Origin of the sequence: Barnesiella sp. ET7 (assembly GCF_024733785.1) — a bacterium.
Lineage (GTDB): Bacteria > Bacteroidota > Bacteroidia > Bacteroidales > Barnesiellaceae > Barnesiella > Barnesiella merdigallinarum.
This window is the reverse complement of the sequence record NZ_JANRHM010000011.1, coordinates 57672-108105: the sequence shown is the minus strand read 5'-3', so window position 1 is coordinate 108105 and position 50434 is coordinate 57672. Positions and strand designations below refer to the sequence as shown.

At 50.6% G+C, this 50434-nt stretch carries 48 protein-coding genes and 1 tRNA gene; 33 read left to right on the top strand and 16 right to left on the bottom strand.

The annotated features are described in order from the left end of the window. Together NW211_RS08805 and NW211_RS08800 are read left to right on the top strand one after the other, a co-directional pair. Positions 1–205: glycoside hydrolase family protein (locus NW211_RS08805; RefSeq protein ID WP_375379584.1), on the top strand; the 205-nt coding region annotated here is incomplete at its 5' end. A gap of 123 nt (positions 206–328) precedes the next feature. Further along, complete coding sequence (locus NW211_RS08800; protein WP_022232581.1) at positions 329–673, top strand: hypothetical protein; 345 nt, start codon at positions 329–331, stop codon at positions 671–673. Positions 674–791: 118 nt separating this feature from the next. On the opposite strand, the gene NW211_RS08795 is transcribed toward NW211_RS08800, so the two are convergent. The 10 genes from NW211_RS08795 to NW211_RS08750 form a co-directional block, all read right to left on the bottom strand. Then, positions 792–1097 carry a hypothetical protein gene (locus NW211_RS08795; RefSeq protein WP_018709729.1) on the bottom strand — a complete coding sequence of 102 codons (306 nt, stop codon included), beginning with the start codon at positions 1095–1097 and terminating at the stop codon, positions 792–794. A gap of 54 nt (positions 1098–1151) precedes the next feature. Then, positions 1152–1355, bottom strand: coding sequence for a hypothetical protein (locus tag NW211_RS14145; RefSeq protein ID WP_204482179.1), 204 nt, complete (start codon positions 1353–1355; stop codon positions 1152–1154). A gap of 62 nt (positions 1356–1417) precedes the next feature. Further along, positions 1418–1657 (bottom strand): DUF6956 domain-containing protein, encoded by a 240-nt coding sequence (locus tag NW211_RS08790; protein WP_005650234.1) that lies wholly within the window; start codon positions 1655–1657, stop codon positions 1418–1420. After that, positions 1654–1875 carry a DUF3873 domain-containing protein gene (locus tag NW211_RS08785; protein WP_072543831.1) on the bottom strand — a complete coding sequence of 74 codons (222 nt, stop codon included), beginning with the start codon at positions 1873–1875 and terminating at the stop codon, positions 1654–1656. The genes NW211_RS08790 and NW211_RS08785 overlap by 4 nt, the downstream gene beginning before the upstream one ends. Before the next feature lie 12 nt (positions 1876–1887). Further along, positions 1888–2145: a hypothetical protein gene (locus NW211_RS08780; RefSeq protein ID WP_005650240.1), complete on the bottom strand. Its 258-nt coding sequence runs from the start codon at positions 2143–2145 to the stop codon at positions 1888–1890. A 26-nt stretch (positions 2146–2171) separates the two neighbouring features. After that, positions 2172–3452, bottom strand: coding sequence for a PcfJ domain-containing protein (locus NW211_RS08775; protein WP_258327587.1), 1281 nt, complete (start codon positions 3450–3452; stop codon positions 2172–2174). A 1-nt stretch (position 3453) separates the two neighbouring features. Next, positions 3454–3864, bottom strand: coding sequence for a PcfK-like family protein (locus tag NW211_RS08770; protein ID WP_022217992.1), 411 nt, complete (start codon positions 3862–3864; stop codon positions 3454–3456). 7 nt (positions 3865–3871) lie between these two features. Continuing rightward, positions 3872–4129 carry a DUF6926 domain-containing protein gene (locus NW211_RS08765; RefSeq protein WP_005650248.1) on the bottom strand — a complete coding sequence of 86 codons (258 nt, stop codon included), beginning with the start codon at positions 4127–4129 and terminating at the stop codon, positions 3872–3874. A gap of 18 nt (positions 4130–4147) precedes the next feature. Next, on the bottom strand, positions 4148–4366 hold the full coding sequence (locus NW211_RS08760) for a hypothetical protein (RefSeq protein WP_013619456.1): 219 nt from the start codon (positions 4364–4366) through the stop codon (positions 4148–4150). A 236-nt stretch (positions 4367–4602) separates the two neighbouring features. Beyond that, the gene (locus NW211_RS08750; RefSeq protein WP_013619458.1) at positions 4603–4950 is read right to left on the bottom strand and encodes a hypothetical protein; all 348 of its coding nucleotides are present in this window, start codon (positions 4948–4950) and stop codon (positions 4603–4605) included. 1114 nt (positions 4951–6064) lie between these two features. Here NW211_RS08750 and NW211_RS08745 point away from each other — a divergent pair. From NW211_RS08745 to NW211_RS08660, 18 genes are all read left to right on the top strand, one after another. Then, entirely contained in the window at positions 6065–6352 is a 288-nt protein-coding gene (locus NW211_RS08745; RefSeq protein ID WP_087407487.1) for an HU family DNA-binding protein, read from the top strand. Further along, entirely contained in the window at positions 6349–7749 is a 1401-nt protein-coding gene (locus NW211_RS08740) for an HU family DNA-binding protein (RefSeq protein WP_258327585.1), read from the top strand. The genes NW211_RS08745 and NW211_RS08740 overlap by 4 nt, the downstream gene beginning before the upstream one ends. A 166-nt stretch (positions 7750–7915) precedes the next feature. After that, on the top strand, positions 7916–8911 hold the full coding sequence (locus tag NW211_RS08735) for a MoxR family ATPase (RefSeq protein WP_087407485.1): 996 nt from the start codon (positions 7916–7918) through the stop codon (positions 8909–8911). Positions 8912–8938: 27 nt separating this feature from the next. Beyond that, positions 8939–9808, top strand: coding sequence for a DUF58 domain-containing protein (locus tag NW211_RS08730; protein ID WP_087407484.1), 870 nt, complete (start codon positions 8939–8941; stop codon positions 9806–9808). 17 nt (positions 9809–9825) lie between these two features. Further along, positions 9826–10812, top strand: a complete 987-nt coding sequence (locus NW211_RS08725; RefSeq protein WP_258327584.1) for a DUF4381 family protein — start codon at positions 9826–9828, stop codon at positions 10810–10812. Between the two features lie 52 nt (positions 10813–10864). Continuing rightward, positions 10865–11848 carry a VWA domain-containing protein gene (locus NW211_RS08720; RefSeq protein ID WP_087407482.1) on the top strand — a complete coding sequence of 328 codons (984 nt, stop codon included), beginning with the start codon at positions 10865–10867 and terminating at the stop codon, positions 11846–11848. Positions 11849–11861: 13 nt separating this feature from the next. Continuing rightward, on the top strand, positions 11862–12899 hold the full coding sequence (locus NW211_RS08715) for a VWA domain-containing protein (protein WP_087407481.1): 1038 nt from the start codon (positions 11862–11864) through the stop codon (positions 12897–12899). Positions 12900–12907: 8 nt separating this feature from the next. Next, positions 12908–13732: a tetratricopeptide repeat protein gene (locus NW211_RS08710; protein WP_087407480.1), complete on the top strand. Its 825-nt coding sequence runs from the start codon at positions 12908–12910 to the stop codon at positions 13730–13732. A 31-nt stretch (positions 13733–13763) separates the two neighbouring features. Further along, positions 13764–15551: a BatD family protein gene (locus NW211_RS08705; protein ID WP_087407479.1), complete on the top strand. Its 1788-nt coding sequence runs from the start codon at positions 13764–13766 to the stop codon at positions 15549–15551. A 12-nt stretch (positions 15552–15563) separates the two neighbouring features. Next, complete coding sequence (locus NW211_RS08700; RefSeq protein WP_258327583.1) at positions 15564–16313, top strand: tetratricopeptide repeat protein; 750 nt, start codon at positions 15564–15566, stop codon at positions 16311–16313. 13 nt (positions 16314–16326) lie between these two features. Further along, positions 16327–17013, top strand: coding sequence for a phosphatase PAP2 family protein (locus NW211_RS08695; protein WP_087407477.1), 687 nt, complete (start codon positions 16327–16329; stop codon positions 17011–17013). A 117-nt stretch (positions 17014–17130) separates the two neighbouring features. Beyond that, positions 17131–17391 carry a DNA-binding protein gene (locus NW211_RS08690; RefSeq protein WP_087407476.1) on the top strand — a complete coding sequence of 87 codons (261 nt, stop codon included), beginning with the start codon at positions 17131–17133 and terminating at the stop codon, positions 17389–17391. A gap of 26 nt (positions 17392–17417) precedes the next feature. Further along, positions 17418–18527 carry a universal stress protein gene (locus NW211_RS08685; RefSeq protein ID WP_087407475.1) on the top strand — a complete coding sequence of 370 codons (1110 nt, stop codon included), beginning with the start codon at positions 17418–17420 and terminating at the stop codon, positions 18525–18527. Positions 18528–18728: 201 nt separating this feature from the next. Then, positions 18729–18998, top strand: coding sequence for a co-chaperone GroES (locus tag NW211_RS08680; RefSeq protein WP_087407474.1), 270 nt, complete (start codon positions 18729–18731; stop codon positions 18996–18998). Between the two features lie 37 nt (positions 18999–19035). After that, positions 19036–20673 carry a chaperonin GroEL gene (gene groL / locus NW211_RS08675; protein ID WP_087407473.1) on the top strand — a complete coding sequence of 546 codons (1638 nt, stop codon included), beginning with the start codon at positions 19036–19038 and terminating at the stop codon, positions 20671–20673. Between the two features lie 232 nt (positions 20674–20905). Then, the gene (locus tag NW211_RS08670) at positions 20906–21667 is read left to right on the top strand and encodes a helix-turn-helix domain-containing protein (RefSeq protein ID WP_258327582.1); all 762 of its coding nucleotides are present in this window, start codon (positions 20906–20908) and stop codon (positions 21665–21667) included. A 101-nt stretch (positions 21668–21768) separates the two neighbouring features. Continuing rightward, positions 21769–24081, top strand: a complete 2313-nt coding sequence (locus NW211_RS08665; protein ID WP_258327581.1) for a TonB-dependent receptor — start codon at positions 21769–21771, stop codon at positions 24079–24081. 206 nt (positions 24082–24287) lie between these two features. Beyond that, positions 24288–24647 (top strand): YbaN family protein, encoded by a 360-nt coding sequence (locus tag NW211_RS08660; RefSeq protein WP_087407757.1) that lies wholly within the window; start codon positions 24288–24290, stop codon positions 24645–24647. 6 nt (positions 24648–24653) lie between these two features. Here NW211_RS08660 and NW211_RS08655 read toward each other — a convergent pair whose 3' ends face one another. The 3 genes from NW211_RS08655 to carA all read right to left on the bottom strand — a co-directional run bounded on the left by NW211_RS08655 (position 24654) and on the right by carA (position 29687). Then, a complete protein-coding gene (locus NW211_RS08655) occupies positions 24654–25166 on the bottom strand; it encodes a hypothetical protein (protein ID WP_258327580.1) in 513 nt (170 codons plus the stop codon). Positions 25167–25348: 182 nt separating this feature from the next. Continuing rightward, positions 25349–28597, bottom strand: coding sequence for a carbamoyl-phosphate synthase (glutamine-hydrolyzing) large subunit (gene carB, locus NW211_RS08650; RefSeq protein ID WP_258327579.1), 3249 nt, complete (start codon positions 28595–28597; stop codon positions 25349–25351). Between the two features lie 19 nt (positions 28598–28616). Next, on the bottom strand, positions 28617–29687 hold the full coding sequence (gene carA / locus NW211_RS08645; RefSeq protein WP_087407470.1) for a glutamine-hydrolyzing carbamoyl-phosphate synthase small subunit: 1071 nt from the start codon (positions 29685–29687) through the stop codon (positions 28617–28619). 319 nt (positions 29688–30006) lie between these two features. Between carA and dapF the strand changes: the two genes are divergently transcribed. From dapF to NW211_RS08610, 8 genes are all read left to right on the top strand, one after another. Further along, positions 30007–30864, top strand: a complete 858-nt coding sequence (gene dapF / locus NW211_RS08640) for a diaminopimelate epimerase (protein WP_258327578.1) — start codon at positions 30007–30009, stop codon at positions 30862–30864. Next, entirely contained in the window at positions 30855–32090 is a 1236-nt protein-coding gene (locus tag NW211_RS08635) for an LL-diaminopimelate aminotransferase (RefSeq protein ID WP_087407468.1), read from the top strand. Before dapF ends, NW211_RS08635 begins: the two co-directional genes overlap by 10 nt. 38 nt (positions 32091–32128) lie before the next feature. After that, positions 32129–34318, top strand: a complete 2190-nt coding sequence (locus NW211_RS08630) for a glutamine synthetase III (RefSeq protein WP_258327577.1) — start codon at positions 32129–32131, stop codon at positions 34316–34318. A gap of 135 nt (positions 34319–34453) precedes the next feature. Then, a complete protein-coding gene (locus tag NW211_RS08625; RefSeq protein WP_258327576.1) occupies positions 34454–36346 on the top strand; it encodes an amidophosphoribosyltransferase in 1893 nt (630 codons plus the stop codon). A gap of 185 nt (positions 36347–36531) precedes the next feature. Next, positions 36532–38937, top strand: coding sequence for a ferrous iron transport protein B (feoB, locus tag NW211_RS08620; protein WP_258327575.1), 2406 nt, complete (start codon positions 36532–36534; stop codon positions 38935–38937). Positions 38938–38943: 6 nt separating this feature from the next. After that, on the top strand, positions 38944–39576 hold the full coding sequence (locus tag NW211_RS08615; protein WP_258327574.1) for a DUF3267 domain-containing protein: 633 nt from the start codon (positions 38944–38946) through the stop codon (positions 39574–39576). Then, positions 39576–39752, top strand: coding sequence for a FeoB-associated Cys-rich membrane protein (locus tag NW211_RS14180; RefSeq protein ID WP_366944474.1), 177 nt, complete (start codon positions 39576–39578; stop codon positions 39750–39752). The genes NW211_RS08615 and NW211_RS14180 overlap by 1 nt, the downstream gene beginning before the upstream one ends. Positions 39753–39819: 67 nt before the next feature. Continuing rightward, positions 39820–39890: transfer RNA gene (locus NW211_RS08610), tRNA-Cys, on the top strand. Between the two features lie 84 nt (positions 39891–39974). Here the strand turns inward: NW211_RS08610 and NW211_RS08605 are convergent. Further along, positions 39975–40424: a type I restriction enzyme HsdR N-terminal domain-containing protein gene (locus NW211_RS08605; RefSeq protein ID WP_258327573.1), complete on the bottom strand. Its 450-nt coding sequence runs from the start codon at positions 40422–40424 to the stop codon at positions 39975–39977. A gap of 63 nt (positions 40425–40487) precedes the next feature. Between NW211_RS08605 and NW211_RS08600 the strand changes: the two genes are divergently transcribed. Together NW211_RS08600 and holA are read left to right on the top strand one after the other, a co-directional pair. Then, positions 40488–41267, top strand: coding sequence for an AMP nucleosidase (locus NW211_RS08600; RefSeq protein ID WP_258327572.1), 780 nt, complete (start codon positions 40488–40490; stop codon positions 41265–41267). A gap of 5 nt (positions 41268–41272) precedes the next feature. Continuing rightward, a complete protein-coding gene (gene holA / locus NW211_RS08595; protein WP_258327571.1) occupies positions 41273–42313 on the top strand; it encodes a DNA polymerase III subunit delta in 1041 nt (346 codons plus the stop codon). Here holA and NW211_RS08590 read toward each other — a convergent pair. Together NW211_RS08590 and NW211_RS08585 are read right to left on the bottom strand one after the other, a co-directional pair. Beyond that, positions 42304–42981 carry a porin family protein gene (locus NW211_RS08590; RefSeq protein WP_258327570.1) on the bottom strand — a complete coding sequence of 226 codons (678 nt, stop codon included), beginning with the start codon at positions 42979–42981 and terminating at the stop codon, positions 42304–42306. The genes holA and NW211_RS08590 overlap by 10 nt on opposite strands. Before the next feature lie 3 nt (positions 42982–42984). Then, complete coding sequence (locus NW211_RS08585) at positions 42985–45000, bottom strand: LysM peptidoglycan-binding domain-containing protein (protein WP_258327569.1); 2016 nt, start codon at positions 44998–45000, stop codon at positions 42985–42987. 255 nt (positions 45001–45255) lie between these two features. On the opposite strand from NW211_RS08585, the gene NW211_RS08580 reads away from it, so the two are divergent. Genes NW211_RS08580 through uvrA form a run of 3 tightly spaced genes read left to right on the top strand, consistent with a single transcriptional unit; the run spans position 45256 to position 50373 of the window. After that, the gene (locus tag NW211_RS08580) at positions 45256–46587 is read left to right on the top strand and encodes a gliding motility-associated C-terminal domain-containing protein (RefSeq protein ID WP_258327568.1); all 1332 of its coding nucleotides are present in this window, start codon (positions 45256–45258) and stop codon (positions 46585–46587) included. A gap of 16 nt (positions 46588–46603) precedes the next feature. Continuing rightward, positions 46604–47557, top strand: a complete 954-nt coding sequence (locus NW211_RS08575) for a lytic transglycosylase domain-containing protein (protein WP_258327567.1) — start codon at positions 46604–46606, stop codon at positions 47555–47557. Beyond that, positions 47554–50373: an excinuclease ABC subunit UvrA gene (gene uvrA, locus NW211_RS08570; RefSeq protein WP_258327566.1), complete on the top strand. Its 2820-nt coding sequence runs from the start codon at positions 47554–47556 to the stop codon at positions 50371–50373. Before NW211_RS08575 ends, uvrA begins: the two co-directional genes overlap by 4 nt. Positions 50374–50434 lie beyond the last annotated feature (61 nt).

Here is a 50434-nt window from a genome sequence, read left to right as displayed (position 1 = left end):
CCTGGGTACATTAGCTTATAATGTGGGACCGTTCCGGCTCTTGGGCAGCGGAAAGATACCCAAAAGCAAGCTGATCCGAAAGCTGGAAGCCGGTGACAGGGACATCTATAAGGAGTATATATCCTACTGCCACTACAAGGGGCGGAAAATCCGCTCGATAGAGCGGCGACGGAAGATGGAATTTCTGCTGCTGTTCAAGAAGTAGCGGTAAGGGAGAGCTTCACCCAAATGGTGGGGTTCTCCCTTTGTCATTTTCAGGAAAGGTTTTGCTTTGCTCCGGGAAAAGACCTATTTTTGTATCACTTTTTTTGAAACAGAAAAAACAATCATGGAAAATTATATGGCAAAAGCAGCGGATGCCTTTCTGACAGGGCGTCCGTATGGCATACGTCTTGACTTCAAACACAAGGGTTTCGCTCTTTTCAACTACAACATGAACGAGCTTGGCAACCATCTTCCCGGCAGACTGGAAACGCTTCCGCTGGAGGATTTTGACGTGGAGGATATTCCGCTGTGCGGGGAACGGATTGTCCGAAAGGAAAACATAACGGACATCTTCTTCTATGACGAGAAGAGCAACCCGTATTCGGACAACCGTGTTGATATGAAGAAACTGAAAGCATACAACAAATATATTTATCCGCTTTCACTTATTCTGAATAGAAATCTGTAAGATGGAAACAAAAAAGACTTCCGTCAGTGGAAGTCTTTGGAACAGCGGTTTCTTTGCTACTTTCTTTGTCCGCCTTCTGCTCACCGAAAGAAAGTAGGGCGGCTCTCGCCGCCTCTGCCTAAAGTCGGGTGTAAAGTCCCGTTACATCCGTGAAAATCTGCTGGAGCATATCAAAGTACACTCCCTCGTATTTGGCTATCTCCTTGACCCTGATGTCCGCATACTTCGTCAGTGTCTGACGATAGAAATACATGGTGTATGTATCCGTGTCTTCATCCAATATGATTTTCAGTCTGTTGGCTGACGTCTTGTTCCTTGCAAGGCTCATTTGTAGTCCGTTGCCCAAATTGATATAGTTACGGCTTCCCGTCATGACGGTAAATCCATGACCGCCCAACTGCTGTAAGATTGTATTCGCTATCATCTGTATATGAATTTAAGTTATTGTCAATGGGTGGCTTTTGCCACCCGATTTTTTTTATACGTTCATGCTCTGCCTTATATGTTCCAATGTCCGCTCGGCAATGGGTCGTGTTTCCTCCGTCCAAAGGTCATAGTCATGTACGGATATTCCCACACTCCGCAAGTCACGGATATAGCCGGACACATAATCTCCCGTAGGGAGGTAAACGAACTGCATCCATGCGTCCCTGCTGTCTGTCAATATAAAATAGTATTTCATGCTCTTTCTGTTTTATGGGTTATCTGTTTCGGGTGCGGGCGGTATTGTGTACCGCCACACCTTTAGTATTCTTTCATTTCGGCAATGGGGGTATATTTTCTGAGCCATTCCACCACATGCACCATGTTGTATTCGGAAGTGATGACTGCCGTATGTTCGTTTATCGGGGTCATTCTTGTACTTTCGTAGCTCTCTATCCACTCCTTTAGTGTTGCCACATCACAAGTATCGGTACACATCATATCCAAAATTCTGATAGGGTCGCTGAATGTTACAATCAAAGTATCATAGTATGCTGTCATAATCTGTCCTCCTTTCCTTTTATCCATTCGTCACGCAGGTGTCTGCACTCCTCCAGTGTCGGTCTCACGCAAGAGAAAAGTTCTCCGTCCGTGTGTCGGTAGTCATATTGGAAAAGGGTTGTTCTTTTCCGTCTGATAGTCGTTTGGTACTTTTCGTACTTCTCAGTACCTGCCGTCTGGCAGGTACTCACTCCGTTGATGGTCATTCTTGTTGTCATGGTGGTCATTTATTAAAATTCAACAATCAGCAGTCGGTTCTCCATTACCTTTTCGGGGTCGGTTATCATCCTTTGGGCTACCCAAAGATGATGCGCTCCGAAGCCGTAGGCGAACAGCCTTCCGAAGTTCTCGTTTTCTGAAAGTTTCGCCATTGAATTGCGGATTTCCGTTTCGCTGAAACTCAAGGACAAGGTGTTTATCAGACTGACAAAGATGTCGGTTACTTTCTCGTCCCATAATATCAGTATGTTTTCTATCTTTATTTCCATATCATGTATATTTTGAAGTCTATAAATCAAGCACTCATCCGCTTGCGGATAAGTTCGGCATTGCTCTCTACAAGGCTGATGATGCGGTCGTGGTATTCGGTATTGGAATTGCATACACCTCTGCTCTGTACCACCTTGAATGTTGTCAGTGAAACCTCCACCGTTTCAATGCGTTTGCCGTCAATGGTTGCGGATAGGATAAGGGAGTCTGTCCTCTTGTGATAGCTTCCCACACAATGGTGCATCAGTTTACCTTCAAGTTGCATTTCCGCCACACTCTCAATGACCTTTACAAGAATAAGGTTGTCGGTAAACACAAGTCCGAAGAACTTGCCTTTGGACTTCAGATAATTCTTTTCGTCCTTGACCAACTGCTCCCTGCGTTGCTCCGCTCTTTCCCTTTCAATCTGTTCTTCACGTTTTCTGACAAGTCGGTCATGTACCTTTTTCAAGTCTGTCGGACAAACATATTTTGGGCAGTGGGTGTCTTTCCCGAAATGTCGGAGCAGTCTTACAAGGTCACACCACATGGAGGCATCTGCAATATGATAGCCGTTTCGGATACAGATTTTTATGGAGTTCCAATATTCATGCAAATTGACATTTGAAATGACGGCATATCTGAACATTTCTGTCTGTCCCGCTTTAAGCAATGTTTCCTTTTTGCTGTCCGTCAGAATGGCGGTAAAAAATTCGTATGGGGTCAGTTCGTGGAATGCTCCCTTGAAGCCGTTCCGCCTTAATTCGGGAATGATGCGCATTGCCGGATAAGTCTTGTATGCGTCTATGTTGTATGCTTTCAGCATCTTGTTGCTGCGTAAATCCATATCGCTCCATTCAGTCCAAAGGTCGTAGTACATCGTGTGCATGGCTCTCAGTCGGGCAATAACTTCGGTCTTTCCGTTTGGGGCAATCCACCATTGCACCACCTCCCGAATGGAATACTCTGCCTTCTGTCCCACCTTGTATGTTGCTCCTACCATAAAGTAGCGCAACACTTGATAGCCTTTTCGGGTCGTAATGATTTCATAATATGCGCTGTCCCTGAAAACTCTCTTTCGGGTATCAAGTATTTCAAGTTCCTTTCCGCAATGGGGACAGCTACAGCCACATATAGTTTCCGCAAGAGTGTGTCCGCCTTTCCAGCGGTGTCCACATTCCGAACAAGTGATAGTTCCGCCTTTTGTGCGGTAGGCATGATGCTTGAAGCAATGTTCAAAAGCGTATGCTTTCTGCTTGTCTGTCAGTTCGGGCAGTCCGCTTGACAAACGGACTACCTCTTTCTGTATGCGTGTTCTCGGTTTCATATCAAAAATCAAATAATGAGGGTTGGACTTGTGTTTCTTTTTTCGCTGTCGGCTTGTTGCGGTTCTGTAGCTTTTGGAGTTCCATCTGCTGATATTGGGCAACCGCCTTTCTCCTTGCTTCCTGCTTTTCCTCTTCTGTCAGTTCCACCACATGGTTTACAACTACTTGACATTGTATAGGCTTGCCTACTTCAATCTCGTTTTCATCGTAATAGTGAATGGCTTGTCCGTAAATCTCTCCGTCTGAAAAGCCGTTGCAACCGCTTTTCTGCACATAGTTCAGAATGTATGTGACACAATCGTCTATGTTCTTGGCTGGGTTGCGGTAGCTTTTGGCGAATAGTTCATCTTCCGCTGCTCTCTGCTCCAAAAACATCTGTATGGTTCGTTTGAAATGGTCTGTTCCTTTCATCATAATCTCAAATTTTAGTCGGGTTGTCGTTCAAATAAAGTATCTCGCAATCTTCCACTTCTGTGGGAAGTCCGAAAAGGGGGTAATGGGTGAAATAAGGCTGTGCGTTCCCTTCTTCATCTGTGAGGGGTGAAACATCTTGTACTTGCCATTGCTTCATCCATCTGTCTATTGTCTGAACTTCATCGTCTGTGAGTGCGGTTGCATCGCCATTGATGATATAGGCTAAACTCCATGTGGGTATCTTTTCCGTTGTCCTGTTCATATCCGTTCCTTTATGTGGTCAGACAATCTCTTGTAAAATCTCTGTGTGGTATTGTGGGGGGCATTCCACCAAAAGAAAACCGATAAAGTCCTTTCTCGCTTCCTTGTTGAGTTCGTGGTATAGCCTTCTTAGGGTTGAATGGTTGCCGTTGATGTAGGTTTCCACCATATACTCAAAGATGTTGTCCACCTCGTAAAATCTGCATTGCTGCGCTGCTGTCTTGCTGTATCGTTTCATAATGTTATGCTTTTGGGAGTTAATTCAAAGTGTCAGTAGCCATAGGAAAAAGCCGAAAATGGCAATGAGGAATATGATGAATACCATTACATTGATAACCATTCGGAATACTCCACAGACTATTTCTCTGATGATGTACCAAAGGATATTGACTATCCAAAGAAAACAGCGCAACAGAAATGCGAATACTGCAAGTCCAATGGATTGCGCTGTCTGTCTTATGTTCATTGCTGCTGTCATTTTGGGTGTCGTTTGTCAAGTTCTACAATTCTGTCAATTCTTCCGTACAATATCTTACGGAGTGCCGTCTTGTCCATAGCCTTGTATTCTCTCCATTGTCCGTACTGGCTTACAAGGAATGTCCTCAGTATGTCGGAGAAGTCAAACCGCCATCCTTGCAATGGTATCGCACTTTTGAAATAGGTATTGCCGTTTACCTTTTCGGTTATCCAATTCTTTTCCTCTCTGTTCAGCACCTCGCCATTGTTCACTTTCATACGAAGTCTGTAAACCTTACACTCATGTAGGCTTTCCAATGTCGGAACTTCCCACTTCACGAATTTTGTTGCTACTGCTGCTTCCATATCCATTTGTTTTTATTTTTAATGCGGATTCGAGAGCTGAGGGAGTTGAGTTTCCAACCTTATATGCCTCCCGTTTATCCGACATTTTTTTTAATGCGTCTTTCTGTCGCTTCGGTCGTTTTCGTTTCGGGTGCTTCAAAAAAGGTAGGGAGTGGGTAGAGCAAGGGTTTTCAAAGAAAAAATACTACCCGCAGGGCTGGAGATTTTTTCTAAAAACCATTGAGCATCCCAATCCCGGATTTACCTTTGCACCCAGAACGGGAACGATCCACCTGATGCGACTGTCTGAAAGACCATCAAAATGGAGGTAAACGGATGTGGAGGCATATTGGATATGAAATGTTCCGGGAAAAGAAAGAAAGGAAATCTCAAAAAGAAGGGATACGGCGAAAACGTGAAACCGGCAAACATTCCAAGAAAGTATGTTGCAACCGTGTGGCTAAACCTGTTTAGTTATGCGGTTGCAATTTTCTTTCCGGTTTGCCGTCATGGGTAATGGCACTTTTCATTTATGGAAGGTGTGGTTACCCATGACTTCCGTTTTCGATTAGAGGAACCGACAAAAAAAGAAAATCAACAGGTGACAGCCGTAAAAGCACCGCTTGTGGCATAAGCAAAAAAAAGAAAGGGGCCTTGCATCATCAGTCTGAACATGGTTCAGGCGTGACGCAAAGCCCTTTTCTATGCTTATGCAATAGTAGGAACATGGTCGTCAATTTATTGATGATGATGTTCCTACGAATAAATTCGCTTTTACGGAAAAACTTGTCTGTGGAGCTTAAAAAGCTGGATTTTTATTTCAATATATGCCATTAAAGTGCTACTTTTGCATACGAAGAGTTCTTTGAAGGTTACGCAATGCGCAGAAGAATAAAACAGCAGATAACTAACTAATTCGTAACCTATTGCTACTATGAGTTGGTAACTGCAACTCATTTTCAATTACTTAGACCTTTTTCGTAATTTCTTTTTACAAATATACGAAAGATAAATTTAAAATCAAGGCTTCTTTTTTTGTCGCTATTCTGTTGTCTTGTGCAATTATTCCACAGAATTTTTTTAATTTTGCAGATAGCGAATTATGGCCCTGGCAGGGGCTTGAAAAACAATGGTCATGGATCACAAAACTTTTTTGACGCAGTTGCAGACCCGTTTGGGCAAAGATAAAGGGGAGGTCGAGGAGTATATGTCGGCCTTTCTCCAAATCATGAAAGAGCGTTGTGCACAGATGGACTCGGTAGCTATTCAGGGGTTCGGCACGTTCGAACCGAAGAAGAAGCTGGAACGGGTTGTCGTGAATCCTGCTACGGGCAAACGCATGCTCGTGCCCCCCAAAATGATTCTGTCGTTTAAGCCGGGCAGCGCTATTAAAATGAAACTTAAAATGCTCTCGTCGAAATGAATGAAAAAATATCTTTCCCCGATTTGGTCACTCTGCTCGCCACAAAACTGAATGTGACGAAAAAGGAGGCCGAGGCTTTTCTCAAGGAGTTCTTCACGATTTCGACAGAGGTTATCTCGTCGGGCGAGGAGCTGAGAATCAACGAGCTGGGTGTATTCAAGCCCATTTGGGTAGAACCTCGTGCCAGCGTGAACGTGCAGACGGGCGAGCCGGTGGAGATACCGGGCCATTACAAGGTGTCGTTTGTTCCCGACAAGGTGCTGCGCGAGGCGGTGAATGCTCCCTTTTCGAGCTTTTCGGTCGAGATTCTCAATGACCACGTGTCGACCGAGGCCATGATGGCCGTAGGCGATGAAGGAATGGCCGAAAGTCGTGAGGGCGATGGATCCGAAGAGGAGCCGGTGGCGGCCGACGAACCGGCAGCCCCGGAGGCGATGCCCCTTCAAGAAGAGGTTGAAGACGCCATTATGCCCGAAACAGATAAGCCTGAAGCGCCGGAGATCGAAGACCTGCCGGGCGAAAAGGAGGAGCAACCGGTTGTTCCCGAATCGGGCGTGATACCTGAACCGGCCTCTGACCCGGATGACGAAACAGAGCCGGAGCCCGATGTGGTTTCATTGGAGCAAGATGAGCCAGCCGAAACCTCGGAAGAGCAACCGCTCGAGACCGAGATCCAACCCGCCGTAGAGCCTGTGGCTGAAACCCAGGCGGAGCCTGTTGCGGACGAACCGAAAGCCGAAGTCCCGGCTCTTATCCCCGTAGAAACCGATGCCGACCATACCGACTATTTGCAGAAGTCGGCCTCGCGCCGGGCCTTCTGGTGGGGAGCCCTTTCGGCGCTGGGTGTAATCGTGGTTATCGGGGTAGCCGTGGGGTTCTTCTTGCGGGGAGATGAAAAAATCAAGATAGGCGAATATACACTTTCACTAACCAATGAAGAGGTATTCGCGCCTCAGCTGCAAGCGAACCAAGTGGCCGATACGGTTGTTGTATCGGAGCCGGTCGATACGACGGCTATGGTCGATGTGGCCGAACGGGATTCCGTAGCTGAAAAGCCGGTTGCCCAGTCAGAGAAAACCGAGCGTGTGGAGAAAACAGAAAAAACGAGCCAGTCGGCAACAACACCCACAACGGCTGTAGAGGCCGAGCCGGTGGTCGAGACCATCCGATCGGGGGTATTTCTCACGACGTTGGCTCGTAAATACTTCGGGCACAAGACTTTCTGGGTATATATCTACGAAGAGAATAAAAAGGTGATTAAGAATCCCAATCAGGTACCCATCGGAACACGGGTGGTTATTCCCGAAGCTTCGAAGTATCATATCGATGCCAAAGACAGACGTTCGGTCGAAGCTGCCAAGGCTCTGGCCGTGAAGATTCTGAGCCAGTATGAGTGACCGATAGCTGAGTCGTTGACCGAAGGGGTTGGCGACTTAGTCTTTTTTAAGTGAATGGTTAGCCATTTTTAACGCGATAGGGGAGATATAGAGCCTCTCTATCGCTAATTTTGCGAGAGATAAAGTGAAAAAACGTATAAATTGAAAATATAAAAAGAGAAAACGTATGAGTGAAACAGTTGATATTCGGGAGTTGAACGACCTGATTGCCAGCAAGAGTTCGTTCGTGAATATGATTACACAGGGCATGGACCAGGTGATTGTAGGCCAGAAGCATCTGATCGATTCGTTGATGATTGGTTTGCTTTCCAACGGTCACATCTTGCTCGAAGGTGTTCCGGGTTTGGCCAAGACGTTGGCCATCAAGACGCTGGCTTCGCTGATCGACTCGAAATACAGCCGTATCCAGTTTACCCCCGACCTGTTGCCTGCCGACGTGGTAGGTACCATGGTATACAGCCAGGCCAAGGAGCAGTTCCAAATCAAGAAGGGCCCCATCTTCGCCAACTTCGTGCTGGCCGATGAAATCAACCGTGCCCCGGCCAAGGTACAGAGTGCCTTGCTCGAGGCCATGCAGGAGCGCCAGGTGACCATCGGCGAGCAGACGTTCCGTCTCGACGATCCTTTCCTGGTAATGGCTACACAGAACCCCATCGAGCAGGAGGGTACCTATCCGCTGCCCGAGGCGCAAGTCGACCGTTTCATGCTCAAGGTGATTATAAGCTATCCCAAGAAAGAGGAGGAGAAGCAGATTATCCGCCAGAACATCAGCGGACGTAAGGTCGAAATTAAACCGGTGCTGAAACCCTCTGAAATTATCGAGGCTCGCGATATTGTACAAAAGGTATACATCGACGAGAAGATCGAGCGCTATATCGTCGACATCGTGTTTGCTACTCGTTTCCCGCAAGATCACGGTCTGGCCGACTTGAAAGAGATGATTTCGTTCGGTGCTTCGCCTCGTGCCTCTATCAGTCTGGCCATGGCAGCTCGCGCCTATGCCTTCTTGAAACAACGCGGCTATGTGATTCCCGAGGATGTGCGTGCCGTATGCCACGACGTGCTGCGTCATCGTATCGGGCTCAGCTACGAAGCCGAGGCCAACAACATGACGGCCGAGGAGATTATCAGCGAGATACTCAACAAGGTAGAAGTACCCTAAATAACCGGTTAGGGAGAGCTGCTGTTTATGGAAACCAGTGAACTGTTAAAGAAAGTCCGTCATATCGAGATAAAGACGAGGGGCCTCTCCCGCAACATCTTTGCGGGTCAGTACCACTCGGCCTTCAAGGGGAGGGGTATGGCCTTCTCCGAAGTGAGGGAGTATCAGTATGGCGACGATGTGAGAGATATAGACTGGAATGTGACAGCCCGCTACAACAAGCCCTTTGTGAAGGTTTTCGAAGAGGAACGTGAACTGACGGTGATGTTGTTGGTCGATGTCTCTGCCAGCCGTAACTTCGGTGCCGTGGGAGAGGCCAAGCGTGAAATGATGGCCGAGGTCGCTGCCACGATAGCCTTTTCGGCCATACAGAACAACGACAAGATCGGCATGATTTTCTTCTCGGACAAAATCGAGAAGTTTATCCCGCCGAAGAAGGGGCGCAAGCATATCCTCTATATCATACGCGAACTGATCGATTTCACCCCCGACAATACGGGAACCAACATAGGTCTGGCCTTGGAGTACATGACCAACGCCATCAAGAAACGGTGTACGACGTTTTTAATCTCCGACTTCATCGATAACGGCGATTACAAAAACGCCCTCTCCATTGCCAACCGCCGGCACGACCTGGTAGCCATACAGGTCTACGACCGTCGGGAGTCGCAGCTGCCCAACGTGGGGCTCATCAAGTTGCAAGACTCCGAGCGGGGTGTCGAGCAGTGGGTCGACTCGTCGTCGGCCGCCGTGCGGGCCCGGTATGCCGAGTGGTGGAATGCCCGGCAAGACAAGATGCTGACCACCTTGCGCAAGAGCCGTGTCGACCTGGCGACCATCGCCACCGACGACGACTTTGTGGTGGCCCTGATGAATCTCTTCCAGCGAAGAGGGTAATAAAAATTTGAGATTCTATGAAAATACGATCTATCTTATTGCGAGTGTTTGGCGGATGTCTGCTCGTGTCGATGAGTGCCGCAACGGTGTCGGCCCAGAATCAGATAGTGGTGCGGGCCCAGATGGACTCGGCCGCCATCATGATGGGCGACCAGACGACGGTGCGCCTCGAGGTGTCGCAAGACAAAGGCAAGTTTGTGCGGCTGCCTATCATACAAGACACGCTGGTAGCCGGCGTAGAGGTGCTGAGGATTTCGAAACCCGATACGGTCGATTTGAAAAACAACCGTATACAGGTCAACAACGAGGTACTTATCACCTCGTTTGACTCGGGCCTCTACTATCTGCCTCCTTTCAAATATGTTATCGACAACGATACTTTCGAGACCCAGTCGTTGAGCCTCAAGGTGGTTCCGGTGCCGGTCGATACGACGCATGCCGAGTTTGACATCAAGGGGGTCGATGCTCCTCCCTTCGTCCTCTGGGACTATGTGCCGGCATGGGTCATCTATCTGCTCATCGCTCTCGTTGTCATAGCCGCCGGTATCTATGCCTACTGGCGCTGGGGTCGCAAGGCCAATGGTGGCGAGGCTGCTGCCGAAGAGAAGGCCATACCGCCCTACGAACGAGCCATACAGGCTTTGCACGAGTTGAAAGACTCGAAGCTCTGGCAGCAAGGTCAGGAGAAGGCCTACTATACCAACCTGACCGAAATCCTGCGGGTATACATCGACCAGCGATTCCACATCAACGCCATGGAGATGACCTCGACCCAGATTATCGACACGCTGCGGCGTAACGAGGAGACCAAAGCGGTGAACCAGCAGTTGCGCGATATTCTCGAGATGGCCGACTTCGTGAAGTTTGCCAAGATGCGGCCGCTCCCCGACGACAACGAGCAGGTGATGCGGTATGCCGAGAACTTTGTCGAAGAGACCAAGCCCGAAGAGAAGGCACCCGAACAACCGGCTGCCGACGGTACGGCTCCCGAGAAACCGGAATAAACCCATTGTTGAACAAAGGCTCATGTGGCTTTTTAAATAGATTTTTTGAAAAATGGTATTTGCGAATCCTTTATATCTGCTGCTGTTGTTGCTGATTATACCGGCCGTCGTGTGGTATATCCTCAAACAGAAGCACATGCAGGCCCCTTTGCAGGTCTCGACTACGCAGCCGTTCGACAAGATGCCGCGCACCTACAAGATATACTTGCGCCACTTCAACTTTGCCTTGCGGATACTGGCCGTTGCCTTCCTGATTATTGCTCTGGCCCGGCCGCAGTCGACCGACAACTGGCAAAACTCATCGACCGAAGGGGTCGACATCGTACTGGCGCTCGATATTTCGGGCAGTATGTTGGCCCGCGACTTTACCCCCGACCGGGTCGAAGCTGCCAAAGACGTAGCTGCCCAGTTCGTTTCGGGGCGTGAGCACGACAACATCGGTCTGGTCATCTTTGCCGGCGAGAGCTTCACCATGTGCCCGATGACAACCGACCACGCCGTGCTGCTCAACCTGATGAAAGATGTACATTGCGGTATGGTCGACGACGGTACGGCAATCGGCGACGGTCTGGCTACGGCCATCAACCGCATCAAGGACGGTCCCGCCAAGTCGAAGACCATCATCCTGCTGACCGACGGTACCAACAATGCGGGCGATATAGCCCCGGCCACGGCGGCACAAATAGCCAAGTCGTTCGGCATACACGTCTACACGATTGGAGTAGGTACCAAAGGGTTGGCCCCCACGCCGGTACAGACCCCCTACGGCATTACCTACCAGAACATGCCGGTCGAGATGGATGAGGCAGCCCTGCAGCAAATTGCGGCTACGGCCGACGGCAAATACTTCAGAGCTACCAACAAGAACGTATTGAAAGGTATCTTCGAAGAGATTGACAAGTTGGAGAAGACCAAGCTCACCGTCAAGGAATTCAGTGTAAAAGAAGAGGAATATACCCGATGGGCCCTCTTGGCACTCTTGTGCCTGGGGCTGGAGATACTCCTGCGTCAGACGTTGTTGAAAAATATTCCTTAAAAAGAAGTTGATTATGTTTCGATTTGCACAACCCGAATATTTATATCTGCTGATTCTCGTCCCTGTGCTGTGGGGGCTCTTTATCTACGGGCGATACCGCTCGCGCCGCAATCTGGCCAAGTATGGCAATCCGTCGGTGCTGGCACCGCTGATGACCGATGTGTCGAAGTACAAGCCCTGGATCAAGTTTATCTTTCAGCAACTGGCATTTATTGTTATCATATTCATGTTGGCACGGCCTCAGTTCGGTTCGAAACTCGAGACGGTCAAGAAGCAGGGGGTAGAAATCATGATTGCCCTCGACGTCTCCAACTCGATGATGGCCAAGGATATAGCACCCAACCGTCTCGAGAAGGCAAAGATGATGCTCTCGAAACTGGTCGACGAACTCGACAACGACAAGATAGGTCTTATCGTCTTTGCCGGCGATGCCTATACGCAGTTGCCCATCACCTCCGACTTCGTGTCGGCCAAGATGTTCCTGAACACCATCAACCCCTCGATGGTACCTACACAAGGTACGGCTATCGGGCGGGCCATCTCTACCGCCATGAACTCCTTCTCGCCCAACGAGAGTGTAGATAAGGCCATTATCGTCATTACCGATGCCGAGAACCACGAGGACGATGCCGCCCAGATGGCTCAGGCTGCAGCCGAGAAAAACATCAAGGTCGATGTCATCGGTATCGGTTCGCTCGAGGGTGTACCCATCCCCATCGGTGATAGCGAGACCAACTTTATCAAGGACAGCAATGGCAATGTGGTCATCTCGAAACTCAACGAGGCCCTCGGGCAGGAGATTGCCAAAGCCGGTGCCGGTATCTACGTGAGAGCCGATAACACCAATGCGGCTCTGCGGGCCCTGACGGCCGAGGTAAAGAAGATGAAGAAGGCCGATATAGAGAGCAAGGTCTATTCGCAATACGACGAGCAGTTCCAGGGTCTGGCCTGGATTGCCCTGGTGCTGTTGCTGATCGACCTCTTTATTATCGACCGCAAGAACAGTTGGCTGAAGAAGATAACTTTCTTCTCCGAAAATTCAGAAAAGTAATTTGCACTATGAAAGCAATCAACTATATACTATGTTTGATATTGGCCAGTGGGGCATGGACTGCCTCGGCTCAGGGACAGGCAGTTCCTGCGGCTCCTGCTGCCAACGAGGCCCCGGCCAAGGTCGTACCACCCAAAGAGAAAAAAATCGACGAGAAGAGCGAGCGCAACTCGATACGGAAAGGAAACGACCTGTTTAACGACAAGAAATATACCGAGGCCGAAATCGAATACCGCAAGGCGCTGGAGGCCAACCCTTCGTCCGAGATAGCTACCTACAACCTGGGTGCCGCCCTGTACAAGCAGCAGAAGTGGAACGATTCGCGCAACGAGTATAAGAAGATAGTGCAGGCCTCGTCCGACACGCTGCGCACGGCTCACGCCTGGCACAACCTGGGAAATATCTCGTTCCAGGAGAAAAACTACGCCCAGAGTATCGAAGAGTATAAAAATGCGCTGCGTCGTAATCCCAAAGATGACGAGACCCGCTACAACCTGCGGTTGGCTCAACTGTTGCTGAAGAAACAACAGCAAGATCAGAATCAAGACCAGAACAAAGATCAGCAGGACCAGAACAAGGACCAGCAGAAGGATCAGAAGCAACAGAATCAGGACCAGAACAAGAACAACCAGAATAAACAGAATCAAGACCAGAAAGATAACCAACAACAGAATAATCCCCAGCAACAGCAACCCCAGCAGTCTCAGATGTCGCGGGAGAATGCCCAACAGATTCTCGATGCCATCCAGCAAGACGAGCGCGACACCCAGGAGAAAGTGCAACGGGCTTTGATGCAGCAGCAAAAACGCAAGAAGACCGACAAGGAGTGGTAATCGGGGTGTCTAACTTATATACAACAGAGCGATGAAAAGATATTTGATTTTGTTCTTTACGCTGGTCTGTGTTACTGGACTGTGGGCCAACAATGTGCGTTTTGCGGTCGATGGGCCCCGGCAGGTGATACAGGGACAGCAGTTTCAACTGGAATACACGTTGTACAACGCTTCGGGTAAGGATTTGAAATTGCCCGAATTCAAAGGTTGCAAGGTGTTGTATCAGGGTACGAGCTCGGGTACGAGCGTGTCGGTGGTCAACGGCAAAGTCGATCGCCAGACTACCGAGACCCACGTCATCACCCTGCGGGCCGAGAAAGAGGGTAGCTACACCTTTGCACCGGCCACCATCTCGGCCGACGGGCGCACCCTGTCGACCAATACCTGGAAACTGACCGTATTACCGCCCGACAAGGCCAGCGCTTCGTCGGGTCGCTCGGGTGGGCAGAGCAGCGACAACACGACGCTGTTTGCCCGTTTGATACTCTCCAAGAGCCGGATATATGAGCAGGAGGCCGTGTTGGCCACCATCAAGTTGTACACGCAGGCTTCGGGCGTACAAGCCGAGAATTACAGTTTCCCCTCGTTCGAAGGCTTTGTGGTACAAGATATTGACCTGCCGCAAAACACCTCGTTCAGTCTGGAGAACTACAACGGCGTAAACTACAAGGTAGCCGTGCTGAAACAGTGCCTGCTCTTCCCGCAACGTACGGGCAAGATTACCATCACGCCCGGCAAGTTCGACTTTCAGGTAGAAACCTATCAACTGGTCAACGGTCCCTTTGGTCCCATGCGGGTGCCTCAGGGGGTAAGCCGGTCGGTAAGCACCAATACCACTTCGGTCGAGGTGATGCCTTTGCCCAGCGGTAAACCGGCCTCGTTCATGGGTGGGGTAGGCGACTTCTCGCTGAGCAGTTCCATCAGCTCGACCCACGTCAAGGCCAACGAGGCCATTACCTTGAAACTGACCATCAAGGGATCGGGCAACTTGAAATACCTGAAGAACCCCGAGTTGCAGTTGCCCAACGATTTCGACACCTACGACCCCAAGGTCGATGTGAATGTGAAGGCTTCGGCCGGTGGGGTGAGCGGAACCCGCACGGTAGAGTACACCACCATTCCCCGCTTTGCCGGTACGTTCAAAATCCCGGCCGTAGAGTTCTCGTACTTCGACATCAAGAGCAAGAGCTACAAAACCCTGCGTACCGAAGCGTATGAGATTACGGTCGACAAGGGTGCTCCCGGCAGCGGAGGAAAGACCGTCACCAACTTCTCCAACAAAGAGGATTTGAAGCTGCTCAACCAGGATATTCACTATATCAAGCTGGACAAGATGAATCTGGTACAGACCCCGACCCTCTATATCGACAACTGGGTTTACTGGTTGTGGTACATCGTCCCGGCTCTGGCATTCATTGTCTTTGTCATCATCAACCGCAAGCAGGCCAAGGCTAACGCCAATGTGGCTCTGATGAAGAATCGGAAAGCCAACAAGGTAGCCTCGAAACGGTTGAAGGTAGCCGGCAAATACCTGAAGAACCACGACCGAGAGCACTTCTACGACGAGGTACTCAAGGCCGTATGGGGATACCTGAGCGATAAACTCGGGTTGCCCAATTCGGAGCTGACCAAAGACAACGTGGCTGCCGAGCTGGAGAAATACGGTGCCAGTGCCGAACTGATAGCCGAGTTCAACGACATACTGGGCCGTTGCGAGTTTGCCCAATATGCACCCTCGCAGACCGACGAGGCTATGGACGAGCTCTATACTCAGACGGTCGAGGCCATCGGTAAAATGGAAAATACGGTGAAAAAGTAAAACACAACGAAGATGAAAAAGATAATCATATACATGCTCTTTGTCGTCGCCGGCGTGACGACGATGTTTGGCCAGGAGACCCTGCAACAGGCCAACGAAGCCTATGCTCAGGAGGACTACATCAAGGCTATCGAACTCTATGAGCAGACGGCCCGGGAGCAGGGCGTGTCGTCCGACCTCTACTACAACCTGGGCAATGCTTACTACAAGCACAACGAGTTTGCCAAGGCTATTCTGAACTACGAGCGGGCGCTGTTGCTGAACCCCGGTAACGAGGATGCCCGTTTCAACCTCGACATGGCCAACATGCACATTGTCGACAAGATAGACCCCGTGGGGCGTTTCTTCCTCGCGGTGTGGATCGACTCGATGCGCAGCTTCCTGTCGTCCAACACGTGGGCTGTCATCGGTATCGTCGCCTTCTTCCTCTTCCTGGGCGGTTGCTATCTCTACCTCTTCACGCGGTCGGTGCGGTTGAAGAAGATAGGTTTCTTCGGCGGCATCGTCATACTGCTTGTCGCCATCATGGCCAACTGGTTTGCCTGGGGCTTGAGCGACAAGATGGAACGCCGCAGCGAAGCTATCGTGTTTGCTGCTACGGTACCGGCCAAGAGTTCGCCGTCGGAGGGCGGTACCGACCTTTTTGTGCTGCACGAAGGAACCAAGGTGGTGATTTTGGACAAGGTGAGCGACTGGTACGAGGTGAAGATAAGCGATGGCAACCGCGGGTGGCTGCCGTCGTCGTCCATAGAAATCATTTAAACGAAAGACAGAAGTGCTGGAACAGTTAATCGAGTGGGATAAAACGGTCTTCCTGTTTTTGAACCATACCCACACACCCTTTTGGGATCATTTCATGTGGATATACACGGGGCGTCTCACATGGGCACCCCTCATAGTCGCCCTGCTCTTTGTGCTGTTCCGGAAGAACTGGAAAGAGGCTACCCTCGTCGTGGTTGCCCTGGCGCTCACCATCACCCTCTGCGACCAGTTTGCCTCGACCCTGTGCAAGCCCTATTTCGCCCGGTTCAGGCCGGCACAAGACCCCGACTTCTCACCTCTTGTACAGATTGTAAACGGGTACAGAGGAGGGCGCTACGGCTTCATCTCGAGCCATGCCGCCAACAGTTTCGGAGCCGTGGTGTTGCTGGCGCTGATATTCCGCAACCGGCTTTTTACCATAACCGGCCTTGCGTGGGCAGCCGTCAACTGCTACTCGCGCATCTATCTGGGGGTACACTATCCAGGCGACATTCTGGCCGGTACGATAGCCGGTGTCGTCATTGCCTTACTCATATATATAATGTGGAAGAGAGTCCGCTACATGCTGTGGCAGCGGCACCGCTTGCCACAACGGCAGTCGCCTTACTGTAAAGACCCCGGTATTGCGATTGCGACTACGGTCATCTATTTGAGCGTGGTAGCTATCTCGGTCTATGCACTCGTCGCAATCTATTTTTGAAAGCCCGCAAAATTTTGGCTGCAAAATTTGGAAATAAAGAAAATAGAACTTAAATTTATTGCGTATTCAAAAGAGTACAATTAACCGAATAATTAACCATAAAAAACCATTACCCTTATGACTAAGACAATCACATTTAACGAACTTCGTCGCATCAAAGACAGTTTGCCCGATGGTTCCATGCATAGAATAGCCGACGAGTTGAATGTTACCACCCAAACCGTGCGTAACTATTTTGGAGGAACCAATTATTCATTTGGGAAAAATTGTGGTCTTCATATCGAACCGGGACCCGACGGCGGTATCGTTGTGCTCGACAATACACAAATCTACGATATGGCTATTCGTATTTTGGAAGAAGAAAACAATAAGAAATAAATCATAGTTAAATAAACAGATCGACCATGAAGAAAGACCGCTTAATCACACTGGCCATTCACACCTATCCGAAGGCTCTCATCTTAAAGGGCATTTTGGAGAGCCAGGGTATAGCCGTCGCCATTCAGAATGTCAATCTGTTGAAACCAGTCATTTCTCCGGGGGTGCGAGTGCGAATCCACGAAAAAGATTTGCCTCACGCCCTCGAGATTTTAGAGACCGATCCGGTTTTCGGTAAATCGGAAGTCTCGGAAAAACCGCAGAAAAACCGAATCCTTATCCCGATTGATTTCTCCGACTATTCGTTGTTGGCCTGTCGGCTGGGATTCGATTTTGCGGAGGCCCATCAGGCCGAAGTCGTATTGCTTCATACCTTCTTGTCTCCTTTCTCCATGGGGTCTCTCTCGTTGGCCGAGACGATCAGTCATGAATTGAAAGAAAGTGAAGAACATAAACTATTATTTGCAAAGGCCAATCGTGAGATGACATCCTTTTGTGAAAAGTTGCACCAGTTGATGGTCGAGGGCGCCATCCCTCAGGTCCCCTTTATATATAGGGTATGTGAAGGGGTGCCTGAAGATACGATCATCCTGATGGCAAAAGAGTTGAACCCGTCGCTCATTGTTATGGGGTCAAGGGGAAAGACCCGAAAGGAGATAGACCTGATAGGAAGCGTTACGGCCGAAGTGGTAGACAACGGCAATTTCCCGGTGTTTGCCATACCCGAGGGATTCACGCATACCCATGTGAGCGATATTAAGAATGTGGCCTTCTTTACCAACTTCGACCAGCAGGATTTAATCTCGCTCGACACCTTCATGCGCCTGTTCCAGAACTATTCGTTCGGAATACGGTTCTTCCATTTGACCGAGAAAAGCGATGCCTGGACCGAGATAAAGCTGGCCGGCATACGCGACTACTGTCAGTCGCATTATCCCGGTCGGGAAATCGACTACAAGATACTCGGCGAGGAGAATTTCCTCGACAACGTAGAGCGCCTGTTCCAGGAGGCATCGATCGATGTCATGGTGGTGCCCAACCGCAAGCGCAACATCTTTGCCCGCCTCTTCAACCCCAGTATCGCCCATAAGATGCTGTTCCACACCGATACTCCGCTTATCGCCATACCCTCTTGATTCGGGTTGTAGCCTCGAGGCACTCCGGGCCGACAGGAATCTTTGTCAGTTTTCATTCACTTCGAGTTATACGCAAAGGTGACGTTTTGTCATATTTCGAGCCAATATATCGTTTGGCATGAAATTGGCTGTATCACCAGTGTCTGCACTTCTTGTACAGATAAAAATACAAAAATAAAAGTATAACTAAAATAAATAACCATGACAATTAAACCGTTAGCAGACAGAGTATTGGTGCTTCCAGCTCCTGCAGAAGAGAAAACAATCGGCGGTATTATTATCCCTGATTCGGCCAAAGAAAAACCCCTCAAAGGTGAAGTAATAGCCATCGGCAATGGTACCAAAGACGAGGAAATGGTAGTTAAACCCGGTGATACCGTTTTGTACGGCAAATATGCGGGCACCGAAATCGAACTGGACGGCGAGAAATATCTGATTATGAGACAGTCGGATATTTTGGCTATCCTTTAATGCGTTTCATGTTTAATTTTTAGAAGGAAAAAGAACTATGGCTAAAGAAATTAAATTCAATATTCAGGCTCGCGAAGAGCTGAAAAAAGGTGTAGACGAGTTGGCTAATGCCGTTAAAGTCACCCTGGGTCCTAAAGGCCGCAACGTCATCATCGAGAAAAAATTCGGTGCTCCCCACATCACGAAAGATGGTGTGACGGTTGCCAAAGAGGTTGAACTGGAAGACCCGTTCCAGAACATGGGTGCCCAGTTGGTTAAAGAGGTTGCCTCGAAGACGGGCGACGATGCCGGCGACGGTACGACTACGGCTACCGTATTGGCTCAGGCTATCGTAAACGTAGGTCTTAAGAACGTGGCTGCCGGTGCCAACCCCATGGATTTGAAACGTGGTATCGACAAAGCCGTGGCCAAAGTGGTAGAAGGCATCAGAGAGCAGGCTCAAGAGGTTGGCGACGACTTCGAGAAAATCGAATCGGTTGCCCGCATCTCGGCCAACAACGATAGCGAAATAGGCCAACTCATCGCCGAGGCCATGAAGAAGGTTAAGAAAGAGGGTGTCATCACCGTCGAAGAGGCCAAAGGTACCGACACGACTGTCGATATTGTAGAAGGCATGCAGTTCGACCGCGGTTACATTTCGCCCTATTTCGTAACCAACACCGAGAAGATGGAGTGCGAAATGGATACGCCTTACATCTTGATTTACGACAAGAAGATTTCGGTTCTGAAAGATATGCTTCCCGTACTCGAAGCTACTGCACAGACGGGTCGTCCTCTGCTCATCATTGCCGAGGATGTAGACAGCGAGGCTCTGGCTACGCTGGTTGTAAACCGCTTGCGTGGTTCGCTCAAGGTATGTGCCGTGAAGGCTCCTGGCTTTGGCGACCGTCGTAAAGAGATGCTCGAAGATATTGCCGTATTGACCGGTGGTGTCGTTATCTCCGAAGAGAAAGGTTTGAAACTCGAATCGACCACTATCGAAATGTTGGGTCGTGCCGAGAAGGTTACCGTAAACAAAGAGAACACGACTATCGTCAATGGTATGGGCAGCAAAGAGTCTATCGCCGCTCGTGTAGCTCAAATCAAGGCTCAAATCGAAACGACTACCTCCGACTACGATCGTGAGAAACTGCAAGAGCGTCTGGCCAAATTGGCTGGTGGTGTTGCCGTTCTCTATATCGGTGCCGCTTCTGAAGTAGAAATGAAAGAGAAGAAAGACCGTGTAGACGATGCCTTGAGCGCAACGAGAGCCGCTATCGCCGAAGGTATCGTACCGGGTGGTGGTGTTGCCTACATCCGTTGTATTCCCGCCTTGGATGGCTTGAAAGGTGCCAACGAAGACGAGACTACCGGTATCGAAATCGTAAAACGCGCCATCGAAGAGCCGTTGCGTCAAATCACCGCTAATGCCGGTGTAGAAGGTGCCGTAGTAGTACAACGCGTAAAAGACGGTAAAGGCGACTTCGGTTACAATGCCCGCACCGATTCTTACGAAAACTTCTTCGCAGCCGGTGTAATCGACCCTGCCAAAGTAACTCGTGTAGCTCTTGAGAACGCCGCTTCTATCGCCGGTATGTTCTTGACTACCGAATGTGTAATCGCCGATAAGAAGGAAGAGAATCCTGCTCCTGCCATGCCGGCTGCCGGTATGGGTGGAATGGGCGGCATGATGTAATCCCGCAATTCTTCCGACATCCTATAACAGGGAGTACTCCAAGTGAGTGCTCCCTTTTTTTGTGCCGACAAGTCCATAAAATTGCTCGTGGCATGCAGGTATTTGATGACGATATTCTCTATATTTGTAGAATATAGGGTGCGTCTCAGCATAAAAAATCAAGCGAGCTTGTTTTTCTACTTTCGACTTTTCCTATATTTGTAAATGCTAATACCTCATGAAAAAGGACAATATGAAACCGATAACAGCCATTGTAGTTTTTTTCTCATTGATGCTTCCGTCTCTCGTGTTGGGCTTTGGAAATTATGCAACCACCAAAGAGAATATTATAGCAGATGTAAATCAGGCTTTGGCACAAACTATTTTAGATAAAAACGCCGACCACATTACGGTCGATACATTGAGGGTTTTCAGGTCTAAATTGAAAATAGACGAGTTGAGAGAGACCTCTTATCTGTCGATTTGTACAGAGGCCCCCAGCAATGTAACCTTTTGCAGCGATACGATGAGTTACAAGGTGGGTGACGAGCGGTTGTATATCCGAGCCTATCCTAACTGTTCGAAGGCCGCGATATTTGGCATGTCGGGACAAAAGATTCCCTCTATCCTGTTTCTCCTCAGTTTGATATGGGGCGCATTCTCACTGATGTATTTGAGAACGAAATCGCTTGACTGTTATTCGGTTGAGCCGGAAACAATAACCGTAGGGACATTGCATTTTTCCAAATCTTCAAATCGTTTTTGGGATGAGAAGAGGCAGGAGATATATTTCACTCCAATGCAGCATCGGTTGATGCAGATGTTTATAGCGGCAGACGGTCATCGATTGTCGGTGGAAGAGATATGTCACACGCTTTGGCCCGGGAAAGAAGATGCTCGCGATACTCTTTATACATTGGTTCGCCGGATAAAGCCGGTTTTGGGAAAAGCATGTAATGTGAAGATTGAGGCAGAAAAGGGGCATTTTTATGTGTTCAAAACGGAGAAGAGCTGATTATCAGCATATTGTTGGCTAAATGTCAGCCAAATGTCAGCTCTTTTATAACGGCCTTTTATCGCCTTGCTCATATATTTGTCAGCAAAAAACGGCAAATTATGAAGAAGGTGAGAACAATCGTTGCGACTCTTTTAGGAATACTGTTTCCGGTATCGGCTTGGGCACAAGGTTGGGTAAGAGGTGTGGTCGTAGATTCGGTGAACAGTCCTGTTGCAGGAGCCTCGGTGAGGCTGTATCAGGAACACAATACATCAAGCCGTAAAGGGGGCACGACCAATCGGAACGGGCAATTCGAACTGGAGAAGATAGCCGATGGTAAATATATATTGAACATCTCTTTTTTAGGTTATGAAGATTACTCTACGGAAATCGCGGTAGCCGGGAATACAGATGTCGGGCTTATTATCCTGAAAGAACGGCCCCTCGATTTGGACGAAGTAGTCGTGTCTGCCAGCCTGGTAAAACGGTTTGCCGATAAGAAGGAGTATAGACTGACCTCAGCCGAAAAGAGTCGATACAGCAGTGCATTGTCGGCGTTGGAGTTCCTGCCCAAGATTCAAGTTCTTGACCAAAGTGTTTCGTCGGTAGATGGCAAGGCCGTGAAGATTCTGATCAATGGCATACCATCAACGCCGATAGACTTGTCTGTCATATCGCCTGAGGATATTGCCAAAATCGACTATTACACCCAACCGCCCGTCCAATACTCCAACATGGGGCTGGGGGCTGTAATCAATGTGGTGACCCGGGAAAAACAGAATGGAGGGTCGGTCGGTGTCAATACTCAGAATGCCGTGACCACAGGATTTGGCAACAATGTCGTCAACTTCAAATACAACTGGGGCCATTCGCAGATTGGTGTGACATACAATATCAATTACAGGAACTACAACAAAAGGGTGCTGGACGAAGAAATGGCCTATTCCGTCGGCGGAACAGACTTTGAAAAGAGAAAGAGCGGGCGCAACAGCCCGTATGCTTATGAGCAGCAGATGGCCGAAATCAGCTTCAACAATGCAAAAGCAGACAACTATCTGTTCAGTGCAAAACTCTCCTTCAACTCATTGAATCGCAGACGGTCATCGGTGCAGGACATTCTGTCAAGCGTGGACGGCAAGGAATCCCATAAAACAGGGGAGAGTCAGGATAAAGACAAATACATCAGTCAGGTCATGGATATGTATTTCAGTAAATCGTTCGGCTCCAAACACGAACTTATCGTGAATCTCGTCGGTACATACTACAAATCGGATTATGATTATGAGTATCAGGAATTACAGGAAGCAGAACCCGACTTTGAAACGGCGACGGTAATACATACCGACAAGTATTCGGTTATTGGAGAAGCGTTGTATACCTACAAAATGAAAACGGCGAATCTGTATGCAGGGGCCCGATACATGTACAACAACAGCATTCAGAACAACTTACCGTCGAACAACAAGATAACGGCCCATGAGATCTATTCCTATCTGGGAATAACCGGCATGTGGGGCGACAGATTCAATTACAGCATCAGCGCTGGTGTAAACAACAACATATTTACCACCATCGAAAACAAGACCTACAACTTCACCTATTTCCGTCCTCAGGTGAAATTGGGGTATTTCATAGACCCGAGCTCCGACCTGATGTTCAATTATGAAATAAATACCGAAAACCCGTCAGTCTCTTCGTTGACTTATAATCCATATTATAAAGATCCCAATTACATCTTTGTCGGGAACCCCCGTTTGACGCCAAGCAACAACCACGATTTTTCAGTCTCCTATTTCAAAGGGTTCAAGAAGTTGGTAATCAATGCAGAAGTGGGGTATTCATATACAAAAGATGCTATCGCCCCGATTTTCCAATCGGATCATACAAACATCATCGAAACATTCGGGAATCTGGATTATGCACAGAACATGAAAGTCAGCCTTTTTTTACAGTGGTATCCATTCGCCAACAATATGCTCAGGTTGAGACTCTACTCCGAAGTGTTCCATCAGATAAATAAATGGGGCGCCTCGAAATGGGACCATACGGGCTATTCCATCATACCCTCGGTATATCTTGCCTATCGTCAATGGGGATTGCAGGTGTTCTATCAAACTCAGAAGAAATCCCTTATCGGACAGACGACGAGAAATATACCCAGTATGGCATCGGTAGAGTTCTCTTATAAACCCATTAAAAACCTGACCCTCACCGGTGGTATAAGATACCCGTTCTATGACTCTTGGAAACAGGTCACATCCGTATCTGGAACATCGCTTCTGCGACGGACGGAAACCGAAAGAATCGTCAACAATGCCAATATGGTATATGTCAATCTCGTTTATAACTTCTCATTTGGCCAGTCTGAATCGGGCGTGAAATTGAAAATGCAGAACCGGGATAAGGATTCCGGAATCTTGAACAGAAATTGATACGACTGAAAACCGATGAAGGTGTGGGAGAGTCTGAGGACAATGGAGCCAACAGATTCTCCCTCTTGCTTGTTTATAAGGTTGTGGAGCAGGAGAGGGGTATCCCGTTTTGAGGAACGCTGCACCCCGAGCAATCGGTTATCGGTTCGTGCAGGTTTTCTCTCGGCTATTCTTTCCGGCTTCGGGTTTTGTTGTATTTTTGCACCGTGAAAGCTATCTATATCTTTTTAGGCGGACTCTCTCTCGGCTTGGGTGTAGCCGGTATCTTCCTGCCGCTGTTGCCTACCACGCCCTTTCTGTTACTGTCGGCCGCGCTGTGGCTGCGCAGTTCGCCACGGCTTTACCGGTGGCTTTTGAATCATAAGCGGCTGGGACCCTATATCAGCGACTTCCTCGAGCACAAGGCCATACCGCTGCGGGTGAAAGTCATCTCGGTATCGCTGGTGTGGATTACGCTGCTCTACTGTGCCCTGTTTGTGGCCCGGGTGTGGTGGCTCGCTTTGCTCTTCGTGCTGCTGGCCGTGGCCTTGTCGTGGCATATCCTCTCGTACAAGACTCGCAAATAGCCGTTATCAGTATCTGAATCCGATGGAGAGAAAGACGTTCCCGCAATTGTCGAGCCCCGAGGTGTGCGAATCGATAAACCGGTAACCCAACTCGACGACAGGCGAGAACCTGTACGACTTGAGATACCAGGCCAACGATACATCGTAGCTCGAGCGTTTCCACGAGGGGCAGCCCACACTGCTCAATGCCTTGGCCCGTATATCGAGGGCATGGATGCTTTTCACACTGTCAAGCAGTTTTACACCCAGGCCACCGCCTATGCTGACTCCATTATAATAGGTTTTGACGCCTTCATGTTTATACAGGGAAATGTTGTCTTCTGCGGTAACGAAGAGATAGGCGATAGAGACAAACTCTACCTGAGACTTGAATGAAAAGTCAACGGGCGTTATTCCTTTATTTTCCATTCCTGTTCCGGCAGAGAATTCGAAGTGTACCCGGTCCATGAAATTTTGTGCATTTGTCTCGACTGTTGCAAGGGCGAGCAACAGCGTAGCCGCATAAATAAATTTTCTCATCTTGCTACCGTGTTGTGTTTGATTAAGGCATTTGTCGTTTCAGGGAATCGTATGAAACGATTCCTCTGAATCATGAACATAAAGATAATAATTTATTCTTTTTGTACAAAAAAGGGATAATAAAAAAGCGCGGCCTTCCCGATTGAAGGTCGCGCTTTTATGCGGTTCAGAGTTTTCTTACATTACTTGTATTCGTCCCAGCTCTTGATTTGAATATCGACGATATTCAGGCTGCAGAAGGCTTCGATAAAGGCCGAAGCCAACCGGGCATTGGTGATGAGCGGGATGTTGAAGTCGATGGCGGCACGGCGTATCTTGTAGCCATTGTCGAGCTCTTTCTGCGTCAGGTTCTTGGGAATGTTCACCACCAGATCTATCTGCTTGTTGTGCAGCATCTCCAGGGCCTGCGGCTCGTGGTCGCTCTCGCTGGGCCAGTATACCTTCACGGCCGGAATACCGTTGTCGGTGAGGAACTGATGGGTTCCGCCCGTGGCAAAGAGGCTGTATCCCTTCTCGTGCAAGAGTTGGGCCGCCTCGAGCATGTCGGCTTTCTGTTTGGCGCTACCGGTCGAGAGCAGGATGTTCTTCTTCGGAATCTGGTAACCGACCGAGAGCATGGCTTTCAAGATGGCTTCGCTGGTATCGAGTCCCAGACAGCCTACCTCGCCGGTCGATGCCATGTCGACACCCAGTACGGGGTCGGCTTTCTGCAGACGGGAGAAGGAGAACTGCGAGGCCTTGATGCCTACGTAGTCGAGGTCGAACTCGTTTTTGCCCGGTTTCTCTACCGGCAATCCCATCATCACCTTCGTGGCCAGCTCGATGAAGTTGATTTTCAAAACCTTCGATACGAACGGGAAGCTACGCGAGGCACGCAGGTTGCACTCGATTACCTTGATGTCGTTGTTCTTGGCCAGGAACTGGATGTTGAAGGGACCCGATATATTGAGCGCCTGGGCTATCTGCCCGGCCACCTTCTTGATGCGTCGCACGGTCTCGACATAGAGCTTTTGCGGCGGGAACTGTATGGTGGCGTCGCCCGAGTGTACACCGGCAAACTCGATGTGCTCCGAGATGGCGTAGATGATGATTTCGCCATTGCGGGCCACGGCATCCATCTCGATCTCTTTGGCGTGCTGGATAAACTCGCTCACTACGACCGGGTGTTTCTTCGATACGTTGGCGGCCAGTTGCAGAAACTGTTCCAGCTCGGCGTTGTTCGAGCAGACGTTCATCGCAGCACCCGAGAGCACATACGAGGGCCGAACCAGCACGGGGTAACCCACCTCTTTCACGAAGTCGTAGATGTCGGCCAGCGAGGTCAGCTCGCGCCAGCGCGGCTGGTCGATACCCAGCGAGTCGAGCATCGACGAGAATTTGTGTCGGTCTTCGGCGTGGTCTATGCTGTCGGCCGTCGTGCCCAATATGCTCACGTGCTGCTCGTCGAGGCGCGTGGCCAGGTTGTTGGGAATCTGTCCGCCGGTCGAGAGAATTACGCCGTGAGGATTCTCGAGCTCGAGAATATCCATCACCCTCTCGAAGGTCAGCTCGTCGAAGTAGAGGCGGTCGCACATGTCGTAGTCGGTCGATACCGTTTCGGGGTTGTAGTTGATCATTACACTGCGGTAGCCCTCTTTGCGAATGGTATTCAGGGCCTGCACGCCGCACCAGTCGAACTCAACCGAAGAGCCTATGCGGTAAGCACCCGAACCCAGTACCACAATCGACTTGTGGTCGCCCAGGTACTTCACATCGTTGGCGATGCCACTGTAGGTCAGGTACAGATAGTTGGTCTGTGCCGGATACTCGGCGGCCAGCGTGTCGATCTGTTTCACCACGGGGACGATGCCGAGCGATTTACGGAACTGGCGCACCCACTGCATGTGGCAGTCTTCCATCTTTTCCTTCCAGATGGCGCGGGCAATCTGGAAATCGGAGAAGCCCTGTATCTTGGCCCGACGCATGAGGTCGTAGTATTCCTGGGGATTCTCGGCGCGGGTAATCGACTCGTCGAGCTCTTCCAAGTCGTGAGCCGTGCGCACGATATTCATCAGTTTTTGCAGGAACCAGCAGTCTATTTTGGTCAGTTCATGTATCTGGTCTACCGTATAACCGGCGCGCATGGCCTTGCTGATGACAAAGATACGTTTGTCGGTAGGCTCGTGCAGCGACTTGTCGATATTGGGAATAACCAGTTCCTTGTTCTCCACGAAGCCGTGCATGCCCTGGCCAATCATGCGCAGACCTTTCTGGATAGCCTCCTCGAAGGTGCGGCCGATGGCCATTACCTCGCCGACCGATTTCATGCTGGAGCCCAGCTCGCGGTCTACGCCCTGGAATTTGCCCAGGTCCCAACGGGGTATTTTGCAGACAATGTAGTCGAGAGCCGGCTCGAAGAAGGCGCTGGTCTCTTTGGTGACCGAGTTTTTCAGGTCGAACAGGCCATAGCCCAAACCCAGTTTGGCAGCCACGAAGGCCAACGGATAACCCGTAGCTTTCGAGGCGAGGGCCGACGAGCGGCTCAGACGGGCATTCACCTCGATTACCCGGTAGTCTTCCGACTTGGGGTCGAAGGCATACTGCACGTTACACTCGCCCACGATGCCGATGTGGCGGATAATGCGGATAGCCAGTTCGCGCAATTTGTGATATTCGCTGTTGGTGAGTGTTTGCGACGGAGCCACCACGATACTTTCGCCCGTGTGGATACCCAGCGGGTCGAAGTTCTCCATGTTACATACCGTGATGCAGTTGTCGTAGCGGTCGCGCACCACCTCGTATTCAATCTCTTTCCAGCCTTTAAGCGATTTCTCTACCAGAATCTGGGGCGAGAACGACAGTGCCTTTTCGGCTTTCAACCGCAGCTCCTCTTCGTTGTCGCAGAAACCGCTGCCCAATCCACCCAGCGCATAGGCAGCCCGGATGATGATGGGGTAGCCCAGTTCGGCGGCAGCCTGAACGGCATCTTCAATCGAGTTGACGGCCTCGCTCTTGATGGTCTTGACATCGATTTCGTCGAGTTTCTTGACGAAGAGTTCGCGGTCTTCGGTATCCATGATGGCCTGTACCGGCGTACCCAATACCTTCACGTTATATTTCTCGAGCGTGCCGGCCTGATAGAGCTGTACACCGCAGTTGAGAGCCGTTTGCCCGCCGAAGGCCAGCAGGATGCCGTCGGGTTGCTCCTTTTGGATAACCCGCTCGACGAAGTAGGGGGTAACCGGCAGGAAGTAAATCTTGTCGGCCACACCCTCCGAGGTTTGTACCGTGGCGATGTTGGGGTTGATCAAAACCGTCGTGATGCCTTCCTCTTTGAGGGCTTTCAAGGCCTGCGACCCGGAATAGTCAAATTCACCGGCTTCACCTATTTTCAAGGCTCCGGAGCCTAACAGCAATACTTTCTTTATTTTTTTAATCTCTTCTTGGTTCATAGGTATGGTATTTCCGGGTTTACAACAGTTTTACAAATTCGTCGAACAAGAACTCGGTGTCGGTAGGACCGCTGGCAGCCTCGGGGTGGAACTGGGCCGAGAAGTAGGGTTTCGATTTGTGACGTATCCCTTCGTTGGTACCGTCGTTCATGTTGATGAAGAGCGGTTCCCAGTCGGCTCCCAGAGTCGAGTTGTCTACGGCAAAGCCATGGTTCTGCGAGGTAATGAAGCAGCGGTTTGTGCCCACCTGGCGCACCGGTTGGTTGTGGCTGCGGTGTCCGTATTTGAGTTTGTAGGTGCGGGCCCCTCCGGCTTTCGACAGCAGTTGGTTGCCCATGCAGATGCCGAAAATGGGTTTCGTGCCGTTCATGGCCTGGCGTATGTGGTCTACGGTAATGCCGCACATGTCGGGGTCGCCCGGGCCGTTCGAGATGAACAGGCCGTCGTACTCGAGCGTGTTGAAGTCGTAGTCCCAGGGCACGCGAATGACGGTCACGTTGCGCTTGAGCAGGCAGCGGATGATGTTGTGCTTCACGCCGCAGTCGACCAGCACCACTTTCTTATCGCCGTTTCCATAGCGAATCACCTCTTTGCAGCTCACCTTGGCTACCAGATTGGTAAGGTTGGGGTCTACGAACTCGATGTCGTCGCCGCCTTCGATTACGATTTTGCCTTTCATGGAGCCGTGCTCTCTCAATCGCTTGGTCAACTCGCGGGTGTCGATGTCGTAGATACCCACAATCTCTTCTTCCTTCAGCCAGTCGGCCAAACTCTTGGCGGCATTCCAGTGGCTGTATTCAAACGAGTAGTCCGATACGACCAGCGCTTCGACGTGGATTTTTTCCGATTCGTAGAATCGTGACAATCCATTTACCTCTTCACGTCGAGGCACTCCGTAATTTCCGATAAGCGGGTAGGTGGTCACTAAGATTTGTCCGGAGTAGGAGGGGTCGGTCAGGCTTTCGGGATAGCCCATCATTGCGGTGTTGAAGACGACCTCGCCGGCAACAGGTTTTTCGTAGCCAAATGATTTCCCGACGAATACGGTACCATCATCCAGGATTAGAGAAGCCTTTTTTGTTGTTTGCATTACGATAGAATTATATATGTATTAGTAATTAGCTTAAGTAAGTAGGGTGGATTTCTATCGTGAAAACCATGCAAAGATAGGAAAAAAATCCCTATTCCGCAGGTTTTACCGCCAGATTGTAAAAATAAATTTTCGAACTGTGCATCGGCTGTACGGGAGGGTAGTTAAATGTGTTGCTGTTTTTATAATATATAAATGTATTTATACAATATTTATACTTTCAATCTGTAAGTATGTTTGTCAAAAAGGGTAATTTTGCAACGAAATAATTGCATTTAGTTTTCGAAAACCGAAATGTTGTATCAAAAAGAGTGTTCTTATGAGATTCACGAAAATGCAAGGTGCAGGCAATGACTATATTTACCTGAATGGATTTGAACCGTTGCCTGCCGACTTGGGCGAGTTGGCCCGACAGATGAGCGACCGGCATTTTGGGGTGGGCTCCGACGGATTGGTGATTATCATGCCCTCGGAGAGTTGTGACTTCAGAATGCGGATGTTTAACTCGGACGGCAGTGAAGCCGAGATGTGCGGAAATGCTTCGCGCTGCGTAGGCAAATATGTATATGACAAGGGGATGACCACCAAAAAGGAGTTGACTCTCGAGACGCTTGCCGGCGTCAAACACCTCACACTGCATATTCAAGACAATAAGGTCGAACAGGTTACGGTCGATATGGGTGAGCCCATATTGTCGGCTCCCGATATACCGGTAAATCTTTCGGAGAGTCCTGTCGTATCGCAACCTCTCGAGATTGAGGGGAATCGTTTTGCCATCACCTGCGTGTCGATGGGTAACCCGCATGCGGTTATCTTTCTCGACGACATGGACCGCTACGACCTACATCACATCGGGTCGCTGATCGAGCATCACGAACTCTTCCCGCGGCGCACCAATGTCGAGTTTGTCGAGGTGCAGTCGCCACAACACCTGAGAATGCGCGTGTGGGAACGCGGGGCCGGCGAGACTCTGGCGTGCGGAACCGGCGCTTGTGCTACGCTGGTGGCTGCCGTACTGAATGGCAAGTCTGACCGCCGGGCCAAGTTGCATCTGCTGGGTGGAGATTTGTCGATCGAGTGGAACGAACAAAACAATCGAATTTACATGACTGGCGGTGCCGTCACCGTATTTGAGGGTGAATGGCCCGACGGTAATAATAGAAGTATATGGTATTGATTAATGAAAATTATTTGAAGCTCGCAGAGAGCTATCTGTTTTCAGATATAAAGAAGAAAGTAAACGCCTATAAGGAGCAGAACCCCGAGGCCCGCATCATCAGCCTGGGCATAGGCGATGTGACGCGGCCCATCGTCCCGGCCATCATCGAGGCGCTGCACAAGGCAGTCGACGAGATGGGTCGTGCCGAGACCTTCAGGGGGTATGGTCCCGAGCAGGGATACCGTTTCCTGCAGGAGCGCATTATCGAACACGACTTCAGAACGCGAGGCGTTGAACTCGATCCCGACGAAATTTTTGTCGGCGACGGTGCCAAGAGCGACCTGGGTAACATCGGCGATATTCTGAGTGTGAAGAATCGGGTGGCCGTGACCGACCCGGTTTATCCCGTCTATGTCGATACCAACGTGATGGCCGGTCGAGCCGGCGAGTTGGCCGGCGATGGGGAGCACTGGAGCCAAATCGTGTATATTCCCTGTACGGCCGAGAACAATTTCGTACCCGCTTTGCCTGCCGAACGCCCCGACATTATCTACCTGTGCTACCCCAATAATCCCACGGGAACCGCTCTGTCGAAAGCCGAGTTGCAAAAGTGGGTCGACTATGCCCGTGAAAACGAGTCGCTCATTCTCTTCGATGCGGCTTACGAGGCTTTCATTCACGACGAAGATATTCCGCACAGCATCTACGAGATGGAGGGTGCCAAAGAGGTAGCCATCGAGTTCCGCAGCTTTTCCAAGACAGCCGGTTTCACCGGTCTGCGTTGCGGCTATACCGTAGTGCCCAAGGCATTGAAACTCTACGACGCAGCCGGCAAAAAGGTGATGGTGAACCCGCTGTGGAACCGCCGGCAGACAACCAAATTCAATGGCACTTCCTATATTGTGCAACGAGCTGCCGAAGCTGCATATAGTCCGCTGGGTAACAAGCAGATAAAAGAGTCTATCGAGTACTATATGCGCAATGCCCGGCTCTTGAAAGAGTCGCTTCAGAATGTCGGGTTGAAAATATTTGGAGGAGATAATGCTCCATATATTTGGGTAAAGACTCCCGATGGATTATCTTCGTGGAAGTTTTTCGATCGTCTGTTGCACGAGTGTCATATCGTAGGTACTCCCGGAGTAGGGTTCGGCCCCTCGGGCGAAGGATATTTCCGCTTGACGGCCTTCGGACGATACGAGGATACGGTAGAGGCTATTTCGCGTATTCAAAACTGGAAGCTGTAAACAAGAAATAACACAAACTAAACCTAATACATTCAACTATGTCAATGCTAAGATTCAAAGTGACGAAAGAAGCTTTTAGTCGGAAAGCAGTCCCCGTCAATTATCCGAAGGAGAGACCGTCTGAGTATTACGGACGATATGTCTTCAACCGGGAGAAGATGTTCAAGTATCTGCCCAAAAAGACCTACGAAGCCGTAATCGAGGCGATCGACAACAGCACTCCGCTGAGCCGCGAGGTAGCCGATAGCGTCGCTGCCGGCATGCGCAAATGGGCCCTCGAAATGGGTGCTACGCACTATACCCACTGGTTTCACCCGCTCACCGACGGTACGGCCGAAAAGCACGATGCCTTTATCGAGCACGACGGCAAAGGCGGTGTAGTCGAGGAGTTCTCGGGCAAACTGCTCATCCAGCAGGAGCCCGATGCGTCGAGTTTCCCCAATGGCGGTATCCGCAATACCTTCGAGGCTAGGGGATACTCGGCCTGGGATATCTCTTCGCCTGCATTTATACTTGACAAAACGCTGTGTATTCCCACGATATTCATATCGTATACCGGCGAATCGCTCGACTATAAAGCTCCGTTGCTGAAAGCATTGAACAGTGTAAACAAAGCGGCGACCGCCGTTTGCAAATATTTCGACGAGCATGTCAACCACGTCTACTCCTATCTGGGATGGGAGCAGGAGTATTTTCTGGTCGACGAGAGCCTCTATGCCGCTCGTCCCGACCTGGTGCTTACGGGTCGCACCCTTATGGGACACGAGAGTGCCAAGAACCAGCAGCTCGAAGATCACTATTTCGGAGCCATTCCCTCTCGCGTCGAAGCCTTCATGCAAGACCTCGAAATCGAGTGCCACATGTTGGGTATCCCGGTAAAGACCTGTCACAACGAAGTTGCTCCCAACCAGTTCGAGGTTGCTCCTATCTTCGAAGAGACCAACCTGGCCAACGACCACAACCTGCTGCTCATGTCGGTTATGCGCGAAGTGGCCCGTCGGCACAACTTCAGAGTGTTGCTGCATGAGAAGCCTTTCAAGGGCGTAAACGGTTCGGGCAAGCACAACAACTGGTCGCTGGGCACCGATACCGGCGTGTTGCTCTTTGCCCCCGGTAAGACACACAAAGAGAATCTGCAGTTCATTACGTTTATTGTCAATGTAATGGCTGCCGTCTATAAATACAATGGTCTGTTGAAAGCCAGCATCTCGTCGGCTACCAACGGTCACCGTCTGGGTGCCAATGAGGCTCCCCCGGCCATCATCTCCATCTTCATGGGCAAACAGATTAGCGAAATCCTCGCCAAACTGGCCAAGAGCACTTCGGAAGATGTGTTGAACATGAGCGGCAAGTCGGGCTTGAAACTGGATATTGCCCAGATTCCCGAAATCTTGATGGACAATACCGACCGCAACCGTACATCGCCCTTCGCCTTTACCGGCAACCGATTCGAGTTCCGGGCCGTAGGTTCGTCGGCCAACTGTGCCAGCGCCATGATTGCCTTGAATGCTGCCGTGGCCTCTCAGTTGCAGGAGTTCAAACAACGGGTCGATGCCCTCATTGCCGAAGGCAAGGAGAAAGAACAGGCCATCCTCACGGTTCTCAAGGAGCTTATCAACGAGAGCAAAGACATTTGCTTCGACGGCAACGGATACAGCGACGAGTGGAAGGCCGAGGCCGAGCGTCGCGGACTCGATTGCGAAACGAGTGTGCCGCTTATCTTTGACAACTACCTGAAAGACGATGTGGTGAAGATGTTCGAGCAGACCAACGTCTTTACCCGGGTAGAGCTGCAGGCCCGCAATGAAGTGAAGTGGGAAATCTACACCAAGAAGATACAGATTGAGGCCCGTGTGCTGGGCGACCTGGCCATCAATCACATCGTGCCGGTAGCCACACGGTATCAGTCGCTCCTGCTCGACAACGTGTTCAAAATCAAGAGTCTGTTCCCGGCCGAGAAGAGCGAGCAGATTGCTACGCAAGACATGGAGGTAATCGAGAAGATAGCCTACCACTTGCTCACCATCAAGGAGAAGGTTCACACCATGGTCGAGGCCCGCAAGGTGGCCAACAAGATTGAGAACGAGCGCGAAAAAGCCATTGCCTATCACGACACCGTGGCTCCGCATCTCGACGAGATTCGCTACCACATCGACAAGCTCGAGCTGATGATCGACAACGAGATGTGGCCGCTTCCCAAGTACAGAGAACTGTTGTTTATCCGTTAATGAATATTGAGTGAATAACCTATCGGATAGATGACCCCATGATACAGAAACGAGCTATAACAGACCTGAAAAATCTTGTTGTGGCTCGTTTTGCGTTATGACACTTGCATATCGTTTTTATAAGGATTCGATTTTATGACAGAAGTTATCAAACACGAGTGTGGCATCGCCATGGTGCGGCTGTTGAAACCACTCGCTTATTATCAGCAAAAGTACGGCTCGTACATGTATGGGTTGAACAAGCTCTACCTGCTCATGGAGAAACAACACAACCGGGGGCAGGAGGGGGCCGGGTTGGCTTGTGTGAAACTGCACGCACGTCCGGCCGAAGAGTTTATCTACCGGGAACGCGCCCTGGGAACCGGAGCCATACAAGAGATTTTTGCCAATGTAAAGACACAGATTCAGAATACGCCCCACGACACGAGCGATGCCGAGTGGGCTGCCCTGCACTTGCCTTTTGCCGGCGAGGTCTACATGGGGCACCTGCGCTACAGCACCACCGGCCGTTCGGGCCTGTCGTATGTACACCCGTTTTTGCGCCGGGGCAACTGGCGTTCGCGCAACCTGTTGTTGTGTGGCAACTTCAACATGACCAACGTCGACGAGATATTTGAGAGCATTGTGGCCAAGGGGCAACACCCCCGCAGCTATGCCGATACCTTTGTCTTGCTGGAACAACTGGGGCATGCCCTTGATATGGAGAACCAGCGGTTGTACGACCTCTACAAGAAGGAGGGGCTCGACGACATCGAGATTACCGAGTCGATTGAAAACAACCTGAATCTGGCCGAGATACTCAAGAAACCTTCGCGCATCTGGGACGGTGGTTACGTCATCTGCGGCATGACCGGCAGCGGCGACATGTTCTCCTTCCGCGACCCGCGGGGCATACGCCCGGCTTTCTATTATGCCGACGACGAAATTGTGGTCGTGGCATCGGAGCGTCCGGTCATACAAACCACCATGAACCTCTCGGTCGAGCAGGTGAAAGAGCTGCAACCGGGCGAATGTCTGGTAGTGAACCGTCGGGGCGACATGCACATCGAGCAGATTCTCCCGCCGGCCAATTACAGTGCCTGTTCGTTCGAACGCATCTATTTCTCGCGGGGTAGCGACGTCGACATCTATCGCGAGCGCAAGGAGTTGGGGCGCCACCTGGCCCCCCAGATTCTCAAGAGTGTCGACTACGACCTGGCGCACAGTGTCTTTTCGTTTATCCCCAACACGGCCGAGGTGGCCTTTTACGGTATGCTCGAGGGGTTGGACAGCTATCTGAGCGAACAGAAGCTGGCCCGCATCCGGCAGGCCGGCGACAGCCTTACCGACGACGAACTGAGGCAGATACTTTCGCTCAAGGTCCGCTCGGAGAAGGTGGCCATCAAGGACATTAAACTGCGTACCTTCATCGCCGAGGGCGATACCCGCGACGATCTGGCCGCCCACGTCTACGACATCACCTACGGCACGGTAGAACCGGGGGTAGATAATCTGGTGGTTATCGACGACAGTATTGTGCGTGGTACCACGTTGCGGCAAAGTATCATCAAGATACTGGACCGGCTTCACCCGAAAAAAATCATCATCGTTTCGTCGTCGCCGCAAGTGCGTTTTCCCGACTGTTATGGTATAGACATGTCGCGCATGGGCGAGTTTATTGCCTTCAAGGCTGCCATGGAACTGCTGAAAGAGCGGGGCATGCAGTCGGTAATCGACGAGGTATACCGCAAATCCAAAGCACAGCAAAACAGACCCAAAGAGGAGATTGTCAACTATGTAAAGGAGATTTACGCCCCCTTTACTCAGGAGGAGGTGTCGGAGAAGATAGCCCAAATGCTTACCTCCGACGATATTTCGGCCCAAGTCGAGATTATCTATCAGACTCTGGAGGGATTGCATGAGGCTATTCCCAGCCATCCGGGCGACTGGTATTTCTCGGGCGATTATCCTACGCCTGGCGGTAACCGATTGGTAAACAATGCCTTTATAAATTTTGTAGAGGGCGCTGTCAGCAAACGACAACTGTAAGCATACGCTACGAATAGGAACAGAGCGGACCGGTGAGAATAATCGCCGGTCCGCTTTTGTTTTGTAAAATAGTGAAAATATGTTATTATTTATACGGATTATAAATAATATAGGGGTGATATATAGCAATAAATCGGAACAAATTGCGAACTTTGCATTTGGAAACAAAGTTAAACAGATAGAATATGCGGTTGTCCGATTTGAAAACAGGCGATAAAGCCGTTGTTGTTAAAGTGTTAGGTCACGGGGCATTCCGAAAACGGATTATCGAAATGGGGTTTGTCAGAGGACAAACAGTCCTTGTCGAGTTGAATGCTCCGTTGAAAGACCCTATCAAATATAAGATCATGGATTATGAAATCTCGCTGCGGCGCAGCGAGGCTTCGCTGGTCGAAGTGATTACTCCCGAAGAGGCCGAGGCCGTATTTGGTGATGCCAACAAAGCCAGCGGAGAGTCGAAGTTGACTCCTTCGGAGGAGGACGAATGTATAAAACGGGCTCTCTCGAAAAGTACCAAGACCATCAATATCGCCCTGGTGGGAAATCCCAACTGCGGCAAGACCTCGTTGTTCAATATCGCTTCGGGTGCTCACGAGCATGTGGGCAATTACAGTGGTGTGACAGTCGATGCCAAGAAGGGTTTCTTCGAGTATAAAGGCTACCACTTCAATATCTATGACCTGCCGGGTACCTATTCGCTGTCGGCCTATTCGCCCGAAGAGCTGTATGTGCGCCGCTATCTGAAAGACGAGACACCCGATGTGCTGGTGAACGTAGTGGTGGCTTCGAATCTGGAGCGGAATCTCTACCTCACTACCGAGTTAATCGATATGGACTATCGCATGGTCATCGCCCTGAATATGTTCGACGAGCTGGAGCAGAGCGGTGGCAAAATCGACTACAAGCACTTGGGCAACATGATAGGTGTGCCCATTGTTCCCACGGTATCCCGGTCGGGCAAGGGGGTAAACCAGCTGTTCGACACGGTTATCGACGTGTATGAGGGGCGTAACGAATCGGTGCGTCACGTTCACGTCAATCTGGGGAATGTGATTGAAAACGGTATCACTCCGCTGAAAAACCTGCTGAAACAGGACCCCACCTGCACGCGGGAGTTCTCGCCCCGTTATCTGGCCATCAAGACTCTCGAAGGCGATGCCGAGGTGAAAAAAATTCTGGAGGGGGCAGACTCCTATCCCGAACTGATGAAGTTGCGTGACCAGGAGGTGAAAGAGATAGAAGCGACGCTGAACGAAGATATCGAATCGGCAATCGCTAATGAAAAATACGGCTTCATCTCGGGTGCATTGGCCGAGACCTATACGCCGGGCGATAAGGAAGAGGCCCGCTCGACACGCATTATCGACTCGTTTGTCACCAACAAACTATTCGGGTTCCCTATCTTTATTCTCCTCATGTGGCTCATGTTCGAAGCCACTTTCTCGTTGGGTGCCTATCCGATGGAGTGGATTGAGAGTTTTGTGGCGTGGCTGTCGGGGCTGGTAGGTACTTATATGCCGGCCGGGCCGCTGAAAGATTTACTCATCGACGGTGTTCTTGGCGGAGTAGGAGGTGTCATTGTGTTTCTGCCCAACATCTTGATACTCTATCTTTTCATTTCGTTTATGGAAGACTCGGGATATATGGCCCGAGCGGCCTTCATCATGGATAAGATCATGCACAAGATAGGGCTGCACGGAAAATCGTTCATTCCTCTAGTCATGGGCTTCGGTTGCAACGTACCGGCCATTATGGCTACCCGCACCATCGAGAGCCGGAGCAGTAGACTGATAACCATACTTATCGACCCGTTTATCTCATGCAGCGCACGCATTCCTATTTATATCCTGCTGGTGGGTACATTTTTCCCACACTATGCCAGTTTGGTTTTTGTCGGTCTTTATGTGTTGGGCATCGTTGTAGCAGTCGTTACGGCCAAGTTGATGCGCCGCTTTCTCTTTAAGGTCGACGAGACTCCCTTTGTTATGGAACTGCCACCCTATCGTATGCCTACGGCCAAAGCCACTATCCGCCACATGTGGAGTAAAGCCGAGCAATATTTGCGCAAAATGGGAGGGGTGATATTGGTAGCCTCGGTCATTATCTGGTTCCTGAGCTATTTCCCCCGTCCTGCCGAATCGTATGAGCGGGAACTGACGCCGCACGAGCAGATGGAGCAACAGAGCAATTCGTATCTGGGCAAGATAGGGCAGGCTCTTACGCCGCTGGTCGAGCCATTGGGATTCAACTGGAAAGTAACCACTTCATTACTTTCGGGAACAGCAGCCAAAGAGTTGGTGGTGAGTACTCTCGGGGTGTTGTACTCCGAGAACGATTCGGACGAAACTCTCACGTTGTCACAACGCATCTCGCAACCCAACCCGGCAACGGGTACTCCCGATTTTACGCCGCTGGTTGCTCTCACGTTCATGGTATTCGTGCTGCTCTATTTCCCTTGTATCGCTTCGGTCGTGGCTGTCATCAAAGAGTCGGGCAGCTGGAAATGGGGAGCCTTTACTGTTATATATAATACTTGTGTGGCGTGGATTGTTGCATTTATCGTTTATCAGATTGGATCATTATTTATATAGTAAACTATGGATAAAGAAACCTTTTTGTCCTTTTATGAAAAGGCTGGCTATCGGGTAATCGACTCGTTTACGTATAGCGACATCAAACTATTCTTGATGCGCAACCTCCCCAAAACGACATTCCGCGCCATCTATATTGGAGTTCTGCTGCTGGTGCTTTTCGGTGTCGGGTTTATGATAGCTCTGTGGCAAGAATCCCAATCGGCGAGCCAATTCTTTCTCGAAATAGGGGCGAGTCTTGTGTGGGTAGTGGTGGGCTATGCCCTTATGATACCTCTGCATGAATTTATACACTGGCTCGTATATCGTTCCGAAGGGGCAGCCGATGTGCGTTTCGGGGCTATCTGGCGCTCGTTTGTCTTCTTTGCTGCGGCACACAATTTCCTGACCGATTACAAAACTTTCAAACGAATAGCTTTGGCTCCGCTTCGCATCCTGTCGGGATTGCTTGTGGTGTTGTTGCTTTTCCCGCTGCCCCTGTGGGGCAAGATTGCCATCGCCGTACTGCTGTTCCTTCACCTGCTTTCGTGCTCGGGCGACCTGATGATGCTCGCCTACATGAGCCGGTATAAGGGGCGCGAAGTCTACACCGTCGACGATATTGACAACCGTTACACCTATTTCCTGGAGAAAAAGTGATGAGTGCCTCGATTCAATCCTGGATAGTCACAGGCATCGTAGCGATAGCCTTTGCATACGCTATTTACAAGATAGTCAAGATGGTGCAGAATCGTAATGAACCACCATCGTCTTGCTGCGGCTGTGATGTGGATTGCAAGTTGCGAGAAATAAAATCGAAGAGAGTAAAAAAATAGGGCAAGAGTGTTGCATAATCGGAAAATATAATCTATCTTTGCACTCGCAATCGCTCGAAAGACGAATGGTTCCTTGGCCGAGTGGTTAGGCGCCGGTCTGCAAAACCGTTTACAGCAGTTCGATTCTGCTAGGAACCTCACAAAAAAAAGACTCGCTAATGCAGCGGGTCTTTTTTTGTATAGGGTTATATATAGCTTGTCGAGCCGGGCGAGGCGGAGCTGCTACAAGTCGGTATAGGTCGGGATGTCGGGCAGGAAGGCGTAGCTGCCGGTGGCATAGTCGATGCGGCAGCAGTAGTGCGTGAGCCCGTTGGAGACCAGCAGGTAGTTTACCTGAAGCACCTGGTTGTAGCGCACGATCTGGTCGAAGGTCTTTTGGGTAATCTCGATGTGCGGGGCCTTGTATTCGACGATGCAGAGGGGGCGACCATTGCGGTCGTAGACCACCGTATCGCACCGTCGGCTGCATTTGTTGAGCGTGAGCGAAATTTCATTGCCCATCAACCCGCGGGGGAATCCCTTTTCGTTGGCCAGGAATGCCACGAAATGCTGACGCACCCACTCCTCGGGAGTAAGCACCACATACCGCCGGCGCAACTCGTCGAAGATAAGGATTTTATCCTTCTCCTGTTTCAGTCTGCAGGGATAGGGGGGCAGGTTCAGTTCAATCATCTCGCGGTCGAAAATTTGTGCTTTCTAATTATTTCTGTAAATTTACTCCAAAAATATCGATTTATGAAAACAAAGCAAGAGATTGTCGAAAATTGGTTACCCCGATACACGCAGCGGCCGGTCGAGGAGTTTACGAAGCACATCCTGCTGACCAACTTTGCCAAGTATGTCGAGATATTTGCCTCTCACTTCAACGTGCCAATCTTGGGCGAAGACAGCAATATGCCCAGTGCATCGGCCGAGGGGATAACGATTATCAACTTCGGTATGGGTAGTGCCAATGCCGCTACCATCATGGACCTGTTGAGCGCCGTGGCTCCCGAGGCGGTTCTTTTTCTAGGGAAGTGCGGCGGCATCAAGAAGGTAAACAAGTTGGGCGACTACATCTTGCCGATTGCCGCCATACGGGGCGAGGGTACCTCGAACGACTATTTCCCGCCCGAGGTGCCTGCACTGCCGGCCTTCATGCTGCAACGGGCCGTATCGACGGCCGTGCGCAACCATCACCGCGATTACTGGACGGGAACCGTGTATACGACCAACCGGCGGGTGTGGGAGTTTGACGACAATTTCAAGGAGTATCTGCGCCGCATCCGCTGCATGGCGGTCGATATGGAGACGGCCACCCTCTTCTCGGTAGGCTTTGCCAACCGCATCCCGGTGGGGGCTCTGTTGCTCATTTCGGACCAGCCCATGATTTCGAGCGGGGTCAAGACGGCCGAGAGCGACAAGAAAATCACCCAGGACTTCGTAGAGGAGCATGTCTTGATCGGGGTCGAGGCGCTGAAATTGATTATCGACAAACGGACAACCGTGAAGCATCTGCGATTTGACGAGGATTAACCACTATGGCCAAGAAAGATTCCAACCAGCATATTGCCCTCTTGCAGGATATTCGCAAGAAGGTGTTCAAGCCCGTCTACCTGCTTATGGGCGACGAGTCGTATTATATCGACCTGATTTGCGACGCCATCGTTGCCAACGCCCTGAAGGAGGAGGAACGGGACTTCAACCAGACCATCCTGTATGGGGCCGATGTCGACGACTTCGCTCTGGTGGTGAATGCGGCCAAACGGTTCCCCATGATGGCCGAGCATCAGTTGATTGTAGTCAAGGAGGCCCAGAACATCAAGGGGATAGACAATCTGTCGTACTATCTGCAGAAGCCCCAGATGCGTACGATTCTGGTCATCTGCTACAAAAACGGCTCGCTCAAGAATAAAAAGATTATTGCCGGTATCGAAAAGATAGGGGTGGTGTACGAGTCGAAAAAACTGTACGACAGCCAGCTGCCGGCGTTCATCAATACCTATGTGGCTTCGAAAAAGCTGTCGATCGACCCGAAAGCAGTGTCGATGCTGGCCGATTTCGTGGGGAATGACCTGAGCCGGTTGAGCGGCGAGCTCGACAAGCTGGCCATTTCGCTGCCCGAGGGGAGCATGCGCATCACTCCCGAGGCGGTAGAGCAGAATGTGGGTATCAGTAAAGATTACAACAACTACGAACTGCTCAATGCCATCGTCACGCACAATGTGCCGAAGGCGGCCCGAATTGTGAACCATTTCGAGCAGAACCCCAAGAACAACCCGCTGGTGGTGACCATAAGCGTGCTGTTCAACTTTTTTGCCAATCTGTTACTCTGTTTCTTTTCGGCTGACCGGTCGGAAAACGGTATCGTCAAGGAACTCAACCTGCGGTCGGGCTACCAGGCGCGCGACTATCTGACTGCCATGCGTGTCTACAATGCGTTCAAGTGCATCGACATCATTGCCCTTATCCGGCAGTACGACGCCCGGTCGAAAGGTATCGGATCGGGCTCCTCGAGCAACGACGGAGACCTGTTGAGAGAGCTGGTGTTTAAAATTCTCTACAGCCCGTATCAAAAGTGATAGAGATACCCCAGCGAGATGGTGATAATCTGGTTGTGTGAAGCCGAGAAAACATCTTTCTTGCGGTTCTTGAAGATGTCGCCCAATCCATAATAATAGCGACCCTCGAGCACGATACCGTGCGAGCGGGCTATGCGAAACTCGATACCGGCTCCGGCCATGATGCCGTAGTCGATTTTGTGGGCGATGTCCATGGTGTATATCTCTTTCACCTTACTCTTCTGGCTGAACTCGGGCAGGTTGTTGATGTCGAAACTGCTCTTGTAGCTGTCACTCAGGAGAAATCCGATTTGCGGGCCGGCATTGATGAAACCGCGCACCACCCGGTTCCCGAAAAAGAAGTGGGTGAGGAAGGGCACCGTCACATAGTTGAGGGTATGCGAGTAGGTATAGGGATCGGTGTCGAAGGTCTCGTTCCAACCGCATTGGGTGAAGTTGACCTCGGCAATGAGTCCGAAAAATTTCTCTTCGATATAGCGAACCGAGACTCCGCCCGTGTATCCCAACAGCAGCGACTGGGTGACGGTAGGGGTGAACGACACCCGCGAGAGGGTGGTCCCTCCCTTTACGCCTACGGTAAACTCGGGCTCGTAGTCGCTGCGCTGCGCCCAACCCGTCTGCAGGGTGACGAGGGCGGCAAGCAGCCATATATATCGCAACAGTCTCATGGATTATTCTCTAATTTTCTTGATGGTGAAATCGGGAGCGAAGTTGACAAAGTAGAACGACTTGTTGATGAACCCGCTCCAGTTGTTGATGCGCTGGAACGAGAAATCGGTCTGGATACGGTCGCTCGAAGAGGTCAACTGCTGGGTGGCGAAATTCTTGCCGTTGGCCCGTATGGCCGTGAGGAAGTAGATGCCGGTATCGAAACCGAGCAGTGCATATTGCGGGCTGGCATTGATCATGTCTTTGTTGTACCAATAGAGGAACCGCTTGTGGAACGCCTTGGTATTTTCGTCGAAGGGGTTGGCATAGAAGCGGGAGTAGAGATAGGTGTTCAACTTATAGAACTCGTTCAGATATTCGGGTACCTGCGTGAGCCACTCGGGATAACCGAAGAGGGCGATGTCGAGGTCGGTCCGGTTCTCTTTGAGGGTCTCGATAGGGGCAACAATCAACGACAGCTCTTTTTTCTTGGCCGATGTAGGAACGAATACGATTCCGCTTGCTCCGGTTAGAATGGAATCCTGATTCAACAGGTTCAGTTCGTTGTCGAATCGAATCTCGCTGTATGCGATATGGGCACGCGAAAGCTCCTCTTTCAGTCCGGCAATAAAGTCGCGCTTGTCGTTCTCTTCGCCCGTGTGGGTGAGGAATATCACCTTGCGGTTGCCCAGATAACGGATGAACCGGTCGGCGGCTTCGGCGTAGAGGTACGAGTGAGGAATATTGGTCTGGAAGATTTTGGCATTGTGCGAAACCTCTTCGTTCTTGAGAGAGAAGGTGTTGACCACATTGATGTCGTTGGCTAGGCCGAAGTCTGCAATCAGTTTGATGTGATTGTCGCTTTCGGGAGCGATAATCAAGTCCATCTCCTTCATCTCGGGATTGGTCAGGATGCGGCGTACCGTAGCGTCCGACTCTTCGGAATCGTAGGCGTACACGTTGATCGAGGCTCCTTGGCGTTTCAGGCTGTCTACGGCCATCAGGAAACCTTGGTAGTATTCGGTATACAGGCTGGCTTTGGTGTCGGGGTGTGTTTGTTGCAACATGAACGGCAGTATCACGGCTACGTTGATTACTCCCCGTTTGTCGCTCTTGTACAGCTTGTTGTATATGTTGTTGATTTCGGCGCTGGTGATGGGGTTTTCGGCCGTCACGGTATTGTATTCGATACCGGCCGGGATATTGATGATGTCGTCCTGACGAATTTGCTTGAGGTCGGGATTGCACTTTTTAATCTCCTCGACTGTGGTCCCGAATTTTTTGGAGATGCTGTACAAGGTCTCTTTCTTGCGCACCTTGTACTGTGTGTAGAGTTGTTTTTGCTCGATAGTCACGTTTATCTCTTTGGTATCGGGGGTAAGTCGAATGACCGACCCCTTCTTGAGGTGGTTGGGAGAGATGCCGGGGTTAAGTTTGAGAATGGTTTCTATGTCGATATCGTACTTTTTCGATATGGAGAAGAGCGTTTCGCCTTCGCCGATAGTATGATATACATACTCTCCGTTTCCGTTGTCGGTCGTAGCGGTTGTATTTTCGGGAGTAGGGGTGGATGTTGCCGTTACGGCTGTACCTTGCGATTTGGCTGTTGCCGTAGTGACAGCCTTGTTTTGGGCTTTCGAGGTCGTTTTTTTATAGCGTTGTGGAATTTTCAGTGTGGCTCCCGCCTTGATACCCCGCTCGGAACCGGGGTTCAGGTCGATGATGCTCTGAATAGTCACTTTGTACATCTTCGAGATGGAGTAGAGCGATTCGCCTCGCACGATGGTATGCTCGAAGGTGCTTTCTATTTCAGAGCCTTCGGGCTCGCCCTGAGCTGTTCTGTGAGTCGGGATCATCAGTAGTTGTCCCCGTTTCAGCCCGTTTTTGGCAGCTGGATTGTAGCGGATAATCTCCTCTTGAGAAATGCCGAATTTCTGGCTGAGCACATAGAACCCTTCCGAGGGTTTTACCTTGTAGATATAAAATTCTTTTCCGTCGATAACCTTGGTTTGTAAATTTTCGGTTTGAGCCGAAAGCATAAAGAGTGCAGTAAAACAGAATAGCAAAACTATCGTTATTCGTGTATATCTCATATTGTTAATGGTTTGCGTTTTGTGTCTGATGGTAATATACAAGAAACAAAAGTATATAAAAATATTGTCAGATGCAAGTCAAAAACGTATGGGTAGGGCCTTTGTCTCAATTATTCTTATCGAAGCGGCTTTATTGGGAAATTTTAAATTGCGGATAGAAATGCGATTGGTCGAAAAGTTGTAACTTTGTCATTCACATTTATGATTCGGATTGATATGTACAGATTCCTCTTGTTTTTGACAGCTCTCTTTACATTTGGCGGCTTGTGTGCCCAACAGATAACCGTGACGGGTGGGGGGAAACCGGCATACAGCTATACTCCCGAGGCCAGTACCGGTCTGAATGGGGGAGTCTTTGTCGTCTACTCGCTCGACCAGGCGACAGTCGAATTTTCGGGTGCCGACGATTCGCTCATCTCGTGGAGCAAGTTTGGTCCGTCGGGGGCAGCTACATCCACACCGGTCACCGGTGCGGTGCAGAACGGGTACCTCTCGACACTCACCCTGACCGAAGCCGATTGCGGATACATAATCGAACAGAACGGACGCAGCTACTACCTGTGGATAATCGACTATTCGCAGGCTCCTCTCGTGCTGAACGGGGCATCGGTTTCGAACGACTCGGGACAGTGCGAACTCACCACGCTGCTGCTCGACGGGAGCGGCTCGCGGCTCAACTACTACTCGATAAACGGTGCGCCCAAGGTGCTGAATCGTGAACTTTCTGTCAGTTACATGAGTCTGGTGTGGAATGCCGAAGCGCTCACCTATGTGCAGACCGCCCAGTCGGAGACGATTGACAATTTCACGTCGACCGTCCAAGTGACGGCACCGCTATGCAATACCGACTTTGTCATCTCGGGCGACCAATTGCTCAACTATTGGGGTATGGAGCAGACTGTATCGACAGGAGAGTATGTAACTACGGCGATAGGGGTGACGGCTGTCGCCGAGCAGAGCTATCGGGAGGATGCGCTCAACGAAGACGACCGGCATCCGACCGAATACCTGGGCGGTTCGGCTCCGGCCGAAATCGAGTTTCAGGCCTATACGACCGATGCCGTGACTCACATCGAATGGGAGTTTTCGGACAAGGAGGATTTCTCGACCACGATTGCCCGTTACAACGACCAGACCCTGCGCTACACTTTCCGCGACGAAGGGGTCACGTATGTACGTCTTGTCGGTAGCAACAGTACGGCCGAGTGTCAGGCTTACAGCGAGACCTTTACCGTCAACATCGGCGAGCCCCGCCTCGAGGCTCCCAATGCCTTCTCGCCAGGTACAAGTCCGGGCGTGAACGACGAGTGGAAGGTGGCCTACAAGTCGATTGTGAGCTTCAAATGTTGGATATTCAACAAGTGGGGTGTACAAATGTGTTATCTCGACAACCCCGAAAAAGGTTGGGATGGGAAATATCATGGCAAGTATGTCGACCCCGGAGTCTATTATTATGTGATTGAAGCAAAAGGCTCCAACAACCAAAAGATAAAACTGAAGGGACACATCAACATCATGCGTTCCAAAGATTGAAAAAACACTGCGACAGATGAGATTGAACAAATATTTTATGGTTGCGCTGTCGGTCGTTTCACCCCTTTTTGTACAACAGGTACAGGGCGAGGAGATGGCGCAGAAGGATTTTTCGGATGTAGTGATTCCCGAATTTCCGTTGCAAGTAAAATTTGCCGGCGAGGTGGTAGACCTGGACCGGCTCGACATGTACGAACGATTCGACCGCGAGTTGACCACGCTGTGCTACATGCACTCCTCAACCTCGCTGGCCATCAAGCGGGCCAACCGCTATTTCCCCATCATGGCCCCCATCCTGAAGGAGGAGGGCATTCCGAGCGATTTCCTCTATCTGGCCGTAATCGAGAGCACGCTCAACCCGCGGGCCGTCTCTCCGGCCAAGGCCATGGGCATCTGGCAGATTATGCCACGCACGGGACGTGAATACGGCCTGGAGGTCAACGACGACATCGACGAGCGATGCCATGTGGAGAAGTCGACCCGGGCCGCATGCCGTTACCTGAAAGAGGCTTATGCCAAGTATGGAAGCTGGACTACCGTAGCGGCATCGTACAATGCCGGCATGGGGCGCATCTCGTCGGAACTCAAAAAACAGTTGGCCGACCATTCGTTCGACCTGTGGCTGAACGAAGAGACCTCGCGCTATGTGTTCCGCATCCTGGCCATGAAAGAGATATTCTCTTCACCGGCCAAATACGGGTACAAGCTGAAGACCCGTCAGCTGTACCAACCTATTCGCTATACCGAGATACGGGTCGACACGACCATCGAAAACCTGGCACTTTTTGCTCAGGAGCATGGCGTATCCTACGCCCAGCTCAAAGAGGCCAACCCCTGGTTGCGTGCCCGTACCATGCCCGACAAGTCGAGAAAAGTCTATTACATCAAGATACCACAAAAAGAGGATTTGTATTACACGAAACGTAAGTTTACAACTTACAGAAAAGAGTGGGTAATCGATAAGAAATGAAAGCAGAAGATCAAATCGAGGTATATGGCGCTCGTGTGCATAACCTCAAAAACATAGATGTCACCATCCCGCGCAACAGCCTGACGGTAATTACCGGATTGAGCGGCAGCGGCAAATCGTCGTTGGCGTTCGATACCATCTTTGCCGAGGGGCAACGGCGCTATATCGAGACATTCTCGGCCTACGCCCGCAACATGCTCGGCAACATGGAGCGTCCCGACGTGGACAAGATTACCGGGTTGAGCCCCGTAATCTCCATCGAGCAGAAGACAACCAACAAGAATCCGCGTTCGACGGTAGGAACGACGACCGAGATTTTCGACTTCCTGCGGTTGCTCTTTGCCCGGGCCGGCGAGGCTTACTCTTACTTGTCGGGCGAGAAAATGGTGCGATATACCGAGGAGAAGATTATCGAACTTATTCTGGAGAAGTACCAGGGCCGCCGCACCTACATACTGGCACCGCTGGTGCGTAACCGGAAGGGGCACTACAAGGAGCTGTTCGAACAGGTGCGCCGCAAGGGATACCTGACCGTACGTATCGACGGTGAATTGCGCGAGATTACACACGGCATGAAGCTCGACCGATACAAGAATCATAGCATCGAGCTGGTGGTCGACAAGCTGGTGGTCGACAAGGACGACGAACGCCGGCTGCAAGAGAGTGTAAAGACAGCCATGAAACAGGGCGACGGCCAGTTGATGATTCTCGATGCCGACACGCAGGAATTGCGCCATTACAGCCGCACGCTTATGGACCCCCAAACGGGTTTGTCGTATAGCGAACCGGCCCCGCACAACTTCTCGTTCAACTCGCCGCAAGGTGCCTGCCCCCGATGCAAGGGGTTGGGTTATGTCAATATCATAGACCGTGAAAAGATTATCCCCAACGACGAGAAGTCGATTTACGAAGGAGGCATCGTCCCATTGGGTAAATATAAAAATACCTTGATATTTTGGCAGATTGCTGCCATCTGCGAGAAATATGGCAACACGTTGAAGACCCCAATCAAAGACTTGGCCGAGGAGGCGCTCGACGATATTCTGAACGGGACGGACGAACGGTTGCAAATCAAGAACGAATCGTTGGGTACATCGAACTACTTTCTCTCGTTCGATGGCTTGATCAAGTATATCGAAGTGCAGCAACAGAGCGATGCCTCGTCGCAGGCCCAGAAGTGGGCGGGACAGTTTGTCACGACGACCGTATGCCCCAGTTGCGAAGGCCGACGGCTGAATCGCGAGGCACTGCATTACCGAATAGCCGGGAAGAACATTGCCGAATTGGCTGAGATGGATATATCGGAACTGTACGAGTGGGTCAATCAGGTCGAATACGAACTTTCTCCGCAGCAACGCAAAATTGCCGTGGAGATATTGAAGGAGATACGCAGCCGGTTGCACTTCCTGGTCGATGTGGGGCTGGACTATCTGTGTCTCAACCGGGCCTCGGCCACCTTGTCGGGCGGCGAGAGCCAACGCATACGGCTGGCCACGCAGATAGGCTCACAACTGGTCAATGTGCTCTATATTCTCGACGAGCCCAGTATCGGGCTGCACCAGCGCGACAATACCCGGCTCATCAATTCGCTGAAGGAGCTGCGCGATATGGGCAACTCGGTTATCGTCGTGGAGCACGACAAAGAGATGATGCTGGCCGCCGACTATGTGGTAGATCTGGGCCCTCGGGCCGGGCGCCTCGGTGGCAACATCGTCTTTGCCGGTACCCCCGAAGAGATGCTCAAGACCAACACGCTCACAGCGCAATATCTGAACGGCGAGAAGAAAATCGAGTATTCGCACCAGCGTCGGCCAGGCAATGGTAAGAAGATTGTGCTGTCGGGGGCTACGGGCAATAACCTCAAAAACGTAACGGTCGAGTTTCCTCTGGGTAAATTTATCTGTGTGACCGGCGTATCGGGCAGCGGCAAGTCGAGCCTGATTAACGGAACACTGCAGCCGATTCTCAGCCAGAAGTTCTATCGCTCGTTGCAAGCTCCGTTGCCCTACGAAAAAATCGAGGGGCTGGAGAATATCGACAAGGTGGTGACCGTAGACCAGTCGCCGCTGGGGCGCACGCCGCGCTCCAATCCGGCTACCTATACCGGGGTGTTTGCTGACATCCGAAATGTGTTTGTCGAGTTGCCCGAGGCAAAGATCCGCGGCTACAAGCCGGGACGCTTCTCTTTCAACATAGCTGGCGGGCGCTGCGAGGTGTGTGGTGGCAACGGCTACAAGACTATCGAGATGAATTTCCTTCCCGATGTACTGGTGCCGTGCGAAGCATGCCATGGCAAACGCTACAACCGCGAGACCCTCGAGGTACGCTTCAAAGGAAAATCGATTGCCGATGTGCTGGACATGACCATCAACCAGGCTGTCGAGTTTTTCGGAAATATTCCGGCCATCATCTCCAAAATCAAAGTGCTGCAAGAGGTGGGGCTGGGCTACATCAAACTGGGGCAACCCTCAACCACGCTGTCGGGTGGAGAGAGCCAGCGGGTGAAGCTGGCTGCCGAACTTTCCAAACGCGATACCGGCAAAACGCTCTACATACTCGATGAACCAACCACCGGTTTGCACTTCGAGGATATACGTGTATTGCTGTCGGTGCTGAACCGACTGGTCGAGAAAGGGAATACCGTGATTGTTATTGAGCATAACCTCGACATCATCAAGTGTGCCGACCACATTATCGACATGGGGCCGGAGGGTGGACGCAACGGCGGTTACGTGTTAGCTACGGGAACCCCCGAGGAGGTTAGTCAATGCGATACATTTACGGCTCGTTACCTGCGTGAAGAGTTGAAAGATTAAGTAACATCGATAAACGCCGATAAAACGGTTATAGAGGCTCAAGGCTTAGGCTTTGGGCCTC

What these genes read in the sequence shown, in the direction of transcription:
- NW211_RS08715 (WP_087407481.1), top strand. Translation starts at nt 11,862, where the DNA reads ATGTTTCGATTTGCACAACCCGAATATTTATATCTGCTGATTCTCGTC.
- NW211_RS08710 (WP_087407480.1), top strand. Translation starts at nt 12,908, where the DNA reads ATGAAAGCAATCAACTATATACTATGTTTGATATTGGCCAGTGGGGCA.
- NW211_RS14145 (WP_204482179.1), bottom strand. Translation starts at nt 1,355, where the DNA reads ATGAAATACTATTTTATATTGACAGACAGCAGGGACGCATGGATGCAG.
- NW211_RS08665 (WP_258327581.1), top strand. Translation starts at nt 21,769, where the DNA reads ATGAAGAAGGTGAGAACAATCGTTGCGACTCTTTTAGGAATACTGTTT.
- NW211_RS08575 (WP_258327567.1), top strand. Translation starts at nt 46,604, where the DNA reads ATGAGATTGAACAAATATTTTATGGTTGCGCTGTCGGTCGTTTCACCC.
- NW211_RS08705 (WP_087407479.1), top strand. Translation starts at nt 13,764, where the DNA reads ATGAAAAGATATTTGATTTTGTTCTTTACGCTGGTCTGTGTTACTGGA.
- holA (WP_258327571.1), top strand. Translation starts at nt 41,273, where the DNA reads ATGGCCAAGAAAGATTCCAACCAGCATATTGCCCTCTTGCAGGATATT.
- NW211_RS08750 (WP_013619458.1), bottom strand. Translation starts at nt 4,950, where the DNA reads ATGGAAGCAGCAGTAGCAACAAAATTCGTGAAGTGGGAAGTTCCGACA.
- NW211_RS08700 (WP_258327583.1), top strand. Translation starts at nt 15,564, where the DNA reads ATGAAAAAGATAATCATATACATGCTCTTTGTCGTCGCCGGCGTGACG.
- NW211_RS08580 (WP_258327568.1), top strand. Translation starts at nt 45,256, where the DNA reads ATGATTCGGATTGATATGTACAGATTCCTCTTGTTTTTGACAGCTCTC.
- NW211_RS08600 (WP_258327572.1), top strand. Translation starts at nt 40,488, where the DNA reads ATGAAAACAAAGCAAGAGATTGTCGAAAATTGGTTACCCCGATACACG.
- NW211_RS08780 (WP_005650240.1), bottom strand. Translation starts at nt 2,145, where the DNA reads ATGGAAATAAAGATAGAAAACATACTGATATTATGGGACGAGAAAGTA.
- NW211_RS08720 (WP_087407482.1), top strand. Translation starts at nt 10,865, where the DNA reads ATGGTATTTGCGAATCCTTTATATCTGCTGCTGTTGTTGCTGATTATA.
- NW211_RS08585 (WP_258327569.1), bottom strand. Translation starts at nt 45,000, where the DNA reads ATGCTTTCGGCTCAAACCGAAAATTTACAAACCAAGGTTATCGACGGA.
- groL (WP_087407473.1), top strand. Translation starts at nt 19,036, where the DNA reads ATGGCTAAAGAAATTAAATTCAATATTCAGGCTCGCGAAGAGCTGAAA.
- NW211_RS08630 (WP_258327577.1), top strand. Translation starts at nt 32,129, where the DNA reads ATGTCAATGCTAAGATTCAAAGTGACGAAAGAAGCTTTTAGTCGGAAA.
- uvrA (WP_258327566.1), top strand. Translation starts at nt 47,554, where the DNA reads ATGAAAGCAGAAGATCAAATCGAGGTATATGGCGCTCGTGTGCATAAC.
- carA (WP_087407470.1), bottom strand. Translation starts at nt 29,687, where the DNA reads ATGCAAACAACAAAAAAGGCTTCTCTAATCCTGGATGATGGTACCGTA.
- NW211_RS08615 (WP_258327574.1), top strand. Translation starts at nt 38,944, where the DNA reads ATGGATAAAGAAACCTTTTTGTCCTTTTATGAAAAGGCTGGCTATCGG.
- NW211_RS14180 (WP_366944474.1), top strand. Translation starts at nt 39,576, where the DNA reads ATGAGTGCCTCGATTCAATCCTGGATAGTCACAGGCATCGTAGCGATA.
- NW211_RS08735 (WP_087407485.1), top strand. Translation starts at nt 7,916, where the DNA reads ATGAGTGAAACAGTTGATATTCGGGAGTTGAACGACCTGATTGCCAGC.
- NW211_RS08625 (WP_258327576.1), top strand. Translation starts at nt 34,454, where the DNA reads ATGACAGAAGTTATCAAACACGAGTGTGGCATCGCCATGGTGCGGCTG.
- NW211_RS08730 (WP_087407484.1), top strand. Translation starts at nt 8,939, where the DNA reads ATGGAAACCAGTGAACTGTTAAAGAAAGTCCGTCATATCGAGATAAAG.
- NW211_RS08685 (WP_087407475.1), top strand. Translation starts at nt 17,418, where the DNA reads ATGAAGAAAGACCGCTTAATCACACTGGCCATTCACACCTATCCGAAG.
- carB (WP_258327579.1), bottom strand. Translation starts at nt 28,597, where the DNA reads ATGAACCAAGAAGAGATTAAAAAAATAAAGAAAGTATTGCTGTTAGGC.
- NW211_RS08770 (WP_022217992.1), bottom strand. Translation starts at nt 3,864, where the DNA reads ATGAAAGGAACAGACCATTTCAAACGAACCATACAGATGTTTTTGGAG.
- NW211_RS08725 (WP_258327584.1), top strand. Translation starts at nt 9,826, where the DNA reads ATGAAAATACGATCTATCTTATTGCGAGTGTTTGGCGGATGTCTGCTC.
- NW211_RS08795 (WP_018709729.1), bottom strand. Translation starts at nt 1,097, where the DNA reads ATGATAGCGAATACAATCTTACAGCAGTTGGGCGGTCATGGATTTACC.
- NW211_RS08670 (WP_258327582.1), top strand. Translation starts at nt 20,906, where the DNA reads ATGAAACCGATAACAGCCATTGTAGTTTTTTTCTCATTGATGCTTCCG.
- NW211_RS08790 (WP_005650234.1), bottom strand. Translation starts at nt 1,657, where the DNA reads ATGACAGCATACTATGATACTTTGATTGTAACATTCAGCGACCCTATC.
- NW211_RS08655 (WP_258327580.1), bottom strand. Translation starts at nt 25,166, where the DNA reads ATGAGAAAATTTATTTATGCGGCTACGCTGTTGCTCGCCCTTGCAACA.
- NW211_RS08740 (WP_258327585.1), top strand. Translation starts at nt 6,349, where the DNA reads ATGAATGAAAAAATATCTTTCCCCGATTTGGTCACTCTGCTCGCCACA.
- NW211_RS08745 (WP_087407487.1), top strand. Translation starts at nt 6,065, where the DNA reads ATGGATCACAAAACTTTTTTGACGCAGTTGCAGACCCGTTTGGGCAAA.
- feoB (WP_258327575.1), top strand. Translation starts at nt 36,532, where the DNA reads ATGCGGTTGTCCGATTTGAAAACAGGCGATAAAGCCGTTGTTGTTAAA.
- NW211_RS08635 (WP_087407468.1), top strand. Translation starts at nt 30,855, where the DNA reads ATGGTATTGATTAATGAAAATTATTTGAAGCTCGCAGAGAGCTATCTG.
- dapF (WP_258327578.1), top strand. Translation starts at nt 30,007, where the DNA reads ATGAGATTCACGAAAATGCAAGGTGCAGGCAATGACTATATTTACCTG.
- NW211_RS08785 (WP_072543831.1), bottom strand. Translation starts at nt 1,875, where the DNA reads ATGACAACAAGAATGACCATCAACGGAGTGAGTACCTGCCAGACGGCA.
- NW211_RS08765 (WP_005650248.1), bottom strand. Translation starts at nt 4,129, where the DNA reads ATGAACAGGACAACGGAAAAGATACCCACATGGAGTTTAGCCTATATC.
- NW211_RS08760 (WP_013619456.1), bottom strand. Translation starts at nt 4,366, where the DNA reads ATGAAACGATACAGCAAGACAGCAGCGCAGCAATGCAGATTTTACGAG.
- NW211_RS08680 (WP_087407474.1), top strand. Translation starts at nt 18,729, where the DNA reads ATGACAATTAAACCGTTAGCAGACAGAGTATTGGTGCTTCCAGCTCCT.
- NW211_RS08590 (WP_258327570.1), bottom strand. Translation starts at nt 42,981, where the DNA reads ATGAGACTGTTGCGATATATATGGCTGCTTGCCGCCCTCGTCACCCTG.
- NW211_RS08775 (WP_258327587.1), bottom strand. Translation starts at nt 3,452, where the DNA reads ATGAAACCGAGAACACGCATACAGAAAGAGGTAGTCCGTTTGTCAAGC.
- NW211_RS08690 (WP_087407476.1), top strand. Translation starts at nt 17,131, where the DNA reads ATGACTAAGACAATCACATTTAACGAACTTCGTCGCATCAAAGACAGT.
- NW211_RS08605 (WP_258327573.1), bottom strand. Translation starts at nt 40,424, where the DNA reads ATGATTGAACTGAACCTGCCCCCCTATCCCTGCAGACTGAAACAGGAG.
- NW211_RS08800 (WP_022232581.1), top strand. Translation starts at nt 329, where the DNA reads ATGGAAAATTATATGGCAAAAGCAGCGGATGCCTTTCTGACAGGGCGT.